45 protein-coding genes and 1 riboswitch are annotated in these 50570 nt (G+C 70.8%); of the genes, 36 read left to right on the forward strand and 9 right to left on the reverse strand.

All coding sequences use genetic code 11. The annotated features are described in order from the left end of the window. Nucleotides 1-48: 48 nt before the first annotated feature. Complete coding sequence (gene bldD / locus ACFU53_RS16505; RefSeq protein ID WP_007380685.1) at nt 49-549, reverse strand: transcriptional regulator BldD; 501 nt, start codon at nt 547-549, stop codon at nt 49-51. A 219-nt stretch (nt 550-768) separates the two neighbouring features. Between bldD and pyrR the strand changes: the two genes are divergently transcribed. The 14 genes from pyrR to ACFU53_RS16575 all read left to right on the forward strand — a co-directional run bounded on the left by pyrR (nt 769) and on the right by ACFU53_RS16575 (nt 17450). Continuing rightward, nucleotides 769-1353 carry a bifunctional pyr operon transcriptional regulator/uracil phosphoribosyltransferase PyrR gene (pyrR, locus tag ACFU53_RS16510; protein ID WP_383991927.1) on the forward strand — a complete coding sequence of 195 codons (585 nt, stop codon included), beginning with the start codon at nt 769-771 and terminating at the stop codon, nt 1351-1353. 89 nt (nt 1354-1442) lie between these two features. Further along, a complete protein-coding gene (locus tag ACFU53_RS16515; RefSeq protein ID WP_383991930.1) occupies nt 1443-2423 on the forward strand; it encodes an aspartate carbamoyltransferase catalytic subunit in 981 nt (326 codons plus the stop codon). A 4-nt stretch (nt 2424-2427) separates the two neighbouring features. Next, nucleotides 2428-3714, forward strand: a complete 1287-nt coding sequence (locus ACFU53_RS16520; protein ID WP_383991933.1) for a dihydroorotase — start codon at nt 2428-2430, stop codon at nt 3712-3714. Then, nucleotides 3711-4277, forward strand: coding sequence for a hypothetical protein (locus ACFU53_RS16525; protein WP_383991936.1), 567 nt, complete (start codon nt 3711-3713; stop codon nt 4275-4277). The genes ACFU53_RS16520 and ACFU53_RS16525 overlap by 4 nt, the downstream gene beginning before the upstream one ends. Then, complete coding sequence (gene carA, locus ACFU53_RS16530) at nt 4274-5416, forward strand: glutamine-hydrolyzing carbamoyl-phosphate synthase small subunit (protein ID WP_383991939.1); 1143 nt, start codon at nt 4274-4276, stop codon at nt 5414-5416. The genes ACFU53_RS16525 and carA overlap by 4 nt, the downstream gene beginning before the upstream one ends. Further along, entirely contained in the window at nt 5409-8717 is a 3309-nt protein-coding gene (gene carB / locus ACFU53_RS16535; RefSeq protein ID WP_383991942.1) for a carbamoyl-phosphate synthase large subunit, read from the forward strand. The genes carA and carB overlap by 8 nt, the downstream gene beginning before the upstream one ends. Nucleotides 8718-8792: 75 nt before the next feature. Beyond that, a complete protein-coding gene (locus ACFU53_RS16540; RefSeq protein ID WP_383991945.1) occupies nt 8793-9899 on the forward strand; it encodes a quinone-dependent dihydroorotate dehydrogenase in 1107 nt (368 codons plus the stop codon). Next, nucleotides 9896-10747, forward strand: a complete 852-nt coding sequence (pyrF, locus tag ACFU53_RS16545) for an orotidine-5'-phosphate decarboxylase (RefSeq protein WP_383991948.1) — start codon at nt 9896-9898, stop codon at nt 10745-10747. The genes ACFU53_RS16540 and pyrF overlap by 4 nt, the downstream gene beginning before the upstream one ends. Before the next feature lie 254 nt (nt 10748-11001). Further along, nucleotides 11002-11325 (forward strand): integration host factor, encoded by a 324-nt coding sequence (locus tag ACFU53_RS16550; RefSeq protein ID WP_003977346.1) that lies wholly within the window; start codon nt 11002-11004, stop codon nt 11323-11325. 60 nt (nt 11326-11385) lie between these two features. Further along, nucleotides 11386-11943: a guanylate kinase gene (gene gmk / locus ACFU53_RS16555; RefSeq protein ID WP_326584125.1), complete on the forward strand. Its 558-nt coding sequence runs from the start codon at nt 11386-11388 to the stop codon at nt 11941-11943. Between the two features lie 64 nt (nt 11944-12007). Next, nucleotides 12008-12277, forward strand: coding sequence for a DNA-directed RNA polymerase subunit omega (gene rpoZ / locus ACFU53_RS16560; RefSeq protein ID WP_005485492.1), 270 nt, complete (start codon nt 12008-12010; stop codon nt 12275-12277). A 125-nt stretch (nt 12278-12402) separates the two neighbouring features. Beyond that, the gene (gene coaBC, locus ACFU53_RS16565; protein ID WP_383991952.1) at nt 12403-13620 is read left to right on the forward strand and encodes a bifunctional phosphopantothenoylcysteine decarboxylase/phosphopantothenate--cysteine ligase CoaBC; all 1218 of its coding nucleotides are present in this window, start codon (nt 12403-12405) and stop codon (nt 13618-13620) included. A 239-nt stretch (nt 13621-13859) separates the two neighbouring features. Next, nucleotides 13860-15068 carry a methionine adenosyltransferase gene (gene metK, locus ACFU53_RS16570; RefSeq protein ID WP_383991955.1) on the forward strand — a complete coding sequence of 403 codons (1209 nt, stop codon included), beginning with the start codon at nt 13860-13862 and terminating at the stop codon, nt 15066-15068. Nucleotides 15069-15242: 174 nt separating this feature from the next. Then, on the forward strand, nt 15243-17450 hold the full coding sequence (locus ACFU53_RS16575; RefSeq protein WP_383991958.1) for a primosomal protein N': 2208 nt from the start codon (nt 15243-15245) through the stop codon (nt 17448-17450). 150 nt (nt 17451-17600) lie between these two features. Here the strand turns inward: ACFU53_RS16575 and ACFU53_RS16580 are convergent, their stop codons facing one another. Then, entirely contained in the window at nt 17601-18194 is a 594-nt protein-coding gene (locus ACFU53_RS16580) for a hypothetical protein (RefSeq protein WP_383991961.1), read from the reverse strand. 364 nt (nt 18195-18558) lie between these two features. On the opposite strand from ACFU53_RS16580, the gene fmt reads away from it, so the two are divergent. Together fmt and ACFU53_RS16590 are read left to right on the forward strand one after the other, a co-directional pair. After that, nucleotides 18559-19491 (forward strand): methionyl-tRNA formyltransferase, encoded by a 933-nt coding sequence (gene fmt / locus ACFU53_RS16585; RefSeq protein WP_383991964.1) that lies wholly within the window; start codon nt 18559-18561, stop codon nt 19489-19491. 228 nt (nt 19492-19719) lie between these two features. Next, nucleotides 19720-21150: an RsmB/NOP family class I SAM-dependent RNA methyltransferase gene (locus tag ACFU53_RS16590; protein ID WP_383991967.1), complete on the forward strand. Its 1431-nt coding sequence runs from the start codon at nt 19720-19722 to the stop codon at nt 21148-21150. Here ACFU53_RS16590 and ACFU53_RS16595 read toward each other — a convergent pair. After that, the gene (locus ACFU53_RS16595) at nt 21131-23302 is read right to left on the reverse strand and encodes an MMPL family transporter (RefSeq protein ID WP_383991970.1); all 2172 of its coding nucleotides are present in this window, start codon (nt 23300-23302) and stop codon (nt 21131-21133) included. The genes ACFU53_RS16590 and ACFU53_RS16595 overlap by 20 nt on opposite strands. Before the next feature lie 158 nt (nt 23303-23460). On the opposite strand from ACFU53_RS16595, the gene rpe reads away from it, so the two are divergent. From rpe to ACFU53_RS16640, 9 genes are all read left to right on the forward strand, one after another. Beyond that, a complete protein-coding gene (gene rpe / locus ACFU53_RS16600; protein ID WP_383991973.1) occupies nt 23461-24147 on the forward strand; it encodes a ribulose-phosphate 3-epimerase in 687 nt (228 codons plus the stop codon). Nucleotides 24148-24284: 137 nt separating this feature from the next. After that, nucleotides 24285-25328 (forward strand): sugar-binding transcriptional regulator, encoded by a 1044-nt coding sequence (locus tag ACFU53_RS16605; protein ID WP_383991976.1) that lies wholly within the window; start codon nt 24285-24287, stop codon nt 25326-25328. A 175-nt stretch (nt 25329-25503) separates the two neighbouring features. Further along, nucleotides 25504-25857, forward strand: coding sequence for a barstar family protein (locus tag ACFU53_RS16610; RefSeq protein ID WP_383991979.1), 354 nt, complete (start codon nt 25504-25506; stop codon nt 25855-25857). 131 nt (nt 25858-25988) lie between these two features. After that, nucleotides 25989-27431: a GuaB1 family IMP dehydrogenase-related protein gene (locus tag ACFU53_RS16615; RefSeq protein ID WP_383991982.1), complete on the forward strand. Its 1443-nt coding sequence runs from the start codon at nt 25989-25991 to the stop codon at nt 27429-27431. Nucleotides 27432-27792: 361 nt separating this feature from the next. Next, nucleotides 27793-29295 carry an amino acid permease gene (locus tag ACFU53_RS16620; protein WP_383991985.1) on the forward strand — a complete coding sequence of 501 codons (1503 nt, stop codon included), beginning with the start codon at nt 27793-27795 and terminating at the stop codon, nt 29293-29295. Nucleotides 29296-29305: 10 nt separating this feature from the next. After that, a complete protein-coding gene (locus ACFU53_RS16625; protein ID WP_383991988.1) occupies nt 29306-29758 on the forward strand; it encodes an Lrp/AsnC family transcriptional regulator in 453 nt (150 codons plus the stop codon). A 243-nt stretch (nt 29759-30001) separates the two neighbouring features. Beyond that, complete coding sequence (locus ACFU53_RS16630; protein WP_383991991.1) at nt 30002-31198, forward strand: MFS transporter; 1197 nt, start codon at nt 30002-30004, stop codon at nt 31196-31198. A 269-nt stretch (nt 31199-31467) separates the two neighbouring features. Next, nucleotides 31468-32256: a carbon-nitrogen hydrolase family protein gene (locus tag ACFU53_RS16635; protein WP_383991993.1), complete on the forward strand. Its 789-nt coding sequence runs from the start codon at nt 31468-31470 to the stop codon at nt 32254-32256. Between the two features lie 55 nt (nt 32257-32311). Then, nucleotides 32312-34024, forward strand: coding sequence for a flavin monoamine oxidase family protein (locus ACFU53_RS16640; RefSeq protein ID WP_383991996.1), 1713 nt, complete (start codon nt 32312-32314; stop codon nt 34022-34024). Between the two features lie 31 nt (nt 34025-34055). On the opposite strand, the gene ACFU53_RS16645 is transcribed toward ACFU53_RS16640, so the two are convergent. Both ACFU53_RS16645 and ACFU53_RS16650 read right to left on the reverse strand, forming a co-directional pair. Continuing rightward, nucleotides 34056-34982: an LLM class F420-dependent oxidoreductase gene (locus ACFU53_RS16645; protein ID WP_383991998.1), complete on the reverse strand. Its 927-nt coding sequence runs from the start codon at nt 34980-34982 to the stop codon at nt 34056-34058. A gap of 153 nt (nt 34983-35135) precedes the next feature. Continuing rightward, nucleotides 35136-35819, reverse strand: a complete 684-nt coding sequence (locus ACFU53_RS16650; protein ID WP_383992000.1) for a DUF5995 family protein — start codon at nt 35817-35819, stop codon at nt 35136-35138. A 209-nt stretch (nt 35820-36028) separates the two neighbouring features. On the opposite strand from ACFU53_RS16650, the gene ACFU53_RS16655 reads away from it, so the two are divergent. Next, entirely contained in the window at nt 36029-37177 is a 1149-nt protein-coding gene (locus ACFU53_RS16655; RefSeq protein WP_383992038.1) for a glycoside hydrolase family 6 protein, read from the forward strand. Between the two features lie 160 nt (nt 37178-37337). Here ACFU53_RS16655 and ACFU53_RS16660 read toward each other — a convergent pair whose 3' ends face one another. Next, nucleotides 37338-38549 carry an MFS transporter gene (locus ACFU53_RS16660; protein WP_383992003.1) on the reverse strand — a complete coding sequence of 404 codons (1212 nt, stop codon included), beginning with the start codon at nt 38547-38549 and terminating at the stop codon, nt 37338-37340. A 302-nt stretch (nt 38550-38851) separates the two neighbouring features. Between ACFU53_RS16660 and ACFU53_RS16665 the strand changes: the two genes are divergently transcribed. Further along, on the forward strand, nt 38852-40186 hold the full coding sequence (locus tag ACFU53_RS16665; RefSeq protein ID WP_383992006.1) for an ROK family transcriptional regulator: 1335 nt from the start codon (nt 38852-38854) through the stop codon (nt 40184-40186). 150 nt (nt 40187-40336) lie between these two features. Here ACFU53_RS16665 and ACFU53_RS16670 read toward each other — a convergent pair whose 3' ends face one another. From ACFU53_RS16670 to ACFU53_RS16680, 3 genes are all read right to left on the reverse strand, one after another. Further along, nucleotides 40337-40528 (reverse strand): hypothetical protein, encoded by a 192-nt coding sequence (locus tag ACFU53_RS16670; RefSeq protein ID WP_383992009.1) that lies wholly within the window; start codon nt 40526-40528, stop codon nt 40337-40339. After that, nucleotides 40525-41283: an SDR family oxidoreductase gene (locus tag ACFU53_RS16675; protein WP_383992012.1), complete on the reverse strand. Its 759-nt coding sequence runs from the start codon at nt 41281-41283 to the stop codon at nt 40525-40527. Before ACFU53_RS16675 ends, ACFU53_RS16670 begins: the two co-directional genes overlap by 4 nt. Nucleotides 41284-41407: 124 nt before the next feature. Next, nucleotides 41408-42295 carry an RNA polymerase sigma-70 factor gene (locus ACFU53_RS16680; RefSeq protein WP_383992014.1) on the reverse strand — a complete coding sequence of 296 codons (888 nt, stop codon included), beginning with the start codon at nt 42293-42295 and terminating at the stop codon, nt 41408-41410. A gap of 339 nt (nt 42296-42634) precedes the next feature. Beyond that, nucleotides 42635-42765, forward strand: a riboswitch (FMN riboswitch). Between the two features lie 154 nt (nt 42766-42919). Between ACFU53_RS16680 and ACFU53_RS16685 the strand changes: the two genes are divergently transcribed. The 9 genes from ACFU53_RS16685 (at nt 42920) to ACFU53_RS16725 (ending at nt 50444) form a co-directional block, all read left to right on the forward strand. After that, entirely contained in the window at nt 42920-43552 is a 633-nt protein-coding gene (locus tag ACFU53_RS16685; protein WP_383992016.1) for a riboflavin synthase, read from the forward strand. After that, the gene (locus tag ACFU53_RS16690; RefSeq protein WP_383992019.1) at nt 43549-44181 is read left to right on the forward strand and encodes a nicotinamide riboside transporter PnuC; all 633 of its coding nucleotides are present in this window, start codon (nt 43549-43551) and stop codon (nt 44179-44181) included. The genes ACFU53_RS16685 and ACFU53_RS16690 overlap by 4 nt, the downstream gene beginning before the upstream one ends. After that, on the forward strand, nt 44178-45467 hold the full coding sequence (locus ACFU53_RS16695; RefSeq protein WP_383992021.1) for a bifunctional 3,4-dihydroxy-2-butanone-4-phosphate synthase/GTP cyclohydrolase II: 1290 nt from the start codon (nt 44178-44180) through the stop codon (nt 45465-45467). The genes ACFU53_RS16690 and ACFU53_RS16695 overlap by 4 nt, the downstream gene beginning before the upstream one ends. Before the next feature lie 71 nt (nt 45468-45538). After that, a complete protein-coding gene (gene ribH, locus ACFU53_RS16700) occupies nt 45539-46024 on the forward strand; it encodes a 6,7-dimethyl-8-ribityllumazine synthase (protein WP_383992024.1) in 486 nt (161 codons plus the stop codon). A gap of 34 nt (nt 46025-46058) precedes the next feature. Next, nucleotides 46059-46331: a phosphoribosyl-ATP diphosphatase gene (locus ACFU53_RS16705; RefSeq protein ID WP_037701316.1), complete on the forward strand. Its 273-nt coding sequence runs from the start codon at nt 46059-46061 to the stop codon at nt 46329-46331. Between the two features lie 75 nt (nt 46332-46406). Continuing rightward, nucleotides 46407-47264: an ATP phosphoribosyltransferase gene (gene hisG, locus ACFU53_RS16710; protein ID WP_383992028.1), complete on the forward strand. Its 858-nt coding sequence runs from the start codon at nt 46407-46409 to the stop codon at nt 47262-47264. 20 nt (nt 47265-47284) lie between these two features. Continuing rightward, on the forward strand, nt 47285-47749 hold the full coding sequence (locus tag ACFU53_RS16715; protein WP_383992030.1) for a PH domain-containing protein: 465 nt from the start codon (nt 47285-47287) through the stop codon (nt 47747-47749). A 266-nt stretch (nt 47750-48015) separates the two neighbouring features. Then, nucleotides 48016-49359, forward strand: coding sequence for a hemolysin family protein (locus tag ACFU53_RS16720; RefSeq protein WP_383992033.1), 1344 nt, complete (start codon nt 48016-48018; stop codon nt 49357-49359). Beyond that, nucleotides 49356-50444 carry a hemolysin family protein gene (locus tag ACFU53_RS16725; RefSeq protein WP_383992036.1) on the forward strand — a complete coding sequence of 363 codons (1089 nt, stop codon included), beginning with the start codon at nt 49356-49358 and terminating at the stop codon, nt 50442-50444. Before ACFU53_RS16720 ends, ACFU53_RS16725 begins: the two co-directional genes overlap by 4 nt. The last annotated feature ends 126 nt before the right edge of the window (nt 50445-50570 follow it).

Here is a 50570-nt window from a genome sequence, read left to right on the forward strand (position 1 = left end):
GTTCGGGTCACCCCGGCGGCACGTTTCTGCTGGGCGCTGCCCGAGGCGTCAGCTGTCCTCGTGGGAGACCGCGCGGCGCGCGTCCGCGTCGAGGACGCCCCAGCTGATCAGCTGCTCGGTGAGGACCGAGGGGGACTGGTCGTAGATGACGGCGAGGGTGCGCAGGTCGTCCTGGCGGATCGAGAGCACCTTGCCGTTGTAGTCACCGCGCTGGGACTGGATCGTCGCCGCGTAACGTTGCAGCGGGCCCGCCTTCTCGGCCGGCACGTGGGCCAGGCGCTCAAGGTCCAGGACGAGCTTCGGCGGCGGCTCGGCGGCGCCACCAGGAGTCGTACCGGGAAGCAGCTCCTGCACGGGAACCCCATAGAAGTCCGCCAGCTCCGCGAGGCGCTGCACGGTGACGGCGCGGTCGCCGCGCTCGTACGAACCGACCACGACCGCCTTCCAGCGTCCCTGGGACTTCTCCTCGACACCGTGGAGGGAAAGGCCCTGCTGGGTGCGGATGGCCCGGAGCTTGGCCCCGAGCTGTTTGGCGTATTCGCTGGACATATAGCTCCCCGGACGAAGGCTGGTGACTCACTGTGAGGTTACGCAGCGTGACTCTCCCCCGTCAAGCCGAATGGTCCGGACCGACTCTTCCGTGGTAGCCGTGATCCGTTGCGCCGGGGGGGTGATCAGGGGCGTTGCCGGGGCCTGCTAACGTTGATGGCGCAATTCCGACGTCCTTTAAGGTCCGTCCCGTGAGGCGGAGAAGGAGGTCCGTTTCTTATGGACACGCAAGAAAACCCGCAGGACCCGCAGCCGTCCGATGCGAGGCCCGTTCTCGAGGGCCCCGACATCGCGCGCGTACTGACCCGCATCGCCCACGAGATCGTCGAACGCGCCAAGGGCGCCGACGACGTGGTGCTCCTCGGCATTCCGACCCGGGGCGTCTTCCTCGCCCAGCGGCTCGCCGCCAAGCTCGCGGAGGTCACCGACCGCAAGATCCCGGTCGGCTCGCTCGACATCACCATGTACCGCGACGACCTGCGCATGCACCCGCCGCGTGCGCTGGCCCGCACCGAGATCCCGGGTGACGGCATCGACGGCCGCCTGGTCGTCCTCGTCGACGACGTGCTCTTCTCCGGCCGGACGATCCGCGCGGCGCTCGACGCGCTGAACGACATCGGCCGCCCGCGCGCCGTCCAGCTCGCGGTCCTCGTCGACCGAGGCCACCGCGAACTGCCCATCCGCGCCGACTACGTCGGCAAGAACCTCCCCACGTCGTTGCGGGAGACGGTCAAGGTCCAGCTCGCCGAGGAAGACGGTCGGGACACCGTCCTACTCGGTGCGAAGCGGACCGCCCAGCAGTAGCACGCGTACGTGCGGCCCCGCGCCGTATGCCCCTTCGCGATGCCCCTGCCTGTCCGGAATCTCCTGAACTGCCTTACGGAGCCTGAAAGATGCAGCGTCATCTCATCTCGGCCGCCGACCTCACCCGCGACGACGCCGTCCTGATCCTCGACACCGCCGAGGAGATGGCCCGGGTCGCGGACCGGCCGATCAAGAAACTGCCGACCCTGCGCGGCCGCACGATCGTCAACCTCTTCTTCGAGGACTCCACCCGCACCCGGATCTCCTTCGAGGCCGCCGAGAAGCGCCTCTCCGCGGACGTCATCAACTTCTCCGCCAAGGGATCGAGCGTGTCGAAGGGTGAGTCCCTCAAGGACACCGCCCAGACCCTCGAAGCCATGGGTGTCGACGCCGTCGTCATCCGGCACGGCGCCTCCGGGGCCCCGTACCGCCTGGCGACCTCCGGCTGGATCGACGCTGCCGTGATCAACGCGGGCGACGGCACCCACCAGCACCCCACCCAGGCCCTGCTGGACGCCTTCACCATGCGCCGCCGCCTCGTCGGCCGGGATACCGGACTCGGCCAGGACCTGTCCGGCAAGCGCATCACGATCGTCGGCGACATCCTGCACAGCCGGGTCGCCCGGTCCAACGTCGACCTGCTGCACACCCTCGGCGCCGAGGTCACCCTCGTCGCACCGCCCACCCTGGTGCCGGTCGGCGTCCACACCTGGCCCTGCGAGGTCTCGTACGACCTCGACAGCACGCTCGCCAAGTCCGACGCGGTGATGATGCTGCGCGTGCAGCGGGAGCGGATGAACGCCGCGTTCTTCCCGACCGAGCGCGAGTACTCGCGGCGCTACGGCCTCGACGGCGACCGCATGGCGCGGATGCCCGAGCACGCCATCGTGATGCACCCCGGACCGATGGTCCGTGGCATGGAGATCACCGCCGAGGTCGCCGACTCCGACCGCTGCACCGTCGTCGAGCAGGTCGCCAACGGCGTCTCCATCCGGATGGCCGTGCTGTACCTGCTGCTGGGCGGCAACGAACCCGCCGTCACCCACACCCGCACCACCGAGGAGAAGTAAGACGATGAGCAAGATCCTGATCCGTGGTGCGAAGGTGCTGGGCGGCGAGCCGCAGGACGTCCTGATCGACGGCGGGACCATCGCAGAGGTGGGTGTCGGCCTGTCCGCCGAGGGCGCCGAGGTCGTCGAGGCCGGTGGCAGGGTGCTCCTGCCGGGCCTCGTCGACCTGCACACCCACCTGCGGGAGCCCGGACGCGAGGACTCCGAGACCGTGCTGACCGGCACGCGCGCGGCGGCCTCCGGCGGCTTCACAGCCGTGTTCGCCATGGCCAACACCTTCCCCGTCGCCGACACCGCCGGCGTGGTCGAGCAGGTCTACCGGCTCGGCCAGGAGCACGGGTATTGCGACGTGCAGCCGATCGGAGCAGTCACCGTCGGTCTGGAGGGCAAGAAGCTCGCCGAGCTGGGCGCGATGCACGAGTCGGCCGCCGGGGTCACGGTCTTCTCGGACGACGGCAAGTGCGTGGACGACGCGGTGATCATGCGCCGGGCACTGGAGTACGTGAAGGCCTTCGGCGGGATCGTCGCCCAGCACGCGCAGGAGCCGCGGCTGACCGAGGGCGCCCAGATGAACGAGGGCGTCGTCTCCGCCGAACTGGGCCTCGGCGGCTGGCCCGCGGTGGCCGAAGAATCGATCATCGCCCGGGACGTCCTGCTCGCCGAGCACGTCGGCTCCCGCGTCCACATCTGCCACCTCTCGACCGCCGGCTCCGTCGAGATCGTCCGCTGGGCCAAGTCCCGCGGCATCGACGTCACCGCCGAGGTCACCCCGCACCACCTCCTCCTCACCGACGAGCTGGTGCGCTCCTACAACCCGGTCTACAAGGTCAACCCGCCGCTGCGCACCGAGCGCGACGTGCTGGCCCTGCGCGAGGCGCTCGCCGACGGCACGATCGACATCGTCGCCACCGACCACGCCCCGCACCCGCACGAGGACAAGGACTGCGAGTGGGGCGCGGCCGCCATGGGCATGGTCGGCCTGGAGACCGCGCTGTCGGTGGTCCAGGAGACGATGGTCGAGACCGGACTGCTCGACTGGGCGGGCGTCGCCGACCGCATGTCCTTCAAGCCGGCCAAGATCGGCCAGGCGGCCGGCCATGGACGTCCCGTCTCGGCAGGTGAGCCCGCGAACCTCGTGCTCGTCGACACGGCATACCGTGGGTCGGTGGATCCCGCGGGCTTCGCCTCGCGCAGCCGCAACACCCCGTACGAGGGCCGCGAGCTGCCGGGCCGTGTCACGCACACGTGGCTGCGGGGCAAGGCCACGCTCGTCGACGGGAAGCTCACGTGACACCTCTAATCCTGCTGGCCGCCGAGAGGGAATCGGCCGAGGTCACAGACTGGGCCGCGCGCATCGGCTGGGTCGTCGGACTCGCCCTCTTCGTCGCGCTCGTCTACTGGCTGATGCGCGAGGGCTGGAAATGGCGCGGCACGCTGCAGAGCGACCTGCCCGCCCTGCTCACCGCGCCGGACGAGCCCGGTGAGGCGAAACTGAGCATGAGCGGCCGCTACCACGGCTCCACCACCGCCGGGCAGTGGCTCGACCGCATCGTGGCGCACGGCCTGGGCACCCGCAGCCGGGTCGAGCTGACGCTGACGGACGCGGGCCTGGACGTCGTACGCCCGGGCGCCACGGACTTCTTCGTCCCGGTCGGAGCCCTGCGCGAGGCCCGGCTCGACAAGGGCATCGCCGGCAAGGTGCTCACCGAGGGCGGGCTGCTGGTCGTCACCTGGGAGCACGGCGACAAGCTGCTGGACTCCGGATTCCGCTCCGACCGCGCGGCCGAGCACAACGAATGGGTCGAGACCCTGAACCAGATGATCAACAAGACGGAAACGGAAGGCGCACGATGACGACCTCCACCCGGGGAGCCACCAGGGTTCCCGCCGTACTCGTCCTGGAGGACGGCCGGATGTTCCGCGGCCGTGCCTACGGGGCCGTGGGGGTGACCTTCGGCGAGGCCGTGTTCTCCACCGGGATGACCGGCTACCAGGAGACCCTCACCGACCCGTCGTACCACCGCCAGGTCGTCGTCATGACCGCCCCGCACGTCGGCAACACCGGCGTCAACGACGAGGACCCCGAGTCCAGCAAGATCTGGGTCTCCGGCTATGTCGTACGCGACCCCGCGCGCGTTCCGTCCAACTGGCGCTCCCGGCGCTCGCTGGACGAGGAACTGGCGAAGCAGGGCGTCGTCGGCATCAGCGGCATCGACACCCGGGCCCTCACCCGCCATCTGCGCGAGCGCGGCGCCATGCGTGTCGGCATCTTCTCCGGCAACGCGCTGCCCGACGAGGGCATCATGCTCACCCAGGTCCGCGAGGCCCCCGAGATGAAGGGCGCGAACCTGTCCGCGGAGGTCGCCACCAAGGAGACGTACGTCGTCCCGGCGATCGGCACGAAGAAGTACACCGTCGCCGCCGTCGACCTCGGCATCAAGGGCATGACCCCGCACCGCATGGCCGAGCGCGGCATAGAGGTGCACGTCCTGCCCGCCACGGCGACGGCCGAGGACGTGTACGCCGTGAACCCCGACGGTGTGTTCTTCTCCAACGGCCCGGGCGACCCGGCCACCGCGGACCATCCCGTCGCCCTCATGCAGGCGGTGCTGGAGCGTCGCACCCCGCTCTTCGGCATCTGCTTCGGCAACCAGATCCTGGGCCGCGCGCTCGGTTTCGGCACGTACAAGCTGAAGTACGGCCACCGGGGCATCAACCAGCCGGTGCAGGACCGTACGACCGGCAAGGTCGAGGTCACCGCGCACAACCACGGCTTCGCCGTCGACGCCCCGCTCGACCAAATCTCCGACACCCCCTACGGCCGCGCCGAGGTCTCCCACGTGTGCCTCAACGACAACGTGGTGGAGGGGCTGCAGCTTCTCGACCGGCCGGCCTTCAGCGTCCAGTACCACCCCGAAGCGGCAGCGGGCCCGCACGACGCCGCCTACCTGTTCGACCGCTTCGTATCCCTGATGGAGGGCCAGCGTGCCTAAGCGCACCGATATCCAGTCCGTCCTGGTCATCGGCTCCGGCCCGATCGTCATCGGCCAGGCCGCCGAGTTCGACTACTCCGGCACCCAGGCGTGCCGCATCCTGCGCGCCGAGGGCCTGCGCGTGATCCTCGTCAACTCCAACCCGGCGACGATCATGACCGACCCGGAGATCGCCGACGCCACGTACGTCGAGCCCATCACCCCGGAGTTCGTCGAGAAGATCATCGCCAAGGAGCGCCCGGACGCCCTCCTGCCGACCCTCGGCGGCCAGACCGCCCTGAACACCGCGATCTCCATGCATGAGCAGGGTGTGCTGGAGAAGTACGGTGTCGAGCTGATCGGCGCCAACGTCGAGGCGATCAACAAGGGCGAGGACCGAGACCTTTTCAAGGGCGTCGTCGAGGCCGTCCGCGCGAAGATCGGGCACGGTGAGTCCGCCCGTTCGGTCATCTGCCACTCCATGGACGACGTGATCGAGGGTGTCGAGACACTCGGCGGCTACCCCGTCGTCGTCCGGCCCTCCTTCACCATGGGCGGCGCCGGTTCCGGCTTCGCCCACGACGAGGAGGAACTGCGCCGCATCGCCGGCCAGGGTCTGACTCTGTCGCCCACCACCGAGGTACTCCTGGAGGAGTCCATCCTCGGCTGGAAGGAGTACGAGCTGGAGCTGATGCGCGACAAGCACGACAACGTGGTTGTCGTCTGTTCCATCGAGAACTTCGACCCCATGGGCGTGCACACCGGTGACTCGATCACCGTCGCGCCCTCGATGACGCTGACCGACCGCGAGTACCAGCGCCTCCGCGACATCGGCATCGCGATCATCCGCGAGGTCGGTGTCGACACCGGCGGCTGCAACATCCAGTTCGCGGTCAACCCGGACGACGGCCGCATCATCGTCATCGAGATGAACCCGCGTGTGTCACGGTCCTCGGCCCTCGCGTCGAAGGCCACCGGCTTCCCGATCGCCAAGATCGCCGCCAAGCTGGCCGTCGGTTACACCCTCGACGAGATTCCGAACGACATCACGGAGAAGACCCCGGCATCCTTCGAACCGACGCTCGACTACGTCGTCGTGAAGGCCCCCCGGTTCGCCTTCGAGAAGTTCCCGTCCGCCGACTCGTCCCTGACCACGACCATGAAGTCGGTCGGCGAGGCGATGGCGATCGGCCGCAACTTCACCGAGGCGCTGCAGAAGGCGCTGCGGTCGCTGGAGAAGAAGGGCAGCCAGTTCACGTTCGTGGGCGAGCCCGGCGACAAGACTCTTCTCCTCGAAGAGGCTGTCCGGCCGACCGACGGGCGCATCAACACCGTCATGCAGGCCATCCGCGCGGGCGCCACGCCCGAGGAGGTCTTCGAGGCCACGAAGATCGACCCGTGGTTCGTCGACCAGCTCTTCCTGATCAAGGAGATCGCGGACGAGCTGGCCCAGGCCGACAAGCTCGATCCGGATCTGCTGGCGGAGGCCAAGCGGCACGGCTTCTCCGACCAGCAGATCGCCGAGATCCGCGGGCTGCGCGAGGACGTCGTGCGCGAGGTTCGGCACGCATTGGGCGTGCGCCCGGTGTACAAGACGGTCGACACCTGCGCCGCCGAGTTCGCGGCGAAGACCCCGTACTTCTACTCCTCGTACGACGAGGAGACCGAGGTGGCGTCGCGTGAGAAGCCGGCCGTGATCATCCTCGGCTCCGGCCCGAACCGTATCGGCCAGGGCATCGAGTTCGACTACTCCTGCGTCCACGCCTCCTTCGCGCTGAGCGACGCGGGCTACGAGACCGTGATGGTCAACTGCAACCCCGAGACCGTGTCCACGGACTACGACACCTCCGACCGCCTGTACTTCGAGCCGCTGACGCTGGAAGACGTGCTGGAGATCGTCCACGCCGAGTCGCTGGCCGGTCCGATCGCGGGCGTCGTCGTCCAACTCGGCGGCCAGACCCCGCTGGGCCTGTCGCAGGCGCTCAAGGACAACGGCGTACCGATCGTGGGCACCTCCCCGGAGGCCATCCACGCCGCCGAGGACCGCGGCGCCTTCGGCCGGGTCCTCGCCGAGGCCGGCCTTCCCGCGCCGAAGCACGGCACCGCGACCACCTTCGCCGGGGCCAAGGCCATCGCCGACGAGATCGGCTACCCGGTCCTCGTCCGCCCGTCGTACGTGCTCGGCGGACGCGGCATGGAGATCGTGTACGACGAGGCCCGCCTGGAGTCGTACATCGCCGAGTCGACCGAAATCAGCCCCTCCCGGCCCGTTCTCGTCGACCGCTTCCTCGACGACGCGATCGAGATCGACGTCGACGCCCTGTACGACGGACACGAGCTGTACCTCGGCGGCGTGATGGAGCACATCGAGGAGGCCGGCATCCACTCCGGCGACTCGGCGTGCGCCCTGCCCCCGATCACCCTCGGCGGCTTCGACATCAAGCGCCTGCGGGCCTCCACCGAGGCCATCGCCAAGGGCGTCGGGGTGCGCGGACTGATCAACATCCAGTTCGCGATGGCCGGGGACATCCTCTACGTCCTCGAAGCCAACCCGCGCGCCTCCCGCACGGTCCCCTTCACCTCGAAGGCGACCGCGGTGCCGCTGGCCAAGGCCGCCGCCCGGATCTCGCTCGGCGCGACCATCGCAGAACTGCGCGCGGAGGGGCTGCTTCCGGCCAATGGCGACGGCGGTGAGCTGCCGCTCGACGCGCCGATCTCCGTCAAGGAGGCCGTGATGCCGTGGTCGCGCTTCCGCGACATCCACGGGCGCGGCGTCGATACGATCCTCGGCCCGGAGATGCGCTCCACCGGCGAGGTCATGGGCATCGACTCGGTCTTCGGCACGGCGTACGCCAAGTCGCAGGCCGGCGCATACGGGCCGCTGCCCACCAAGGGGCGCGCGTTCATCTCGGTCGCCAACCGCGACAAGCGTTCGATGATCTTCCCGGCGCGTGAGCTCGTCGCCCATGGCTTCGAACTGCTCGCCACGTCCGGCACGGCCGAGGTGCTCAGGCGCAACGGCATCAACGCCACCGTCGTCCGCAAGCAGTCCGAGGGCACCGGCCCGAACGGCGAGAAGACCATCGTCCAGCTCATCCACGACGGCGAGGTCGACCTCATCGTCAACACCCCGTACGGCACCGGCGGCCGCCTCGACGGCTACGACATCCGTACGGCGGCCGTGGCCCGGTCCGTGCCGTGCCTGACGACCGTCCAGGCACTCGCCGCGGCCGTCCAGGGCATCGACGCGCTCAACCACGGAGGCGTGGGCGTGCGCTCGCTCCAGGAACACGCCGAACACCTGACCGCGGCCCGCGACTAGCAGCCCGGAGGGGGACACCGGAAACGGTGTCCCCCTCTTCGTGAGACCCACGAGGCTTCAAGAGGACACCGACTCATGTACAAGCTTTTCTTCCGTCTGGTCTTCAAACGGATGGACCCGGAGGAGGCCCACTACCTGGCCTTCCGCTGGATCCGCCGCGCCGTCCGCGTCCCCGTGCTGCGCACCTTCGTCGCGGCCGCCCTGGCACCCCGCTACGAGGAACTGCGCACCGAGGCGTTCGGACTGCGCATGCACGGTCCGTTCGGGCTGGCCGCCGGCTTCGACAAGAACGCCGTCGCGATCGACGGGATGTCGATGCTCGGCTTCGATCATGTCGAGATCGGCACGGTGACGGGCGAGGCGCAGCCCGGCAACCCCAAGCAGCGGCTGTTCCGCCTGGTCGCCGACCGTGCCCTGATCAACCGTATGGGCTTCAACAACGAGGGCTCGCTCGCCGTCGCCGCACGCCTCGCCTCCCGCAGCCCTGTCTTCAAGACCGTCGTGGGCGTCAACATCGGCAAGACCAAGGTCGTCCCGGAGGACGAGGCCGCCGGGGACTACGTCAAGTCGACCGAGCGCCTCGCGCCGTATGCCGACTACCTGGTCGTCAACGTCTCCTCGCCCAACACCCCTGGCCTGCGCAACCTGCAGGCCACGGAGGCGCTGCGGCCCCTGCTCACCGCCGTGCGCGAGGCCGCCGACCGCACGGTCCGTACCCGCCGGGTGCCGCTGCTGGTGAAGATCGCGCCGGACCTCGCCGACGAGGACATCGACGCCGTCGCCGACCTCGCCGTGGAGCTGGGTCTGGACGGGATCATCGCCACGAACACCACCATCGCGCGCGAGGGGCTCGGTTTGAAATCCGAACCCTCTCTCGTGAAGGAGGCGGGCGGTCTCTCCGGCGCCCCCGTCAAGGACCGCTCCCTCGCGGTCCTGCGCCGCCTCTACGCGCGCGTGGGCGACCGGATCACCCTGGTGGGCGTCGGTGGCATCGGGAACGCCGAGGACGCCTGGCAGCGCATCCTGGCGGGCGCCACGCTGGTCCAGGGCTACAGCGCCTTCATCTACGAGGGCCCCTTCTGGACACGCGCCATCCACAAGGGCCTCGCCGCACGCCTCCGTACGAGCCCGTACGCCACCCTCGCCGACGCGGTCGGCGCAGACGTGAGGAAGACGGTATGACTGAGCCCTTCGGCGCGCGGCTGCGCCGGGCCATGGACGAGCGCGGGCCGCTCTGCGTGGGCATCGACCCGCACGCCTCCCTGCTCGCCGACTGGGGCCTGAGCGACGACATCGCCGGTCTGGAGCGCTTCAGCCGCACGGTCGTGGAGGCGCTGGCCGACCGGGTGGCCGTGTTCAAGCCGCAGAGCGCGTTCTTCGAGCGTTTCGGGTCGCGCGGCATCGCCGTACTGGAGAAGTCCGTCCAGGAGGCGCGGGCGGCCGGGGCGCTGGTCGTCATGGACGCCAAGCGCGGCGACATCGGCTCCACCATGGCCGCGTACGCCGAGACCTTTCTGCACAAGGACGCGCCCCTCTTCTCGGACGCGCTGACGGTCTCGCCGTACCTGGGCTACGGCTCGCTGAAGCCCGCCGTGGACCTGGCACGCGAGAGCGGGGCCGGTCTGTTCGTGCTTGCGCTCACCTCCAACCCGGAGGGCGGCGAGGTGCAGCACGCGGTGCGCGGCGACGGCCGCAACGTCGGCGCGACCATGCTGGCGCACCTGGCTGCCGAGAACGCGGGGGAGGCGCCCCTGGGGTCCTTCGGCGCCGTCGTCGGCGCCACGCTGGGTGACCTCTCGTCGTACGACCTTGACATCAACGGACCTCTCCTCGCGCCCGGAATCGGTGCCCAGGGAGCCACCCCGGCCGATCTTCCGGCGGTCTTCGGGGCCGCTGTGCGCAATGTGGTTCCGAACGTCAGTCGAGGTGTCCTTCGTCACGGTCCCGATGTCGTCGCGCTGCGTGACGCGTCGGATCGTTTCGCGGACGAGATCCGCACCGCGACGGCGACCGCCCGAGACCTCCGATGAGTGCTTGAGGGGCGGTTCCCGGACGGCTTGAGTCTGAATACATTCTCAAATCCGGGGCATTATGCGGCTTATGTCCGACTCCATGGAGGCTGACCAGGACTTTTCCGCTGTTCTCGCTGACTCTGGCGGACTTGGCCGCTAGTCTCCGAGCAGGGTGAACGGGCAAGCGTGTTGCTCGTGGATCCCCAGGTGTGGGGCGACTAGGTTCCTCACCGGTCCGTATCCGACAGTTCGACATCCGAGGTGACGTAGGCGTGGCTCTTCCGCCCCTTACCCCTGAACAGCGCGCAGCCGCGCTCGAAAAGGCCGCCGCGGCTCGCCGGGAGCGGGCCGAGGTCAAGAATCGACTCAAGCACTCCGGCGCCTCCCTGCATGAGGTCATCAAGCAGGGCCAGGAGAACGACGTCATCGGCAAGATGAAGGTCTCCGCGCTGCTCGAGTCCCTGCCGGGCGTGGGCAAGGTCCGCGCCAAGCAGATCATGGAGCGACTCGGCATCTCCGAGAGCCGTCGTGTACGCGGCCTCGGTTCCAACCAGATCGCTTCCCTGGAGCGTGAGTTCGGCAGCACCGGTTCCTGATCCCGGGTACCGACGGGAAGGGAGTCCCGGGCAGTCCGGGATTGCTGGAATAATCGCTGCATGAGTGAACGTCCGCGGCTGACCGTGCTCTCCGGCCCCTCCGGGGTCGGCAAGAGCACGGTCGTCGCCCATATGCGCAAGGCACACCCCGAGGTCTGGCTCTCGGTGTCGGCGACGACCCGCAAGCCGCGCCCTGGTGAGCGGCAGGGAGTCCACTACTTCTTCGTCACCGACGAGGAGATGGACAAGCTGATCGCCAACGGTGAGCTGCTGGAGTGGGCCGAGTTCGCCGGCAACCGCTACGGCACTCCCCGGGCCGCCGTGCTCGAACGCCTGGAGCGGGGCGAGCCGGTCCTGCTGGAGATCGACCTCCAGGGCGCACGGCAGGTCCGCGAGACCATGCCGGACGCCCAGCTGGTGTTCCTGGCTCCTCCCTCCTGGGAGGAGCTGGTGCGCAGGCTCACCGGGCGGGGCACCGAACCGCCCGAGGTGATCGAGCGCCGCCTGGAGGCGGCCAAGATCGAGCTGGCGGCCGAGCCGGAGTTCGACGTGACCTTGGTCAACACCTCCGTCGAGGACGTGGCCCGCGAGCTGCTAGCCTTGATGGATGTTGTGTGATCACGGGTTCTGTCTGTTTTCTGTGATCACGACCGATCTTTTCCCATCCATCGGAAGGTAGAGCGTGTCCTCTTCCATCTCCGCGCCCGAGGGCATCATCAACCCGCCGATCGACGAGCTCCTCGAGGCAACCGACTCGAAGTACAGCCTCGTGATCTACGCGGCCAAGCGTGCTCGCCAGATCAACGCGTACTACTCGCAGCTCGGCGAGGGTCTCCTCGAGTACGTCGGTCCTCTCGTAGACACCCACGTCCACGAGAAGCCGCTCTCGATCGCCCTGCGCGAGATCAACGCGGGTCTGCTGACGTCCGAGGCTGTCGAGGGCCCCGCGTAAGTCTTATGTGCAGATCGCGGTAGGTTTTTCCACAGGCCCGGCAGTGCGACTGCCGGGCCTGCGGTCTGCTCGGGGCGCGGGGGTCGTCCCCCCGCCGTGATGCAGCATGGAGTCGTACGTTTCCGATGCGGGGAGGCCCGGTGGGCAAGCCGAAGGTCGTTCTGGGGGTCAGTGGTGGGATCGCCGCCTACAAGGCGTGCGAGCTGCTGCGCCGACTGACCGAGTCCGGACATGACGTACGGGTCGTACCGACCGACTCCGCGCTGCACTTCGTCGGCGCCGCCACCTGGTCCGCGCTCTCCGGCAACCCGGTCTCCACCGAGGTCTGGGAGAGCGTCCACGAGGTGCCGCACGTCCGCATCGGGCAGGAGGCCGACCTGGTGATCGTTGCCCCGGCGACCGCCGACATGCTGGCCAAGGCCGCCCACGGCCTCGCCGACGACCTCCTCACGAACACCCTCCTCACCGCCCGCTGCCCCGTCGTCTTCGCCCCCGCCATGCACACCGAGATGTGGGAACACCCCGCCACCCAGGAGAACGTGGCGACGCTGCGCCGCCGCGGCGCCCTCGTCATCGACCCCGCAGTGGGCCGCCTGACCGGCGTCGACACCGGCAAGGGACGGCTGCCGGACCCCGCGGAGATCTTCGAGGTCTGCCGCCGGGTGCTGGCCCGGGGTGTCACCGAGCCGGACCTCGTCGGCCGACACGTCGTCGTGACCGCCGGCGGCACCCGAGAGCCCCTCGACCCGGTCCGCTTCCTCGGCAACCGCTCCTCCGGCAAACAGGGCTACGCCCTGGCCCGTACGGCCGCCGCGCGGGGCGCCCGGGTCACACTGATAGAGGCCAACACCCAGCTGCCGGACCCCGCGGGCGTGGACGTCGTCCGGATCGGCACGGCGGTCCAGCTGCGTGAGGCGGTGCTCAAGGCGGCGCCGGACGCGGACGTCGTGGTGATGGCGGCCGCGGTGGCGGACTTCCGCCCCGGCACGTACGCCACCGGCAAGATCAAGAAGAAGGACGGCCAGGAGCCCGCGCCCATCGTCCTGGTACGCAATCCGGACATCCTCGCGGAGATCTCGGCGGACCGCCCCCGCCCCGGCCAGGTGGTCGTCGGCTTCGCCGCGGAGACCGACGACGTCCTCGCCAATGGCCGCGCCAAGCTGGCCCGCAAGGGGTGCGATCTGCTGGTGGTGAACGAGGTGGGAGAGCGCAAGACCTTCGGCTCCGAGGAGAACGAGGCTGTGGTGCTGGGAGCCGACGGAAGCGAGACACCGGTGCCGTACGGCCCGAAGGAAGCCCTGGCCGAAACGGTGTGGGACCTGGTCGCCGGCCGGCTCGGCTGACAGTGCCATTCGCGTCACGTCACCCGCGACCTCGCACATTGAGGCGTGGCGACCCTGGCGGACAGCGACGGCCATTGGGCAGAATGCACGTGCCGCAGGTCACAGAGCTCCCGAGAGGCGAGACAGGTGGGCCGGTGGCCGAGCCCGACCGATAAACTGTTCTCGGACGACGCCGGGCGCAGCCCCCGAGCACGTCCGCCAATGATCAGCCAGCAGCCGCTGCAACCCCAGGGAGCGTTGTGTCCCGTCGTCTGTTCACCTCGGAGTCAGTGACCGAGGGTCACCCCGACAAGATCGCTGACCAGATCAGCGATGCCATTCTCGATGCGCTCCTGCGCGAGGACCCCACGTCCCGCGTCGCAGTGGAGACGCTCATCACGACCGGCCTGGTGCACGTGGCCGGAGAGGTCACGACCAAGGCGTACGCGCCGATCGCCCAGCTGGTGCGCGACACCATCCTGGACATCGGCTACGACTCGTCGAAGAAGGGCTTCGACGGCGCCTCCTGCGGTGTGTCGGTGTCGATCGGTGCGCAGTCCCCTGACATCGCGCAGGGCGTGGACACGGCCTACGAGTCCCGGGTCGAGGGTGACGAGGACGAGCTGGACCGCCAGGGCGCGGGCGACCAGGGTCTGATGTTCGGTTACGCGACCGACGAGACGCCGACGCTGATGCCGCTGCCGATCTTCCTGGCGCACCGCCTGTCGAAGCGCCTGTCCGACGTCCGCAAGAACGGCACCATCCCCTACCTCCGTCCCGACGGAAAGACCCAGGTCACCATCGAGTACGACGGTGACAAGGCGGTCCGCCTGGACACGGTCGTCGTCTCCTCGCAGCACGCGAGCGACATCGACCTGGAGTCCCTCCTCGCCCCCGACATCCGCGAGTTCGTGGTGGAGCCGGAGCTGAAGGCCCTCCTGGACGACGGCATCAAGCTGGACACCGAGGGCTACCGACTCCTGGTCAACCCGACGGGCCGCTTCGAGATCGGCGGCCCGATGGGCGACGCCGGCCTCACCGGCCGCAAGATCATCATCGACACCTATGGCGGCATGGCCCGCCACGGCGGCGGCGCCTTCTCCGGCAAGGACCCCTCCAAGGTCGACCGCTCCGCCGCGTACGCGATGCGCTGGGTCGCCAAGAACGTCGTCGCCGCGGGACTCGCCTCCCGCTGCGAGGTCCAGGTGGCGTACGCCATCGGCAAGGCCGAGCCCGTAGGCCTCTTCGTCGAGACCTTCGGCACGGCCAAGGTCGACACCGACCGGATCGAGAAGGCCATCGACGAGGTCTTCGACCTCCGCCCGGCCGCCATCATCCGCGATCTCGACCTCCTCCGCCCCATCTACGGCCAGACTGCCGCGTACGGTCACTTCGGCCGCGAACTCCCCGAGTTCACCTGGGAGCGCACGGACCGGGTCGAGGCGCTGCGCAAGGCGGCGGGGCTGTAAGGCCCGCGGTCCTTCGGTTCTCCGGCGAGGCCCGGTGTCCCTCGGGGGCGCCGGGCCTCGGCGCGTTCCTCGCAGCTCCGGTCATCGGATGGCCGACTGCGCACGGGGGCAATCCGCGGCCCTCTGTGATCTCGGGCGGCGCCGGTTGTCAGTGGCGTTTGGAAGAATGCAAGCGTGAGCAGCGAGGATGGGAAGCGGGGCGGCGGCGCGGCGGGGGACGCGGAGCCGGAGCAGCTCGCGCTCGTTCGGGAGGCGGTGCGGAAGGCCAAGGTGCCGCGGGCCAAGCCGCGGACCTGGCGGGGGGCGGCGCTGGCGAAGGAGTTGCCGGTCGCTCGGGTGCTGGTCGACAAGGGTGTGCTGCATCTCGACCGGTATTTCGACTATGCGGTGCCGGAGGAGTTGGACGCTGTCGCCCAGCCCGGCGTTCGGGTTCGGGTGCGGTTCGGGGCCGGGGGGCGGAATGTCAGGGAGGGACGGCGGGAGGGGGGCTCGCTGATCGACGGGTTTCTCGTCGAGCGGGTTGCTGAATCGGACTACGCCGGCCCCCTGGCCGCGCTCGCGCAGGTCGTCTCGCCGGAGCCGGTGCTGGGCCCCGAGCTGCTGGGGCTGGCACGGGCCGTGGCGGACCGGTACGCGGGGAGCCTCGCGGATGTGCTGCAACTGGCCGTTCCGCCTAGGCATGCTCGGGCGGAGGCCGTGGAGATGGGAGGGCCGGCGCAGCCTCCGGTCGCGCCCGAGCCCGGGTCGTGGCTGCGGTACGGGCGCGGTGAGGACTTCCTGCGGGCGCTGGCCGGCGGCGGTGCGCCTCGGGCCGTGTGGACCGCGTTGCCCGGGCCGGAATGGGCCGAGGAGATCGCGCGTGCCGTGCGGGCGACGCTGGCCTCCGGGCGGGGGGCGCTCGTCGTCGTACCGGCCGGGCGGCCTGCTGCCCGGGTCGACGAGGCGCTCAGGGAGTCGTTGGGGGAGGGGCGGCATGCGCTGCTGACCGCCGACGCCGGGCAGGAGCGGCGGTATCGGGAGTGGCTGGCCGTGCAGCGGGGGGCTGTCCGGGCTGTGGTCGGGACTCGGGCGGCCATGTTCGCGCCGGTCCGGGACTTGGGATTGGTCGTCATCTGGGACGACGGCGACGCCGGTCACAGTGATGACAACGCTCCCTTTCCGCACGTCCGGGAGGTGCTGGAGCTGCGGGCGTCTCGGGAGAAGTGCGGGTTCCTGCTGGGGAGTTGGAGTTGCACGGTGGAGGCGGCCCAGCTCGTCGAGAGTGGGTGGGCCGCGCCGATCGTGGCCGGGCGAGAGCAGGTACGGGCCGTCGCGCCGCTGGTGCGGACCGTGGGGGACGGGGAGCTTGCGCGGGACGAGGCGGCCCGGGCGGCGCGGTTGCCCAGTCTTGCCTGGCAGGTCGCGAGGGACGGCCTGAGGGACGGGCCCGTGCTCGTGCAGGTGCCTCGGCGGGGGTATGTGCCCCGGATGGCGTGTGCGCGGTGCCGGGAGCCCGCGCGGTGCCGGCACTGTGCGGGACCGTTGGAGGCGCAGGACGGCGCCGGAGCCCTGGTGTGCGGGTGGTGCGGGCGTGAGGAGCCAGGCTGGCACTGTCCCGAGTGCGGGGGCTACCGGCTTCGGGCGCAGGTCGTGGGGGCGCGGCGGACCGCCGAGGAACTGGGCCGGGCCTTTCCCGCGGTGCCCGTGCGGACCTCTGGGCGGGAGCATGTGCTGGACACCGTGCCGGGGACGCCCGCGCTGGTCGTCAGTACGCCGGGGGCCGAGCCGGTCGCCGAGGGCGGGTACGCAGCCGCCCTGCTGCTCGACGGGTGGGCCATGCTCGGACGGCCCGACCTGCGGGCCGGGGAGGACGCGCTGCGGCGCTGGATCGGCGCCGCGGCGCTCGTACGGAACCAGGGGGACCGCGGCACGGTCGTCGTGGTCGCCGAGCCGACCCTGCGGCCCGTGCAGGCGCTCGTGCGGTGGGATCCGGTGGGCCACGCCGTGCGGGAACTCGCCGAGCGGGCCGAGCTGGGGTTCCCGCCGGTGTCGCGGATGGCCGCAGTGTCCGGGACGGCCCAGGCCGTGGTCGATTTCCTGGGTGCGGTCGAACTACCGCCGGATGCCGAGGTGTTGGGGCCTGTGCCTATGGCTGGGCCTGTGCCTGGGCCTGGGGCTGGTCGGGTGCCGGGTGCCGGGTCCGCTGCGGATGCGGGGAGGGCACGGCGGGCGGGGGCGCTGTCGGCGGGCGAGCAGTGGGAGCGGGCGTTGATCCGGGTGCCGCCGGGGAGTGGGGCGGCGCTGGCCGGTGCGTTGAAGAGTGCGCAGGCTGCGCGGATGGCGCGCGGGGTGAGTGAGGTGGCACGCGTGCGGATTCGGGTGGATCCGTCGGACATCGGGTGAGTGGGTGACGAGGTGCTCGGCGTGGTGGTCGGGCGGGCTTCGAGGGGCCGCGTCCGTTGTGGTGGTTGGGGGTCGGCACCGGCGGGGTGCGTCGGCACGGCATGAGACTGCCTCCCGGTTGGACACCGGGAGGCATGCAGGCAGGTCGGGTCAGCCGTTGCGCGGGCCGGGGAAGGCTGTCGGTCTCACGTCGTCGCGGAGGGTGGGGCTGCCGGCTGTCGGCTGGGTCGGCATTTGCGCGGGCATCGGGGTCGGCATCGAGGTTGGCATCGGGGTCGGCATCGAGGTTGGCATCGAGCGGGCCGCAGGGACCGTGGGGATGCCGGAACCGACGCTGACGGTGCGGGTGCCCTGGGACTCTCCCGTGCGCTCCGCTTCCGCGGCGGCCTGGGCGGCGGCGCGGCGGGCGCCGTAACGGCGGTGTACGGCCTGCTTGGTGACCCCGAGGGCCGAGCCCACCGCGTCCCACGAGAAACCGAGTGAGCGGTCGAAGTCCACGGCGGCCGTGACCAGGGTCTCGACACTGTCCCGCAGCTCCTGCGCGAGGCGGACGGTCGGGGCGGGGGCGCGTCCGTAGACGACGAAGCCCGTGGAGGGGCCGGAGCGGCGCGGGCGGTAGACGTTGCCCAACTGGGCGGTGAGGGTGCGCAGTGCGTCCACCTGCCGGCGGACCCGCTCGATGTCCCGCACCAGCAAGTGCAGGCTGGCCCGAGCCTGGGCGTCGTGGGTTGCGTGGTCGGCCATGAACAAGCCTCTCGAACCGGCGTTGAAAAAGGGGAAGTGCCGCGATTGCGGCCCGTAGTGGTCAACTCTTTCTTGACCAACGCGAATTCGCTCCGCTGGTCACGGTGTGGGGGCGTGGCGGCATATGCGCGGGGCGCGCGGGGAAGGGTGCGCCCCCGCTGCCGCTGGGCTTTGATGGGTCTCCCACCCGCGCACCGCCGGTTACTCCTCGGTGGAGAAGTGCGGGTCTCCCGTGGGGGCCGATCGCCGTCGGCCGGTGCGGGCGGTCGCCGCGTGGGGTGCGGAACATAGACTGGGGTGTTGTCCCGCGTTGTTGTCGCGTGTGGGGCGTACGAGATTTCGTCCGAGAGGCCGTCAGTCATCCATGAAGCTTGTCTTCGCCGGTACCCCAGAGGTCGCTGTTCCCGCGTTGGACACGTTGATCGCGTCGGGGAGGCATGAGGTGGCCGCTGTCGTGACGCGGCCGGACGCGCCGGCGGGGCGGGGGCGCCGGCTGGTCGCGAGCCCCGTGGCGCAGCGGGCGGAGGAGGCGGGCATCGAGGTGCTGAAGCCGAACCGGCCCCGGGACGAGGCGTTTCTCGCGCGGCTCCGGGAGATCGCGCCCGACTGTTGTCCTGTCGTCGCGTACGGGGCCCTGTTGCCTCGGGTCGCCCTCGATGTGCCCGCCCACGGGTGGGTCAATCTGCACTTCTCCCTGCTGCCCGCCTGGCGGGGTGCCGCTCCCGTGCAGCACTCGATCATGGCGGGGGACGAGATCACCGGGGCGTCCACTTTCCTGATCGAGGAAGGACTCGACTCCGGGCCCGTCTACGGGACGGTGACCGAGGAGATCCGGCCGACGGACACGAGTGGTGACCTGCTGACCCGGCTCGCCTTCGCGGGGTCGGGGCTGCTCGCCGCCACGATGGACGGGATCGAGGACGGGACCCTGAAGGCGGTGCCGCAGCCCGCCGACGGGATCACGCTCGCGCCGAAGATCACCGTGGAGGACGCCCGGATCGACTGGGCCACGCCCGCCCTGCGCGTCGACCGGGTCGTGCGTGGGTGCACGCCCGCGCCGGGGGCCTGGACGACGTTCCGCGGTGAGCGGCTGAAGCTCATCCAGGTCGCGCCGGTGCCCGAGCGGACCGATCTCGCCCCGGGCGCGCTCGACGTCGGCAAGAACAACTTGTACGCCGGGACCGGGTCGTACGCCGTGGAACTGCTCTGGGTGCAGGCGCAGGGCAAGAAGCCGATGCGGGCCGCCGACTGGGCGCGCGGGGTGCGCATCGACTCCGGCGAGTCCGTCGGAGACTGACCGTCGGAGACCGACCGTCGCGACTGACCCGTCGGAGACCGACCGTCGGCGACTGACCCGTCGGAGACCGACCGTCGGAGACTGATTGTCCGAGACTGACCGGGGACCGACGTCCGACCGAGCCCACCGCCACCATGCCCGCAGGTCCACGCGGGCGACGCCCGGCGGCCCGCCCCCGCGGCGTACCCTGGGCGTGGCATCTCGTCCCGTATCCGGAGCACCTTTTTCGTGAGTGAGCAGTCCCGTAGTCCGCGTAAGCCGGGCAAGCCGTACCGCCGTCCCCAGAAGGACCCCGTCCGCATGCTCGCCTTCGAGGCGTTGCGGGCCGTGGACGAACGGGACGCGTACGCGAACCTCGTTCTGCCGCCGCTGCTGCGCAGGGCGCGGGAGAAGGAGGGACCCGACAAGTTCGACGGGCGGGACGCGGCGCTGGCGACCGAGCTGGTGTACGGGACGCTGCGATGGCAGGGGACCTACGACGCGGTCATCGCGGAGTGTGTGGACCGGCCGTTGCGCGAGGTCGACCCGCCGGTGCTCGATGTGCTGAGTCTCGGTGCGCATCAGCTGCTGGGGACGCGGATTCCCACCCATGCCGCCGTGTCCGCCTCGGTCGATCTCGCGCGGGTCGTGCTCGGCGACGGGCGGGCCAAGTTCGTGAACGCCGTGCTGCGCAAGATCGCGCAGCACGACCTCGACGGGTGGCTGGAGCGAGTCGCGCCGCCCTACGACGACGATCCGGAGGACCACCTCGCCGTCGTGCACTCGCATCCCCGCTGGGTCGTCTCCGCGCTCTGGGACTCCCTCGGCGGCGGGCGCGCCGGGATCGAGGATCTGTTGGAGGCCGACAACGAGCGGCCCGAGGTCACTCTCGTCGCCCGGCCCGGGCGGGCCACGACCGAGGAACTGCTCCGGGAGGAGGCCGCGGTGGCGGGGCGCTGGTCGCCGTACGCCGTGCGGCTCTCCGAAGGCGGGGAGCCGGGTGCCGTGGACGCCGTACGGGAAGGCCGTGCGGGAGTGCAGGACGAGGGCAGCCAGCTTGTGGCGCTAGCCCTCGCCAATGCCCCGGTGGAGGGGTCGGACAAGGCGTGGCTCGACGGGTGTGCCGGGCCCGGGGGCAAGGCCGCGCTGCTCGCCGCCCTCGCCGCCGAGCGTGGGGCCGTACTGCTCGCCTCAGAGAAGCAGCCGCACCGGGCGGGGCTCGTCGCGAAGGCGTTGCACGGCAATCCCGGGCCGTACCAGGTGATCGCCGCCGACGGGACCCGTCCGCCCTGGCGGCCCGGAGCGTTCGACCGGGTGCTGATGGACGTGCCCTGTACGGGGCTGGGGGCCCTGCGGCGGCGGCCCGAGGCCCGTTGGCGACGGCGGCCGGAGGACCTGGAAGGGTTCGCCCCGCTCCAGCGCGCGCTGTTGCGGACCGCACTGGAGTCCGTAAGGGTCGGCGGCGTCGTCGGTTATGCGACCTGTTCGCCCCACCTCGCCGAGACCCGCGCGGTCGTCGACGACGTGCTCAAGCAGTACGGAGACGCGGCCGACCTCATCGACGCGCGGCCCCTGCTGGAGGGCGTACCGGCGCTGGGCGAGGGGCCCGATGTACAGCTGTGGCCGCATCTGCACGGGACGGATGCCATGTATCTGGCCCTCATCCGCCGGGTCGCGTAGCCGCCGGTTCCTTGGGCGGTGGCGGTGCGCCGCTGTCCTCGTGGGCCAGCCGGTGGGGCCACCACACCTTCGGTCCGATGTCCAGGAACAGGGCCGTGACCAGCACGGACCGCACGATGAAGGTGTCCAGGAGGACGCCCAGGGCCACCGCGAAGCCGATCTCGGCGAAGGCGACCATGGGGAGCGTGGCGAGGGCGGCGAAGGTGCCGGCCAGGACCAGGCCGGCCGAGGTGATCACCGCGCCCGTCGCCGCGAGGCCCGTCACCACGCCCTTGCGGGTGCCCTGGTGGGCGGCCTCCTCGCGGATGCGGGTGGTCAGGAAGATGTTGTAGTCGATGCCCAGGGCGACCAGGAACACGAAGACGAACAGGGGGAAGTCGGTCGACTCGCCCGCGTAGTCGAACAGGTACCGGAAGGCGAGCGCGCTGATGCCCAGTGCCGCGGCGAAGGAAAGGATCACCGTCCCGATCAGCAGGAGCGGGGCGATCAGGGCGCGGAGCAGGGCACAGAGGATCAGCAGGACCACGAGCAGCACCAACGGGATGATCAGGATGTTGTCGTGGGTCGTCGCCTCGTCCATGTCCAGCAGGGCCGCTGTACCGCCGCCCACCTGGGCGTCGGCGTCCGGCACGTCGTGGACGGCGTCGCGGACCCGTTCCACGGTCTGCTTGGCGGCCTCGCTGTCGGCGGGGTCGGACATGGTGGCCTCGAAGAGGACCTTGCCCTCGTGGGCGGGCTTCGTGCCGGGTGGCAGGCCGAGCGAGTCCGCCACGACGCCTTCCGTGTCGGCGACCGCACGGCCCACCTCACGGGCCTGTGCCTGGTTGCTGATGATCACGAGGGGGTCGCCGCTGCCCGCCGGGAAGTAGCGTGCGGAGACCTCCTGGCCGACGATCGAGTCCGGCTTGCCGGTGAAGGCGTCCGCGTTGCTGATGCCCTCCGCGCGCAGCTGGATCAGGCCCAGCGAGCACAGGGCCAGGGCGGCCGCCGTGGCGACCCAGACCACGCGGGGGCGGCGGGAGAAACGGCGGCCCATGCGGGCCCACACGCCGCGCTCGGTCGGATCGGCGCTGCCGAGGTGCGGGATCACCGGCCAGAAGATCCAGCGGCCGAAGATCACCAGCAGAGCGGGGAACAGCGTCATCATCGCGAGGAGGGCGACCGCGACGCCGATGGCCGCCACCGGGCCCAGACCGCTCGTCGAGTTCATCTCGGCGGCCAGCAGCACCAGCATGCTCAGGACGACCGTCGCGCCGGACGCCAGGACCGCCGGTCCCGCTCGGTGCAGGGCCAGGGCCATCGCCTCGTGGCGGTCCTCGTGGCGGCGAAGCTCCTCGCGATAGCGGGCCACGAGCAGCAGGGCGTAGTCCGTGCCCGCGCCGAAGACGAGGACGGTGAGGATGCCCGCGCTCTGGCCGTTCACGGTCAACCCGGTGTGTTCCGCCAGCAGGTAGATCAGGGCCTGGGCCGTGAACAGGGCGGCGATCACCCCGATCAGGGGGACCAGGATGAGGGTCGGACTGCGGTAGGTGAGTAGGAGCATCACGATGACGACGGCCATCGCCGACATCAGCAGTGTGGAGTCGATGCCCTCGAAGGCCTCGGAGAAGTCGGCGGACGTACCGCCCGGACCCGTGACGTGCACGGCGAACCCGCCGCCGCCCTCACCCACGTCATCCTGGATCGAGTCGACCGCGGGCGCGATCCGCTCCCAGCCCTTCTCGTCCATCGTGATCGGCACATAGACCTGGGCGGCCCTCGGGTCGGTCTCACGGTCGTAGACGGGGCCGCGGGTCTGGGATCCGATGATCCCGTGGTCGGTCAGCTGCTTGAGCTCCCGTACGTCCTCCTCGATCCGCGTCCGGTCGTCGGCCGTGAGGCCGCTCTCGCGGGCGTAGACGACCACCGCGGGGATCTGCTCGGGCCGGAAGTCCTCGGAGATCTCCAGGACCTGGGTGGACTCGGCCGAGCCCGGCAGCCAGGAGGCCGCGTCGTTGTCCTGGGCGTCGGTGAGCTTGGACGCGAACGGCGCGGTCAGGAAGAGCACGACCAGCCACAGCACCAGGACGACCCACTTGGCGCGGCGCCCGCACACCAGGTGCGCGATGCCCCGGCCGCCCGGCGGCCTCGTCTCCTGCTCGGTCTCCGTCATGGCCACCCCCGCAGCCGTACGTGGAGCCGGTTCACCGGCCGTACCCCGGGCCGGTGGGCCGCCCAGCATGGCACGGGGCGGCGCGCGACGACATCCGCAGAAGGGACCAGGTATGGACCGGGGCGAACAACGGGCCGAGGACATGGGAGGCTTGGCCCATGGCCGCGCAGATCAACCCAAGCATCCTGTCCGCCGACTTCGCCCGTCTCGCCGACGAGGCGAAGTCGGTCGAAGGGGCCGACTGGCTCCATGTAGACGTGATGGACAACCATTTCGTCCCGAACCTCACGCTCGGTGTGCCGGTCGTAGAGTCCCTGGCCCGTGCGACGGAGACGCCGCTGGACTGCCATCTGATGATCGAGGCCCCCGATCGGTGGGCGCCCCAGTACGTGGAAGCGGGTGCCGGTTCCGTCACCTTCCATGTCGAGGCGGCCGCCGCACCGGTGCGGCTCGCCCGCGAGATCCGGGCCAAGGGAGCCAGAGCCTCCATGGCGCTCAGGCCGGCGACGCCGATCGAGCCGTTCGAGGACCTGCTGCCCGAGCTCGACATGGTGCTGATCATGACGGTCGAGCCGGGCTTCGGAGGCCAGGCCTTTCTCGACATCATGCTCCCCAAGATTCGCCGGACCCGCGAGTTGATCAGCAAGCACGGCCTCGACCTGTGGCTCCAGGTCGACGGCGGCGTCGCCGCGTCCACCATCGAACGCTGCGCGGAGGCGGGCGCCGACGTCTTCGTCGCCGGTTCCGCGGTGTACGGGGCGGAGGACCCGGCCGAGGCGGTGCGCGCGCTGCGGGCCCAGGCGGAGGCCGCCACGGCAACCGCCGGCTGGGCCTGCGGCCACTGAGTCACGGGCGTACGGCCGTGCGAACGCCGAGGCGAGCGGGGCACGTCGTGCGACCACAGGGCCAAGGGAACGTGAACGACGTTCCTTCGGGCTGATCGAAAACGCCGGATCTGCAAGGATGAACGGCGTATCCATGTGTGAAGAGCAGTGAGGAGATGACCGTGTCGGGTATGTCGGCGGGCCGGTCAGCCATGCGGATGGGACCCGCTGAGCTGGTTCAGGCGGCGGCCATGGCCCGTCGCTTCTACCTCGAGGGAAAATCCAAGATCCAGATCGCCGAGGAGTTCGGCGTGAGCCGCTTCAAGGTGGCCCGTGTTCTGGAGACCGCCCTCGAACGGGATCTCGTACGTATCGAGATCCGCGTCCCCGCGGAACTGGATGCCGAGCGCTCCGACGCGCTGCGCGCCCGCTACGGCCTCCGGCACGCCGTGGTCGTCGAGTCCCCGGCCGACGCCGAGGAATCGCCCGACCCGGAGAACCTCGGCGAGGTCGCCGCCGACCTGCTCGGCGAACTGGTCAACGAGGGCGACATCCTCGGCCTCGCCTGGGGCCGCTCCACCATCCACATGGCGGCCGCCCTCGACCGGTTGCCGCCCTGCACGGTGGTGCAGTTGACGGGGGTGTACGACGCCGGGACGGCCGAGCGCGGCTCGGTCGAGGCGGTCCGGCGGGCCGCGCAGGTGTCGGGCGGCGACGCCCACCCCATCTACGCGCCGATGCTGCTGCCGGACGCGGCCACCGCGGCGGCGCTGCGCCACCAGACCGGAATCGCCCGGGCCTTCGAGTACTTCGACAAGGTCACGGTCGCCTGTGTCTCCATCGGTTCGTGGGAGGCGGGCATCTCCACGGTGCACGACATGCTCAGCGACGAGGAGCGCGGCCACTACGCCTCCCTCGGGGTCGCCGCCGAGATGTCCGCGCACCTCTTCGACTCCGATGGCCGCCGCGTCGGGCGCGACCTCGGCGAGCGGTGCATCACGGTCAAGGCCGACCAGCTCCGCCGTGTTCCCGAGGTCGTCGCCATCGCGGGCGGGCAGCGCAAGGCGGCCGCGATCGACGCCGTGCTGCGGTCGGGGCTGGTGACCAGCCTCGTCACCGACACCGCGGCGGCGGACTACCTGCTGACGGCCGGTCAGACGCCGCGGCCGGCGCTCAACCGGGCGGACCCGGACGGGCCCTGACGGACCCGGACGACGAGCCGGACAGGGGCGGGCGTGGCAGCATCGGCAAGGTGCTGCGGCGGTCCGCCCCTCGTGCGCTCCGCGTTCCCGCGTTGTCAGGGGGCGGTCCGGCGGGATGTACTGCACCGAAGATCACCACGGATGATCACTACCGATCGCACAGGGCGGTGTTGAGATGAGCGACGGCACACTCACCGAGGTGCTGGGCACCGGCGGCTGGGTCCACGTCGAGCTTGGCCTCGGAGGTGTCACCGACAAGCCCGCCTTCATGGACCGCTGCGCCCGCGCCCTCGGCCTCCCCGACCACTTCGGCCGCAACTGGGACGCCCTCGCCGACTGCCTCACCGACCTGTCGTGGGCGCCGCCCGTGCGGGGACGGCTGGTCGAGATCTCCGGCTGGCGGGAGTTCGCCCTGGCCGTGCCGAACGACTGGAGCATCGCGCAGGAGGTGTTCGCCGAGGCTGCCGACCACTGGAACGGCACCGCCACCGAGCTGCGGATCGTGCTCGCTCTCGGAGGATCCTCCTAGGCCGCCCACCGCCCCTCTGGATGATCCGTCGGGGCCGCTCATACCCGCCGACATGGGACAATGAAGTACGTGCTCTTCCCCCTGGCGGTCCTGTCAGGGGGTCACCTCTGATCGACCGGGATGTGCGGCACGTGCGTTTCCTCAATGACATCCAGCCCGCGTACGACCTGACGTACGACGACGTCTTCATGGTCCCGAGCCTCAGCGCCGTCGGATCGCGGCAGGGCGTGGACCTGACCTCCCCGGACGGCACGGGCACCACCATCCCGCTCGTCGTCGCCAACATGACCGCCATAGCCGGCCGCCGGATGGCCGAGACGGTCGCCCGGCGCGGTGGCCTGGTGGTCGTCCCGCAGGACATCCCCAACGAGGTCGTCACCGACGTCATCTCCTGGGTGAAGAGCCGCCACCTCGTCCTCGACACCCCCATCGTGCTGAACCCGCACCAGACGGTCGCCGACGCGCTGGCCCTGCTGCCGAAGCGGGCGCACAACGCGGGCGTCGTCGTCGACGAGGCGCTCCGTCCCGTCGGTGTCGTCACCGACGCGGATCTGACCGGCGTCGACCGCTTCACCCAGCTCGAAGTCGTCATGTCCCGGGACCTGTTGCTCCTGGACGCCGACATCGACCCGCGCGAGGCCTTCAACCGGCTCGACGCGGCCAACCGCCGGTACGCGCCCGCCGTCGACAAGGACGGCCGCCTCGCCGGCATCCTCACCCGCAAGGGCGCCCTGCGTGCCACGCTGTACAGCCCCGCCGTCGACGCGCACGGCAAGCTCCGCGTCGCCGCCGCCGTCGGGGTCAACGGCGACTTCGTGGGCAAGGCCAAGCAGCTGCTCGACGCGGGCGTCGACACGCTCGTCATCGACACCGCGCACGGCCACCAGGAGTCGATGATCAACGCGATCAAGCTGGTGCGCGACCTTGACCCCCGGGTGCCGATCGTGGCCGGCAACATCGTCGCCGCCGAGGGTGTGCGGGACCTGATCGAGGCGGGCGCGGACATCGTCAAGGTCGGTGTCGGTCCCGGTGCGATGTGCACGACCCGCATGATGACGGGGGTCGGGCGGCCGCAGTTCTCCGCCGTGCTGGAGTGCGCGGCCGAGGCGAAGAAGTACGGGAAGCACGTGTGGGCCGACGGTGGTGTGCGGCACCCCCGGGATGTCGCCATGGCGCTGGCCGCAGGCGCGTCGAACGTGATGATCGGGTCGTGGTTCGCGGGGACGTACGAGTCGCCGGGCGACCTTCAGCAGGACGCCAGTGGGCGGCTGTACAAGGAGTCGTTCGGGATGGCGTCGGCGCGGGCCGTGCGCAACCGTACGAGCGAGGAGTCGGCGTACGACCGGGCGCGCAAGGCGCTGTTCGAGGAGGGCATCTCCACGTCGCGGATGTTCCTGGATCCGGCCCGGCCGGGGGTCGAGGACCTGATCGACTCGGTCATCGCCGGGGTGCGGTCCTCGTGCACGTATGCCGGGGCCGGGTCTCTGGAGGAGTTCGCGGAGCGGGCCGTGGTGGGGGTTCAGAGTGCGGCCGGGTACGCGGAGGGTAAGCCGCTTCACGCCAGCTGGAGTTAGGCGCCTGAGAGCTCGGGGGGACCTGTGCGTTGGAGGTACGGGTTCGTCGTGGTTGTTCGCGCCCACGCGGCGGAGCCGCATACTGATGCGGCCCGCGCCCCTGACCATGCTGCGGTTCCCTCTTTCCTGACCGCGAGCGCATCAGTCCGAACGGGCCGTGCAACGAACCTGCGCCCGCCCGCGAGGAACGCAACGATCTTGCGTGGCTGCGCAAGGTTGCCGCATTACGCTCGTGAAGCTTTGGCTCATAGGGTCATGCGCTGTACGTGGCGTGGCGGGGACCTCCTGCTCGGTGGCCCCCTGCTGTTCGGTGCTGTCGGTCCTCACCCCGCCCTGACCGGCAGCGATGAAGGAGCCACGCGTGCTCGACCAAGGCGCACCCCCGCAGCATGAGAATCAGCCGGCCCCGCCGCCCGGAGGCATCGGGGCGCGGTTGATGCGCCGCAAGCCCGTGGAACGCCTGGTCGCAGAGGGTGGCCGGGGCGAGGGAGGGTCGCTGCGGCGGTCCCTCGGGCTGTGGCAGCTGACGATGATCAGCATCGGCGCCACGCTCGGCACCGGCATCTTCGTCGTCCTCGGCGAGGCCGTCCCCAAGGCCGGCCCGGCCGTCACCCTCTCCTTCGTGATCGCCGGTCTCACCGCGCTGTTCTCGGCCCTGTCGTACGCGGAGCTGGCCGGCACCATCCCCGTCTCCGGGTCCTCGTACTCGTACGCGTACGCAACGATGGGTGAGCTGGTCGCGTGGGTCTGCGGCTGGTGTCTGGTGTTGGAGTACGGGGTGTCGGTGTCGGCCGTCGCGGTCGGCTGGGGTGAGTACCTCAACGAGCTGCTGGACGGGACCATCGGCGTGACCATTCCGGCCGCGCTGTCCGCGCCGCCCGGCGACGGGGGCGTCTTCAACCTGCCCGCGCTGATCGTCGTGCTGCTCGCGATGGCGTTCCTGCTGGGCGGAGCCCGGGAGTCCGCCCGAGCCAACACGATCATGGTCGTGGTGAAGATCGCCGCCCTGCTGCTGTTCTGCCTCATCGGCCTGCAGGGCTTCCGGTCCGGCAACTACGAGAACTTCATGCCGCTCGGCATGGCGGGTGTCAGCGCGGCCGGGGCGACGCTCTTCTTCTCGTACATCGGGTTCGACGCGGCCTCGACCGCCGGTGAGGAGGCCAAGAACGCGCAGCGTGATCTGCCTCGCGCGATCATGCTGTCGCTGGTCGTCGTCACCGCGCTGTACGTGCTGGTCGCCGCCGTCGCGATCGGGGCGCGACCCTGGCAGCGGTTCGGCGAGTCCGAGGCCGCGCTCGCCGGGATCATGAAGGACGTCACCGGGGACGCCTTCTGGGGGACGCTGCTGGCGGCCGGGGCCGTCATCGCCATCGCGAGTGTGGTGCTGACCGTGCTGTACGGGCAGACCCGCATCCTGTTCGCCATGTCCCGGGACGGGCTCGTGCCCAAGGTGTTCTCACGCGTGCACCCGAGGACCGGGACGCCTCGCCTCAACACCATGATCGTTTCGCTGTTCTGCGGTGTGCTCGCCGCCGCCATTCCGCTGGGGCAGCTCGCCGATGCGACGAGCATCGGTACGTTGTTCGCGTTCGCGCTGGTCAATGTGGCCGTCGTGGTGCTGCGACGGACCAGGCCGGACATGCCGCGGACGTTCCGGGTGCCGTTGTCGCCGGTGCTTCCCGCGCTCGGACTCGGGTTCTGCGTCTGGATGATGGGCAGCCTCGACACCGTCACCTGGGTCGTCTTCGGGGTCTGGATGGCCGTCGGGCTCGTGTTCTACTTCAGTTACGGCTATCGCCGCTCCCGTCTCGCGACCTCTTCGACTCCCTTGACTCCATCAGCTCCGTCGACTCCAGAGAAGTGATCCACCCGCAGTGCTGAACGATCTCGACGAACGCATCGTGCACGCCCTCGCCGAGGACGCCCGCCGCTCCTACTCCGACATCGGCCAACTCATCGGGCTCTCCGCGCCCGCGGTCAAGCGGCGGGTGGACCGGCTGAGGGCCACCGGCGCGATCACCGGCTTCACGGTTCGGGTGGACCCCGCCGCGCTCGGGTGGGAGACCGAGGGGTTCGTCGAGATCTACTGCCGGCGGAACACGTCGCCGGAGACGATCCAGCGGGGGCTGGAGCGGTATCAGGAGGTCGTCGCGGCGTCCACCGTCACCGGGGAAGCCGATGCCGTAGTGCAGGTTTTCGCCTCGGACATGCGGCACTTCGAGCGGGTGCTGGAGCGGATTGCCGGGGAGCCGTTCGTGGAGCGGACGAAGTCCGTTCTTGTGCTGTCGCCCTTGTTGCGGCGTTTTTCCTCCGGGTCGCCCGCCTAGTAACTCGGGTGGGCGAGGTTGTCGGCGGCCGCGGGGCTCGTCGTGGTTCCCACGCCCACGCGGCGGAGCCGCAAATCGACACAGCCCCGCGCCCCTTTCTTGCTGATCGGCGGCTGAAAATTCGCGCCCTTCGCCTACCATCGGGTCTATGACCTGGCGACATTGATCCATCAGCCGTGCCTCCCGAGGGCCGCCTCGGACGCCGTATCACCGACGTCCGAATCGCTCCTTCGGGAAGGCCTCATGACTCTCTCACCTGCGCGTGTGCCCAGTGTCGGGACCAGTGGTGTCCGACGGCTGACGGCCACGCTGTACGGCTACGCGTTCCTCGACGACTTCGTGCTGCTCTACCCGGTGTACGCGCTGTTGTTCAGCGACACCGGTCTGTCGATCTGGCAGATCTCCTCATTGTTCGCCCTGTGGTCCATCACCGGGATCGTGCTGGAGGTGCCGTCCGGTGCCTGGGCCGATGCCGTCTCCCGGCGGCTGCTGCTGTGGCTGGGGCCGCTGCTCACCGCCGCGGGTTTCGCCCTGTGGGTGATCGTCCCGTCGTACTGGGCCTTCGCCCTCGGCTTCGTCCTCTGGGGTGTGCGCGGCGCGCTCGGCTCCGGTGCGCTGGAAGCGCTGGTCTACGACGAACTGGACCGCCTCGGCGCGGCCGACCGGTACGCGCGTGTCATCGGCCGGGCCCAGGCGGTCGGCATGGTCGCCGTGATGGCGGCGATGGGGCTGGCGGGGCCGGTCCTCGATTTCGGTGGCTATCCGGCCGTGGGCGCGGCGAGCGTGCTGGTCTGTGTGCTGACCTCGGTGATGGCCACGCGGTTCCCGGAGCACCGGTCGGCCGTGGCGGGCGGTGGTGAACGGGCCTCCACCCGCACGACCCTGCGGACCGGACTCGCGGAGGTCCGCCGGGACCGGTCCGTACGCGGGGCACTGCTGCTCGTGCCTGCCGTCGGTGCGGTGTGGGGCGCCCTCGACGAATACACGCCGCTGTTGGTCCGGGACACCGGGGTGGCCGAGCACACGGTTCCCTATCTGTTGCTGGTGATCTGGGTGGGGCCGACGATCGGCAGCCTGCTGACCGGGGCGGGGGAGCGGTTGCGCACGGCCGGGCTCGGGGTGGTGCTGGCAGGCTCGGCGTTCGTGCTGGCCGTGGGGGCGCTGATGGGCACACCGGCCGGCATCGGGCTGGTGTCCGTCGCCTTCGGTGGCTTCCAGTTGGTCAACGTGCTCGCTGACGCGCGGCTCCAGGACCGGATCGAGGGAGCTCGGCGGGCGACTCTGACGTCCGTCGCGAGCATGGGGACGGAGTTGGCCACGGTCGGTGTCTTTGCCGCGTACGCCGTGATCGCTGCGTCCTCTGCGCACGGGGTTGCGTTCGCCGTGTTCGCGGTGCCGTATCTGGTGACGGCGATCGTGCTGGCGCGGAGGGGCGCGTAGGGGGTGGGGCGTGGGGACCGTGGGCGGCTGCGGGTTCGTCGTGGTTGATCGCGCCCGCGCGGCGGAGCCGCATATTCGGCACAGCCCCGCGCCCCTGAGGGAATCGGGCGCGCCCTCGGACAGAGACGCAACGAATCGTCGGCCACCCCATCCACCACGCAACGAATCCATCATCTGCGCGCAATGGCCTCCGCTTGTCCGGCCCGGCGCGCCGACCGTACCGTCTAGGTGGCCCCCGAAACCCCCTTTCGTCCCGGTGAGGAACACGCATGCGTACCGCCCTGCTCCAGAGCTCCGGTCGTCCCGGCTCGGTCGTCGGGAACCTGAAGGTGCTCGACGAGGCCGCGGGGCGGGCCGCCGCGGCCGGGGCGGGCCTGGTGGTGGCGCCGGAGATGTTCTTGACCGGGTATGCGATCGGTGATGACATCGGTCGGCTCGCCGAGGCCGCCGACGGTGACTCGGCCGACGCGGTCGCCGAGATCGCGGGGCGGCAGGGGGTCGCGATCGCGTACGGGTATCCGGAGCGCGCCGGTGACGCTGTCTTCAACTCGGCGCAGCTCGTCTCCGCCGACGGCGTCCGGCTGGCGAACTACCGCAAGACCCATCTTTTCGGCTGCTTCGAGCGCGATCACTTCACGCCGGGCGAGCGATCCGTCGTCCAGGCCGAGCTGGGCGGGCTCCGCGTCGGGATCCTGATCTGCTACGACGTGGAGTTCCCGGAGAACGTCCGCGCCCACGCCCTCGCCGGCACCGAACTGCTCGTGGTGCCGACGGCCCAGATGCATCCGTTCCAGTTCGTCGCCGAGTCGATGATCCCGGTGCGGGCCTTCGAGAACCAGATGTACGTCGCGTACGTCAACCGGGTCGGCCGCGAAGGGGAGTTCGAGTTCGTCGGGCTCTCCACGCTGGCCGGGCCCGACGGGGTCGCGCGCACTCGCGCCGGACGCGGGGACGACCTCGTCCTCGCCGATGTCGACCGCGCCTTCCTCGCGGCCTCGCGCGAGACGAACCCGTATCTCCAGGACCGTCGCCCCGGTCTCTACGGGTCCCTCGTCTGAGATCCGCCACCCCTTACCTTTCTTGACCTTTCTTGCCGCAAGGAGTCCGTACCCCATGACGTCCACCGTGCCCAACGCCATCGAGCACGCAGACGAGCAGCAGCCGCCGATCACCATGTTCGGCCCGGACTTCCCGTACGCGTACGACGACTTCCTGGCCCACCCGGCCGGCCTGGGCCAGATCCCGGCCACCGAGCACGGCACCGAGGTCGCGGTCATCGGCGGCGGGCTGTCCGGCATCGTGGCGGCGTACGAGCTGATGAAAATGGGGCTCAAGCCGGTCGTCTACGAGGCCGACCGGATCGGCGGGCGGCTGCGAACCGTGGGGTTCGAGGGGTGCGACCCGTCGCTCACGGCCGAGATGGGGGCGATGCGCTTTCCGCCGTCCTCCACCGCGCTCCAGCACTACATCGACCTGGCGGGTCTGGAGACCCGGCCCTTCCCCAATCCCCTCGCGGAGACCACGCCTTCGACCGTCGTCGACCTCAAGGGCGAGTCCCACTACGCCGAGACGATCGACGACCTGCCGCAGGTGTACCGGGACGTCGCCGCCGCCTGGAACGCCTGCCTCGAAGAGGGCGCCGACTTCTCCGACATGAACCGGGCGCTGCGTGAGCGGGATGTGCCGCGCATCCGGGAGATCTGGGCGAAGCTCGTCGAGCGGCTCGACAACCAGACCTTCTACGGCTTCCTCTGCGACTCCGAGGCCTTCAAGTCCTTCCGGCACCGCGAGATCTTCGGCCAGGTCGGCTTCGGCACGGGCGGCTGGGACACCGACTTCCCGAACTCCATCCTGGAGATCCTGCGCGTCGTCTACACCGAGGCCGACGACCACCACCGCGGCATAGTCGGCGGCAGTCAGCAGCTTCCACTGCGGCTCTGGGCGCGCGAGCCGGAGAAGATCGTGCACTGGCCGTACGGGACGTCCCTGAAGTCCCTGCATGTCGACGGTGAGCCGCGGCCCGCCGTGACCCGGCTGCGCCGGACCGCCGGCAACAAGATCACCGTGACGGACGCGAACGGGGACATCCGTACGTACCAGGCGGCGATCTTCACCGCCCAGTCCTGGATGCTGCTGTCGAAGATCGCCTGTGACGACTCGCTCTTCCCGATCGACCACTGGACGGCCATCGAGCGGACCCACTACATGGAGTCCAGCAAGCTCTTCGTGCCCGTCGACCGGCCGTTCTGGCTCGACAAGGCCGTCGACGACAGGGGAAATCCGACCGGGCGGGACGTGATGTCGATGACGCTCACCGACCGGATGACGCGTGGGACCTACCTCCTCGACGACGGTCCGGACAAGCCCGCCGTCATCTGCCTCTCCTACACGTGGTGCGACGACAGTCTGAAGTGGCTGCCGCTGTCCGCGAGCGAGCGGATGGAGGTCATGCTGAAGTCGCTCGGCGAGATCTACCCGAAGGTCGACATCCGGAGCCACGTCATCGGCAACCCGGTGACCGTGTCCTGGGAGAACGAGCCCTACTTCATGGGCGCGTTCAAGGCGAACCTGCCCGGTCACTACCGTTACCAGCGGCGCCTGTTCACGCACTTCATGCAGGACCGGCTGCCCGAGGACAAGCGGGGCGTCTTCCTCGCAGGCGACGACATCTCCTGGACGGCCGGCTGGGCCGAGGGCGCGATCCAGACCGCGCTCAACGCGGTCTGGGGCGTCATGCACCACTTCGGGGGCGCCACCGACGCGACCAACCCCGGGCCCGGGGATGTCTACGACGAGATCGCGCCCGTCGAACTCCCGGAGGACTAGAGCCTGTTGGAGGGGGTCTGTGGATGGGGGGCTACACCCCGGCCGCCCGCGCCGAGGCATACACCTCCGCGGCCACGTCCTTGAGCTCCTCGGCGTCCCGCAGGCCGTACTGCAGGTCGAGGAAGATCTCGTCCAGGCCGATCGCGGCGTGCGCGGCGAGGTCCTCTGCGAGTTGGCCGGCGTTGCCCTGGAAGGGGTGGCGGTCTGCGCCCTCGTAGGCCTTGGTCTGGTACTGCACGTTGATGCGCAGCACCGAGCGGAGCGGACCGATACGGCGGCGCTCGGCGGCCAGGGTGCGCAACTGCCGCCACTGCGCGGCCAGTTCCTCGACGCCGAGGCCGACCGGCAGCCAGCCGTCGGCGTGGTCGACGAGTCTGCGCCGGGCTCTCGCGGTGCTCCCGGAGAGCAGGATGGGAATCGGCCGGCGGGGCTTGGGACCGACCACGGCGGAGGCGATCTTCGTGAGCCTTCCGTGGTACGACACCGGGTCCGGGCCCCAGACCGCCCGGCACACGCCGATCAGCTCCTCCAGCACCTGGTCGCGTTCCTCGAAGGGCCGGACGGCCGCCGCGGCGTACTCGTCGAGGGACCAGCCCGTGCCGAGCCCCGCGACGACCCGGCCGCCGCTCGCCGCGTCCAGCGAGGCCAGGGACTTGGCCAGTTGGAACGGCACGTGCAGCGGGGCGATCAGGCTCGTGCCCAGCCGAACCCGCTCGGTGGCCGCCGCGGCCAGGGTGAGGGTGACGAGGGGCTCGGCCACGTGCCGGTAGTGGTCCGGCCAGGGCAGGCCCTCCAGGCCGTACAGACCCTGCGACGGTGGTTCCGGGAACAGGGCCCGTTCGAAGACCCACAGGCTGTCGTAGCCGATGTTCTCGGCCGTACGCGCCACGTCGGGCACGTCCTTTCCGATGTCGTACTGCCGCATCTGGGGAAGGGCGAGCCCGAGCCGTAACGCCATGCCGTGTGCTCCTCTGCGAGGGACCTGCTCAAGTCGAACGTAATACGTTCACATGTGAGTGCGTCCGGCGCGGGTGTGTTCGCCTCGGTTCGGTGGAGTCGGTTCGGTGGGTCGGTTCCCGCCGGTCCGGCGGTGGCATCGGCGGTGGGCGGTTCAGTCCGGCAGCGGGGTCAGCAGCATGCGTCCCGTCAGTCCCACCGCCGCGTCCAGGCGGTGGGCGAACTCCTCGGCGAGATCGGGGAGTCCGCGCAGCGCCCACAGCGTGCGGGTGGCCGACCAGGTGGCCTCACGGGCGCGTTCCAGGCTCCACGCGCCGAGCAGATGGGTGAGCGGATCGGCGATCTGGAGGAGATCGGGCCCCGGCATCAGCTCCTCGCGGATGCTCTCCTCCAGCGACACGAGGACATCGCCCACATGCTCGAACTCGTCCTCCAGATCGGCGGGTTCGCAGCCGAGCGTACGACAGGTGTCCACGACGGCCAGCGCGAGATCGTGCCCGATGTGCGCATTGATGCCGGAGAGCGCGAACTGCAGCGGTCGTACGCCGGGATGGCGCCGGAGCTGCAGCAACGGCCGCCAGCACGCGGGCGCACAGCTGCCCTCGGCGACCCTCAGATACCGCTCGGCGAAGAGCACGTCCAAGGTGATCGCGGCCTCGGCGTCCGGGAAGTGGCCGGCGTCCAGTCGTCGGTCGATCGCCTCAGTGACGGTGAGGTAGACGCGGTTGAAGACGGCGATCCCGTCCCGCTCGGGGAGGACCGCGTCGAGGGCGCGCATACGGGAGATGACTGTGTCTACTGAGTCCACGGAATTGGTGAAATGTTCCAACTGCGCCATAGGGGGCAGGGTCCCAGGCCTAGGCTGACACCGGTGCCGCCGTGCCCGGCGCGTCCCCGGAACGGGGTAACGCGGGCGCGGCGGGAAGTACCGGAAAACCGACGGAGCGCGGTCCGGGGAGCAGGGGGGAGCACCACGTGTCAGGCTTACGCGCCCAGCGTCTGGCCGCACGCCGAGCCGAGCGCAGGCGGGCGGCGAGGCGCAGCGCCATGGTGGTCGCGGCGACGGCCGTGGCCGTCGTCGGAACCGTCACCGGGATGGTGGCCGCGTTCGACGGCGACAGAGGCGCCGACGAGGCCCGACCGCTGATGAACCGCTCACCTGGCCTCCCGTCCGATCCGGCCGAGCCGCCCCCGGTCTCGCCCTCCCCGTCACGTACCTCACGCTCATCACCCCTGCCGTCGCCCTCGAAGTCGCCCGAACCCTCCGAGAAGGCCGGTGTGAAGCCCTCGGCGGAGAAGACCGAACAACGGACGGATCCCGTGCCCGGCCCCGGCGAGCTCTACCGCCACCCCGACTCCCAGGTCCTCGACTGGGTCCGGGACAACCCGGACGACCCGCGCAGCGCCGCCATCGAGGCCGGCATCGCCGATCGTCCGGCCGCCGTCTGGTTCACCGACCCCACCCCGGCGACCGCCACCTCCCAGGTCGCGGCGATCGCCTCCGGGGGCGCCGCGCGGGGACAGGTGCCGGTCCTCGTGGCGTACGCCATCCCCGACCGCGACTGCGGAGGGGCATCGCAGGGCGGGGCGTCGAGCCTGGAGGCGTACGACGCCTGGATCGACGCGTTCGCCGCCGGGCTCGGCTCGGACGACGTCATCGTGATCCTGGAGCCGGACGCGATCGCCCAGTCCGACTGCCTCTCCGCCGGAACCCGTGCCGACCGCTTCGTCTCGCTCGCCCGCGCCGGCCGCGTCCTCAAGGCGGCCAACCCCAACGCCCGCGTCTACTACGACGCCGGGCACTCGGAATGGAACGTGCCGGACAAACAGGCCGCACTCCTCCGCCAGGCGGGTGCCGCCTCGCCCGGCGGCTCCGACGGCGTCTTCAGCAACGTGTCCAACTTCAACCCCACCGACGCCGAGGTCCCCTACACCCGCCAGGTCCTGGAGGCACTCGGTGGCCCCGCGGCTCTCGGCGCCGTCATCGACACCAGCCGCAACGGCAACGGCGCCCCGGTCGACGGCGAGTGGTGCGACCCCGCCGGCCGAGGCCTCGGCCGACCACCGACCCTCACCACCGGCGAGCCCCGCATCGACGCCTACCTGTGGGTGAAACTGCCGGGCGAGTCCGACGGCTGCCGGGGGAGGGCTGGGGCGTTCTCACCCGGGTACGCGTACGAACTGGCGCGGGGGTGAGGGACGCCGGGGCGGTCGCTGCCCGCCTGGGACCTCGCCATCACCGACGGCGAGGTCGGCGACTTGTGCCGGGCACTCGCGGTACGGATACGGCCGCACCCGCGTCCTCGTACGGGGCCGGACGTGGGCACCCCGCGGTCGGCCCCGTGGACCGGCCGCTTCACAGCCTCGGGTCGGGAACCGCCGCGTCCGGCCGGGTGGCCTTCGGGCGGTCCCGATCGCTGGTGCGCAGCACGCCCGCGAAGACGACCAGGCCGCAGGCCAGCACGGTCACCAGGCCGAACGACACGACCAGGCTGGTCAGCTGTGCCAGACCGCCGATCGCGCTCGGCGCGACCAGTCCGGAGGTGTAGGTGATGGTCGCGACGCCCGCGATGGCCTGGCTGGGGTTCGGCCCGCTGCGGCCGGCGGCGGCGAAGCAGAGCGGTACGACGACCGCGATGCCCAGGCCCATCAGCGCGAAGCCGGCCATCGCGACCGCCGGCTGGTTCGCTACGACGATGAGGACCCCGCCGAGCACGGCGAGGACACCGCTCGCCCGTACGGTCCGGACCGCGCCGAAGCGGTTCACCACCGCGTCGCCGGCGATCCGAGCCACCGCCATGGTCAGCATGAAAGCGGTGGTGCAGGCCGCCGCGAGCCCGGCCGAGGTCTCCAACCGGTCCCGCAGATAGACCGCCGACCAGTCCAGGGCCGCCCCCTCGGCGAACACCGCGCAGAACCCGACCGCGCCGATCAGCAGTGCCGACTTCGGCGGCAGCGCGAAGCGGGGCGGCGGCTCCTCGTCCTCGGTGGGCCTGAGGTCCAGCACCCACTGGCAGGCGACGAGACCGAGGACGGTGAGCGCGGCCGCCGCCAGCGCGTGGTGCAGCCGGGCGTCCGAGCCCAGGTGGGCGGCGAGTGTGCCGGCCGCCGAGCCGACGAGGGCGCCCGCGCTCCACATGCCGTGCAGGCCGGACATGATCGACTTCCCTAGACGGTTCTCGACCTCGACGCCGAGCGCGTTCATCGCGACGTCCGCCATGCCCGCCGACGCGCCGTACACGAACAGCGCGAGGCAGAGTGTCCCGAGGTTCGGCGCGAGGGACGGCAGGATCAGCGCGAGCGTCCACAGCGAGATCAGCCCACGCAGCGCGGTGCGGGCGCCGAAGTGGTGGCTGATGCGGCCCGCGAGCGGCATGGCCAAGGACGCGCCGATCGCCGGAAAGGCGAGTGCGAGGCCCAGTTGGCCCGCGCTGACCCCGGCATGGTCCTGGATCCACGGCACGCGGGTCGCGAACGAGCCGGTGACGGCGCCGTGCACCGCGAACACGGCCGCCACGGCGTACCGTGCCCGCCTCACCTCGCGCTGCTCGTAGACCACCGCGCTCATTCTCCGCCTCCCTGAATCTCCGGTGCACCGCGATGCCGGCGCGCTCGGCTCTCACCCGTCGTTGTCTCCGGGTGTCGCCGCGCCTGCTGCGCTTTTGGTGTTCGGAGCTCGTAGGCCCCGGCTTCGATTCTCCAGATCCCGGCTTGCCCGCTGTCCTCGAATTTCCGGTTCCCCGACGCCCTCGGCCCACCCGGCCACCGTCGCGCGCCGTAAACTATCAGGAAGCCTGCCTGATAGATAGGTGGCGCGTCCGCCCGAGGGCCCCCGGCCGTACGGCGCCGCAGATCTGGGAGGATCCCGGCATGCCCGCATCACCCAGCACCGCCCGAGCCATCAACGACCGGCTCGCCCTGCGGCTGCTGCAGGCGGAAGGGCCGCTGACGGCCGGGCAGTTGAAGCAGCTCACCGGCCTGTCCCGGCCCACTGTCGCCGACCTCGTGGAGCGCCTCACGGCCGCCGGGCTGATCGAGGTCGTGGGGGAGTCGGGGGAGCAGCGCCGGGGGCCCAACGCTCGCGTCCACGGCATCGTCGCGGACCGTGCGCACCTCGCCGCCCTCGATGTGCGCACCGAGGGTGTCACGGTCGTCGTCGCCGACCTGCTCGGTACGGAGCTGGCGCGGGCGTCCGTCCCGATCGCGGACAGCACCGGCACGGGGCCCGCGGTGGAGCAGGCGGTCACTCTGGTGGAGCGTGCCGCGAAGGAAGCGGGCGCCGACCGGCTGCACACGGTGGCGATCGGTGCCCCCGGCCTGATCGACCCGGCCACGGGCGAGCTCCGCGACTCCAGTGGCCTGCCCGAATGGCATCGCCGTCTGGTCGCCGCCCTCGGTGAACGGCTCCCCGCCCGCGTCCTCGTCGAGAACGAGACCAACCTCGCCGCCCTCGCCGAACAGCGTGACGGCGCCGCCCGCGACCGCGACACCTTCGTCCTCCTCTGGCTCGGCCTCGGCACCGGCGCCGCCGTCGTCCTCGACGGACACCTCCGCCGGGGCGCCTCCGGCGGCACGGGCGAGATCGGCTTCCTCCCGGTCCCGGGCACGACCACGGTCCCCTCGGCCACCGACTGCGAGGGCGGCTTCCACTCCCTGGGCGGCGCGGCGGCGGTGGCGGCACTGGCCACCGAACACGGCGTCACGGCGGAGGCGGCGACGAACGAGCCGCACGCGGCAACGCTGGTACGGGCGGCGGCGGCCGGGCTCTCGGCGAACGGCACACCGACCGCGCCGAACACCGCCGACCTCGCGCCGCGAGTGCCGAACCGTTCGGTGGAGGAGGCCGCGAGCGGTTCGGCGGGGGCGGCGACCCCTTCGCCGCACGGTGCCCGCCCCCCGGCCGCTCCCGTCTCCTCGGTCGTTCCCCACGCCCGCTTCCTCGATGCCCTGGCCGACCGCCTGGCCATAGGCGCCGCCTCTGTCGTCGCCGTGCTCGACCCCGGTTGTGTGGTGCTCGGTGGGGAGGTCGGGCAGGCCGGTGGGGAGGAGCTCGCCGCCAGGGTGGGGGTTCGGCTGGCGGCCATGTCGCCCCTGCCGACCGAGGTCCGGCCCAGTGGCCTCGGCGGGGCCGCCGTGCTGCGGGGCGCGCTGCTCATGGCCCGGGAGGCGGCGCAGGACGAGCTGTTCGCACCGCCCGCGCGATAGCGCGTGGCGTGTGGGGGCGGGTGCTCCGAGTCCGTCCCGGCGGCGCCTTGCACCGCCGTCCGCTCGCCTTAGTGTCGGCCCTGTCGGCCCTGTCGGCCCTGTCGGCCCTGTCGGCCCTGTCGGCCCTGTCGGCGCGTCGGGCGGCCTGTGTCAGCCGCTGCCGGCCGTCGAGCCGTGTGGCGCCTCCGACCCCGACCCCGCCTCCGCCTCCGACCCCGACCCCGCCTCCGCCTCCGACCCGGCCTCCGCCTCCGACCCCGCCTCCGCCTCCGACCCCGCCTCCGCTTCCGCCACCGCCTCCGCCTCCTTCAGCGGTGTCGGCCGTTCCTGCCCGCCGCTCACCCCTTCCCCCGACCTCCACCGAACCGTTCCGTCAGGTACTCCCCGAACGTCCCCTCCCCCACAGCCCGCCCCGGCGTGAGGTGGCCCCCGGTCCGAAAGCCCCGGTACGCCTTGCCGAGCAGCGGAACGTTCAGCAGGGGGCGGCGACGGCCGGTGGCCGTCAGGTAGGCGCGGGCCAGCTGGGGGAAGGTCAGGATTTCGGGGCCGCCCATGTCGTCGACGCGGCCGGCGGGGGAGCCCACGGCCAGCTCCGCCAGGCGCTCGGCGACCTCGGCGACGGCGACGGGCTGGTCGCTCACCCCGGCGGGGAGCATCATGACCGGCGGCTTGGAAAGGCCCTGGAAGAGCATCACGAGCAGGTCGTGGAACTGGGTCGCGCGCAGGGTCGTCCAGCCCAGCCCCGACTCCTCGACCAGCCGCTCGACGGCCAACTTGGACCGGTAGTAGCCGAGCGGCACCCGGTCCACGCCGACGATCGAGATGTAGACCAGGTGCCGCACCCTCGCCCGCCGCGCCGCCGCGATCAGGTTCTCCGCCGCCTTCTCGTCGCCCCCGCGCGGCGACGTCGCGCAGTGCACGATCGTGTCCACCCCCGCCACGGCCGCGTCCAGCCCGCTCCCGCCCGCGACGAGATCGACGGCGTACGGCTGCGCGTGTCGGCTGAGCACCCGCACCTCGTGACCGTCCGCCCGCAGCCGCTCGGTGACGGGCCGGCCGAGGACACCGGTGCCGCCGGTCACCAGGATCGTGGTCATGTTGTCCATCCCCTTCGTACGCCGGACGCTCCCGGCCGGAAACGCCCTACGGCAGCTACGACTGGACACTTCCCGTGGAATGTGACAACCGCGGCGATGGAGGGTGCTGGAATCCGGCGCCCGGTCACGCTCCGGTCAGCTGCCGTCCCGCGAACTCCAGCTTGTCCGGGTTCACCACGACCCGCACGTCCGTCACGACATCGCCCCGGAACGCGAAGGACACGGTGCCCACGAGCGCGTCGCCAACCCTGGCGAGCAGCGCGGCGGAGCCGTTGACCTCGGCCACGGCGAAGTCCAGGCCGCCCGCGAACCGTTCCCAGCCCCCGGCCACCAGCCGCAGCACCTTCTCGCGTCCCTCGACCGGCCGCCGCGCCGCGCTGACCTTGCCGCCGCCGTCGGACCACCAGGTCACGTCCTCGGCGAGAATCTTCTCCAGCCCGGCCATGTCGCCGTCCTGGGCCGCCGCGAGGAAGGACTCCACCAGTCCGGACCGCCGCTCCGGCGTCGGCTCGAACCGGGCCTCCGGTACCGCCACCCGCCCCGCCGCCCGCCGGTACAGCTGACGGCAGTTGGCCTCGGTCAGATCCAGGACGGCCGCGATCTCCCGGTACCCGTACGCGAAGGCCTCCCGCAGTACGTACACGGCCCGCTCGGTCGGGGTGAGCCGCTCCAGCAGGACCAGGAGCGCGAGCGAGACCGCGTCGCGCTGCTCGGCCGACTGCAGCGGCCCGAGCGTTCCGTCGGAGGTGAGGACCGGCTCCGGCAGCCAGGTCCCCGAGTACCGCTCGCGGCGTGCCCGCGCGGAGGTCAGCCGGGTGAGACAGAGGTTGGTGACGGCCTTGGCGAGCCAGGCGCCGGGCTGTTCGATGGCCGTACGGTCCGCGCCGCTGAAGCGCAGATACGCGTCCTGCACGGCGTCCTCGGCGTCCGCGGCGGAGCCCAGCAGACGGTAGGCCAGACCGAACAGGCGGGGGCGGTGCGCTTCGAACTCGTCGGCGGTGGTGGTCGTCACGCCCCCACCCTCCCAGAGCGCACGCCCGCGCTCTGCCGGAGGCCGCCGGGTGACACATGAGTGGGACCCGGCGACGGGGCAAGGGCCGTCGTCACCGCCGCCGGGCCGTTCGAGGCGGGTACCGCGACCGCAGACTTTAAAAGGACTAGACCAAGCTGGTCAATGGGGTCGGGCCGCTTCGAGTGGGGTCACTGTGACGGAAGTTGACCCGTGGTCAGTCATAGCCGAAACTCGTCGGTCCTCGCTGGGGAAGTCCAGTGACACGGTCTGTGAGCCACCCCACAGTCCTCACCCGCATGGGTGCCGACCGGGCGTGGCACACTGGCCATGTACCAGAAGCAGCGCACTCCGGGGTCGGTGAAAGTCCGAACCGGCGGTTATAGTCCGCGACCCGGTCGCTTTCAGCGGCCGGTTGACCAGGTGAAATTCCTGGACCGACGGTTAAAGTCCGGATGGGAGGCAGTGCGCGGCGGGCGGGCATTCGTGCGCGCCGCCGTCTGTTTTTGGCCTACCCCGACAGGGGTGGGTCTTCTACGCGGCGTCGCTCCCTGTGTCGCTGCCCGCTCATGTCTGTCTCTTCGACAGCCCCGGAGTCCGTGCCTACGAGGCAGGAGGACCCGGGAAGTGTTCACCGGAATCGTCGAAGAGCTGGGTGAGGTCACCGCCGTCGAGAAGCTCGGCGACTCCTCCCGCTTCCGTCTGCGCGGCCCCGTCGTCACACAAGGCGCGCGCCATGGCGACTCCATCGCCGTCAACGGCGTCTGTCTCACGGTCGTGGAGCACGAGGACGACTGGTTCACCGCCGACGTCATGGCGGAGAGCCTGGAACGCTCCAGCCTCGGCGCCCTCATCGTCGGCTCCCGCGTCAACCTCGAACGCCCCATGGCCGTCGGCGACCGCCTCGGCGGGCACATCGTGCAGGGCCACGTCGACGGCACGGGCGAGGTCATCGAGCGCAAGCCGTCCGAGAACTGGGAGATCGTCAAGATCTCGCTCCCGGCGGACCTCACGCGGTACGTCGTCGAGAAGGGCTCCATCACCGTCGACGGCATCAGCCTCACCGTCGTCGACGCCGGCCCCGACTACTTCACCGTCAGCCTCATCCCGACCACCCTCGATTTGACCACGCTCGGCCGCAAGCAGCCCGGCGACCCGGTCAACCTCGAGGTCGACGTCATCGCCAAGTACGTCGAGCGGCTGCTGGGCACACGGGGAGCGGACGCCCAGGGGATCGGTATTCAGGGGGCGGCGCAGTGAATTCGCTGAACACCGTCGCCTTCACCGCATTCGGCCAGCAGATCCTCTGGTCGGACATGATCGGCAACATCCTCGGTCTGATCGCCCTCGCCCTCGGCGCGATCCGCTCCATCTGGAACTGGCCCGTGCAGTTCCTCTCCGGCCTCGTCCTCTTCGGCGCCTTCGCCGGCCACCTGAGCGGCAGCGCCGGCAAGCAGGTCATCGTCATGGCCGTCGCCGCGTACGGCTGGTGGCAGTGGAACCGTACGAAGGGGCGGTCCGCGGACGGCGCCATCACCCCGCGCTTCGCCACCTGGCGCGAGCGCGGCTACCTCGTCGCCGGCGCCGTGTTCGGCACCCTCGCCGTCGCCGGCCTCTTCACCGCGTTCCCCACCCTGTCCTGGGACCCCTGGCCGGACGCGTACATCTTCACCGGCACCATCGTCGCCATGTACGCCCAGGCGCGCGGCATGGTCGAGTTCTGGTTCGCCTGGCTGCTCGTCGACCTGGTCGGCGTACCGCTCAACTTCGCCAACGGCTACGCGTTCTCCGGATTCGTCTACATCATCTACGGCGCGCTCGTCCTGTGGGGCATGCGCGACTGGTGGCTGCGCTCCCGCAAGCCCGCCCTGGAAGGAGCCCCGGCATGACCACGGCGCCGATCCTGTACAGCACCGACGACATCGAGAACTTCGGACTCGACCCCATCGAGCAGGCCATCGCCGACATCGCGGCGGGCCGCCCGGTCGTGGTCGTCGACGACGAGGACCGCGAGAACGAGGGCGACCTCGTCATCGCAGCCGAAAAGGCCACCCCCGAGATCGTCGCCTTCATGATGAGCGAGTGCCGGGGCATGATCTGCGCGCCCATGGAGGGCGACGAGCTGGACCGCCTCGAACTGCCGCAGATGGTGCAGCAGAACACCGAGTCCATGCGCACCGCCTTCACCGTCACCGTCGACGCCGCCCCCCGGCACGGCGTCACCACCGGCATCTCCGCCTCCGACCGCGCCACCACGCTCCAACTCCTGGCGAGCGGCTCGGCCGAGCCGGGCGACTTCGTCCGCCCCGGCCACATCTTCCCGCTGCGCGCCCGGTCCGGCGGGGTGCTCGTGCGCAACGGCCACACCGAGGCCGCCGTCGACCTCGCCCGCCTCGCGGGCCTGCGCCCGGCCGGAGCGATCGTCGAGATCGCCGGCGAGGACGGCCGCATGCTGCGCCTTCCCGAACTCATCCCGTTCGCCCGCAAGCACGGCCTGACGATCATCTCCATCGAGGACCTGATCGCCTACCGCCGCTCCGCCGAGCCCACCGTCAAGCGCGAGGCGAAGACCCAACTCCCCACGGCCTTCGGTGACTTCACGGCGTACGGCTACCGCTCCACCGTCGACGGCGTCGAGCACGTCGCCCTCGTCCACGGCGAGATCGGCGACGGCGAGGACGTCCTCGTCCGCGTCCACTCCGAATGCCTCACCGGCGACATCTTCCACTCGCTGCGCTGCGACTGCGGCCCCCAGCTGGGGACCTCCCTCGAACGCATCGTCACCGAGGGCCGCGGCGTCGTCGTCTACCTGCGCGGCCACGAGGGCCGCGGCATCGGACTGCTGTCCAAGCTGCGCGCGTACGAACTCCAGGAGCGCGGCCGCGACACCCTCGACGCCAACCTCGAGCTGGGCCTGCCCGCCGACGCCCGGGATTACGGCGCCGGCGCACAGATCCTCCAGGACCTGGGCGTCCGCAGCCTGCGTCTGATGACCAACAACCCCGAGAAGACCGACGCTCTCGTCCGGCACGGCCTCGACGTCACCGACCGCGAACCGATGCCGGTCCGCGCGGGCGAGCACAACCTCCGCTATCTGCGCACCAAGCGGGACCGGATGGGCCACGACCTGCCCTGGCTGGACACAACCACCGCGTCCACCTGCGGCAACCAGTAACCCGGTAACAACGAACAGCACGACCAGCTCGTACGACCAGCTCGTACGAGATTCAGGAACCAAGGAGCAACGTGAGCGGCAAGGGCGCACCCGAACTGTCCGTACGCAACTGCGGCGACCTGCGCGTCGCGGTCATCGCGGCCCAGTGGCACGAGAAGGTGATGGACGGCCTCGTCGAAGGCGCCCTGCGCGCCCTGCGCGACCTGGGCATCGACGAGCCGACACTCCTGCGGGTCCCCGGCAGCTGGGAACTGCCCGTCGTCGCCAAGGTCCTCGCGGGCCGCGGCTACGACGCGATCGTCGCCCTCGGCGTCGTCATCCGCGGCGGCACCCCCCACTTCGAGTTCGTGTGCCAGGGCGTCACCCAGGGCCTCACCCAGGTCTCCGTCGACACCGGCGTCCCCGTCGGCTTCGGCGTACTGACCTGCGACACCGAGGAGCAGGCCCTGGACCGCGCGGGCATCGAGGGCTCGAACGAGGACAAGGGCCACGAGGCGGTGACGGCGGCCGTCGCGACCGCGGCCACCCTCCGCTCAGTATCTGAACCCTGGCGCTGAGACACAGGCGGTTGCGCGTAGGCTGAGCATCACCATGTCCAAGAAGACGTTCGAGGAGCTCTTCACCGAGCTCCAGCACAAGGCCGCCACCGGCGACCCCGCCACTTCCCGCACCGCAGAGCTGGTCGAGAAGGGCGTCCATGCCATCGGCAAGAAGGTCGTCGAAGAGGCCGCCGAGGTCTGGATGGCCGCCGAGTACGAGGGCAAGGAAGCAGCCGCCGAGGAGATCTCGCAGCTGCTGTACCACGTCCAGGTGATGATGGTCGCCCGCGGCATCTCGCTGGACGACGTGTACGCCCATCTCTGAGCCGTAACCCCGCACACCGCACACATTCCGTACGCACGACATTCGAACGACATACGAACGAAGGAAGCTCGCCTCATGCTGCGCATCGCCGTCCCCAACAAGGGTTCCCTGTCCGGACCTGCGGGGGAGATGCTGCATGAGGCCGGCTACCAGCAGCGCCGGGAGTCCAAGGAGCTGCGGATCGTCGACCCGGTCAACGAGGTGGAGTTCTTCTACCTCCGCCCCCGCGACATCGCGATCTACGTCTCCTCCGGCCGCCTCGACATCGGCATCACCGGACGCGACCTCCTCATCGACTCCGGCGCCAAAGCCGAGGAGATCCTGCCGCTCGGCTTCGCCCGCTCCACCTTCCAGTTCGCCGGCAAGCCCGGTACGGCGAACGGCGTCGCGGACCTGAAGGGCAAGACGGTCGCGACCTCCTACGAGGGCATCGTCGCCAAGCACCTCGCCGACCACGGCGTCGACGCTTCCGTCGTCCACCTCGACGGCGCCGTCGAGACCGCCATCGAGCTGGGTGTCGCCGAGGTCATCGCCGATGTCGTCGAGACCGGCACCTCGCTGCGGAACGCCGGCCTCGAGGTCTTCGGCGACCCGATCATGAAGTCCGAGGCCATCGTCATCCGCCGGGTCGGCGCCGACACCTCCACGGAGAACGAGCCCAAGGTGCAGCAGTTCCTGCGCCGCCTCCAGGGCGTCCTCGTGGCCCGGACCTACGTGATGATGGACTACGACTGCCGCGTCGAGCAGTTGGAGAAGGCCGTCGCGCTCACCCCGGGCCTGGAGTCCCCCACCGTCTCGCCGCTGCACAACGAGGGCTGGGTGGCCGTGCGCGCCATGGTCCCGGCCAAGGAGGCCCAGCGGATCATGGACGACCTCTACGACATCGGCGCCCGGGCCATTCTGACCACCGCCATCCACGCCTGCCGCCTCTGACGGCCGGGGAGACGTACGCCATGCCGGACCAGTCCTCCCTCCCTGCCCTGCCGGTCACTTTTCGGCCGGGACGCACCCGGGCCGTGCTGCTGACCGCCGCGGGCGCGATCTTCGTGGTCATCACGGTGGTCGCGCTGCTGCTGCCGACGCTCGGTCCGGGGGAGCGGCTCAGCTTCGTCTTCACGGCGGCCATGCTCGCCGGGGTGCTGTGCATGCTCTCCCGGCCCCGGGTGGTCGCCGACGATTCCGGTGTGACCGTCGTCAACATCGCCGGAAAGCGGCACCTGGGCTGGGCGGAGATCGTGCAGGTGAACCTGCGGGTCGGCGACCCCTGGGTCTTCCTCGACCTCACCGACGGCACCAGCCTGCCCGCGCTCGGCATCCAGCCGGGCATCGCCAAGCAGCGCGCCATCGAGGACGCCCGGACCCTCCGGGCGCTGGTGGAAGCCCGGTCGGTCACCGAGCCGGAGCAGCGTCAGGGCTGACCCGGCTCCGCGTCGGGGCCGCCGGGGCTTCGCGTCGGGGACGACCCCGAGCAAGATCAGGGCCGACTCAGGCCCGTCGCCCCTGCCGCACCGGCCCATGTCTTGATTAATCTGTTGGTGGAGGCGTTTTCGTCGCGCCTCCGTCTCCGCCGTTCCGTTCCGGAAGGCGGAGGCTCCCTGCTATTCGAGGAGTGACTCCCTCCAGCGATGGACGGATCGTCCTGTAGTACCTGCGCCGCCCCCTCCCGACATATCGAGGCGGCGGCATGACCATCCCCTTGCTGCTCCTCGGAGCCGCATTCCTGCTGATCCTCGCCAACGGCTTCTTCGTGGCGGCCGAGTTCGGCCTCGTGACGGTCGAGCGGCCGGAAGCCGAGAAGGCCGCGGCCGAGGGCGACCGCCGGGCCCACAAGGTGGTGGACGCGCTCAAGGAGCTGTCCTTCCAGCTCTCCGGCACCCAGCTCGGCATCACCATCACCTCCCTCGTCGTCGGCATGCTCGCCGAACCGGCGCTCGCGGGGATACTCCACGGCCCCTTCAGCGCCATCGGCATACCCGAAGGCGCCGTGTCCGGTGTCGCCGTAATCGTCGGCATGCTGTTGGCCTCCGCCGTGCAGATGGTGATCGGCGAACTGGTGCCCAAGAACTGGGCGGTGTCGAAGCCGATGCAGGTCGCCCGCTTCGTCGCGGGCCCCCAGCACGTCTTCTCCCGCCTCTTCCGCCCGGTCATCGCCGGCCTCAACGCGGTCGCCAACCGCCTGGTCCGCGCCTTCGGCGTCGAGCCCACCGCCGAGCTGGCCTCCGCCCGTACCCCCGGCGAACTGGTCTCCCTCGCCCGGCACTCGGCCCAGGCCGGAGCCCTGGAACAGGACACGGCCGACCTCTTCGTCCGGACCCTCTCCCTGGGTGAGCTGACCGCGGAGAACGTGATGACGCCGCGCGTGAAGGTCAGCGCCCTGCAGTCGTCGGCCACCGCCGAGGACGTGGTCAACCTGACCCGGGCCACCGGCCTCTCCCGCTTCCCCGTCTACCGGGAGCGGATCGACGAGATCGTCGGCATGGCCCACCTCAAGGACGCCCTCGCGATCCCGGCCCGCGACCGGCTGCACACCCCGGTCGGCCGAATCGCCAAGCCCCCGCTGCTCGTCCCGGAGTCGCTGCCCGTGCAGCCGCTCCTGGCCCGGCTGCGCAGCGAGCAGCCCATCGCCGTCGTCGTCGACGAGTACGGCGGTACGGCCGGGGTGGTGACCCTGGAGGACATCGTCGAGGAGCTGGTCGGCGAGGTGCGCGACGAGCACGACGGGCACGACCTGCCCGAACTCGCCGCCGCTCCGCCCGAGGACGGCCGCCCCGCCTGGGACGTCGACGGCAGCTGCCGTGTCGATGTGCTCCAGCGCATCGGCCTCGACGTCCCGGAGGGCCCGTACGAGACGGTCGCCGGCCTCGTCGCCGACCTGCTCGGCCGCATCCCCGCGCCGGGGGACAAGGCGGAACTGCCCGGCTGGCGACTGGCGGTACGCCAGGTCGGGCACTACCGGGCGGAGCGCGTACGCCTCGTACGGACCGCTCCCGCCACGGACTCCCTCGCCGCGGTGGAGGCCGCCCGATGAGCGTGCTCCAACTCCTGTTCGCCCTGCTCCTCGTGCTCGCCAACGGATTCTTCGTCGGGGCCGAGTTCGCCCTGGTCTCCGTCCGCCGCAGCCAGATCGAACCGCTGGGGACCGCGCGGGCCCGTCAGGTCCTCTACGGCCTGGAGAACCTGCCGCAGATGATGGCGGCCGCCCAGTTCGGCATCACCGTCTGCTCACTGACGCTGGGCGCGGTGGCCGAGCCGACGGTGGCGAAGCTGCTGGAGCCGGTCTTCGAGGCGATCCACCTGCCGCACGGCATGATCCACCCCTTGGGATACATGATCGCTCTCGCCGTCGTCGTCTTCCTGCACCTCGTCATCGGCGAGATGCTGCCGAAGAACCTGGCGATGGCGGCGCCGGAGAAGACGGCGCTGTGGCTGAGCCCGGCGCTGGTGGCCTTCGCGAGGCTGTGCAAGCCCGTCACGATCGGCCTCGGTGCCTGTGCCCGCGTCGTCCTGAAGCTCTTCCACGTCGAGCCCAAGGACGAGGTCGAGGCCGTTTTCACCAGTGTCCAACTGGTTCGGCTGGTCGAGGACTCCGGTCAGGCCGGGCTGCTCGACCCCGAGGAGCAGGAACGCCTGGAGGACGCGCTGGAGCTGGGCTCCCGCCCGGTGACGGACGTCCTGCTGAAGCGCGACTCCCTGGTGACGGTGGTCCCCTCGGTGACCCCTGCCCAGGTCGTGGCGCTGACCGCCCGCACTGGCTACTCCCGCTTCCCGGTGGTCGCGGAGAACGGCGCCTTCATGGGCCGCTACCTCCACGTCAAGGACGTCCTCGACCTGGAGGACTCCGACCGCGCCGTCCCCCAGCAGATCTGGCGCCCCATGACCACCCTCCGCTCCGAACTCCCCCTCGACGACGCGTTGACGGTGATGCGCCGGGCCGCCACCCATCTGGCTCAGGTGGTGGATGCGTCCGGCAAGGTGCTGGGCCTGGTCGCTCTTGAGGATGTCCTGGAGCTGCTGGTCGGCGAGGTCAGGGACCCGGCGCACCGGGAGGTCCAGCCGGTCCGGGTGACGGAGCCGCGGGGCAGCGAGACTCCGGAGGAGGCCTTGGCCAGCTGATTCCGCCCCCGCCGCCCCTACCCGTCCCATCCACAAGCTGGGGGCTGCGCCCCCAGACCCCCGCGGCCGGTTGGTCGGTTGCGGGTCCGTGGGGCTTCTCGCGCAGTTCCCCGCGCCCCTTTCAGT

Source organism: Streptomyces sp. NPDC057474 (genome assembly GCF_042802555.1).
Lineage (GTDB): Bacteria > Actinomycetota > Actinomycetes > Streptomycetales > Streptomycetaceae > Streptomyces.

Excerpts from the sequence above, each read along its gene's own strand:
- bldD (WP_007380685.1), bottom strand. The coding sequence starts at position 549 with ATGTCCAGCGAATACGCCAAACAGCTCGGGGCCAAGCTCCGGGCCATC.
- pyrR (WP_383991927.1), top strand. The coding sequence starts at position 769 with ATGGACACGCAAGAAAACCCGCAGGACCCGCAGCCGTCCGATGCGAGG.
- ACFU53_RS16515 (WP_383991930.1), top strand. The coding sequence starts at position 1,443 with ATGCAGCGTCATCTCATCTCGGCCGCCGACCTCACCCGCGACGACGCC.
- ACFU53_RS16520 (WP_383991933.1), top strand. The coding sequence starts at position 2,428 with ATGAGCAAGATCCTGATCCGTGGTGCGAAGGTGCTGGGCGGCGAGCCG.
- carA (WP_383991939.1), top strand. The coding sequence starts at position 4,274 with ATGACGACCTCCACCCGGGGAGCCACCAGGGTTCCCGCCGTACTCGTC.
- ACFU53_RS16540 (WP_383991945.1), top strand. The coding sequence starts at position 8,793 with ATGTACAAGCTTTTCTTCCGTCTGGTCTTCAAACGGATGGACCCGGAG.
- pyrF (WP_383991948.1), top strand. The coding sequence starts at position 9,896 with ATGACTGAGCCCTTCGGCGCGCGGCTGCGCCGGGCCATGGACGAGCGC.
- gmk (WP_326584125.1), top strand. The coding sequence starts at position 11,386 with ATGAGTGAACGTCCGCGGCTGACCGTGCTCTCCGGCCCCTCCGGGGTC.
- coaBC (WP_383991952.1), top strand. The coding sequence starts at position 12,403 with ATGCGGGGAGGCCCGGTGGGCAAGCCGAAGGTCGTTCTGGGGGTCAGT.
- ACFU53_RS16580 (WP_383991961.1), bottom strand. The coding sequence starts at position 18,194 with ATGGCCGACCACGCAACCCACGACGCCCAGGCTCGGGCCAGCCTGCAC.
- fmt (WP_383991964.1), top strand. The coding sequence starts at position 18,559 with ATGAAGCTTGTCTTCGCCGGTACCCCAGAGGTCGCTGTTCCCGCGTTG.
- ACFU53_RS16595 (WP_383991970.1), bottom strand. The coding sequence starts at position 23,302 with ATGACGGAGACCGAGCAGGAGACGAGGCCGCCGGGCGGCCGGGGCATC.
- rpe (WP_383991973.1), top strand. The coding sequence starts at position 23,461 with ATGGCCGCGCAGATCAACCCAAGCATCCTGTCCGCCGACTTCGCCCGT.
- ACFU53_RS16610 (WP_383991979.1), top strand. The coding sequence starts at position 25,504 with ATGAGCGACGGCACACTCACCGAGGTGCTGGGCACCGGCGGCTGGGTC.
- ACFU53_RS16630 (WP_383991991.1), top strand. The coding sequence starts at position 30,002 with ATGACTCTCTCACCTGCGCGTGTGCCCAGTGTCGGGACCAGTGGTGTC.
- ACFU53_RS16635 (WP_383991993.1), top strand. The coding sequence starts at position 31,468 with ATGCGTACCGCCCTGCTCCAGAGCTCCGGTCGTCCCGGCTCGGTCGTC.
- ACFU53_RS16640 (WP_383991996.1), top strand. The coding sequence starts at position 32,312 with ATGACGTCCACCGTGCCCAACGCCATCGAGCACGCAGACGAGCAGCAG.
- ACFU53_RS16645 (WP_383991998.1), bottom strand. The coding sequence starts at position 34,982 with ATGGCGTTACGGCTCGGGCTCGCCCTTCCCCAGATGCGGCAGTACGAC.
- ACFU53_RS16650 (WP_383992000.1), bottom strand. The coding sequence starts at position 35,819 with ATGGCGCAGTTGGAACATTTCACCAATTCCGTGGACTCAGTAGACACA.
- ACFU53_RS16655 (WP_383992038.1), top strand. The coding sequence starts at position 36,029 with ATGGTGGTCGCGGCGACGGCCGTGGCCGTCGTCGGAACCGTCACCGGG.
- ACFU53_RS16660 (WP_383992003.1), bottom strand. The coding sequence starts at position 38,549 with ATGAGCGCGGTGGTCTACGAGCAGCGCGAGGTGAGGCGGGCACGGTAC.
- ACFU53_RS16665 (WP_383992006.1), top strand. The coding sequence starts at position 38,852 with ATGCCCGCATCACCCAGCACCGCCCGAGCCATCAACGACCGGCTCGCC.
- ACFU53_RS16675 (WP_383992012.1), bottom strand. The coding sequence starts at position 41,283 with ATGACCACGATCCTGGTGACCGGCGGCACCGGTGTCCTCGGCCGGCCC.
- ACFU53_RS16695 (WP_383992021.1), top strand. The coding sequence starts at position 44,178 with ATGACCACGGCGCCGATCCTGTACAGCACCGACGACATCGAGAACTTC.
- ACFU53_RS16705 (WP_037701316.1), top strand. The coding sequence starts at position 46,059 with ATGTCCAAGAAGACGTTCGAGGAGCTCTTCACCGAGCTCCAGCACAAG.
- hisG (WP_383992028.1), top strand. The coding sequence starts at position 46,407 with ATGCTGCGCATCGCCGTCCCCAACAAGGGTTCCCTGTCCGGACCTGCG.
- ACFU53_RS16715 (WP_383992030.1), top strand. The coding sequence starts at position 47,285 with ATGCCGGACCAGTCCTCCCTCCCTGCCCTGCCGGTCACTTTTCGGCCG.
- ACFU53_RS16720 (WP_383992033.1), top strand. The coding sequence starts at position 48,016 with ATGACCATCCCCTTGCTGCTCCTCGGAGCCGCATTCCTGCTGATCCTC.
- ACFU53_RS16725 (WP_383992036.1), top strand. The coding sequence starts at position 49,356 with ATGAGCGTGCTCCAACTCCTGTTCGCCCTGCTCCTCGTGCTCGCCAAC.